General features: G+C 49.5%; 52 protein-coding genes and 2 pseudogenes (2 of these 54 running past the window's edge). 25 read left to right on the top strand and 29 right to left on the bottom strand.

All coding sequences use genetic code 11. The features are described 5' to 3' along the window. From spoT to gmk, 3 genes are all read right to left on the bottom strand, one after another. On the bottom strand, positions 1 to 1,808 hold the 5' portion of the coding sequence (spoT, locus tag R4537_RS06420; RefSeq protein WP_029627710.1) for a bifunctional GTP diphosphokinase/guanosine-3',5'-bis pyrophosphate 3'-pyrophosphohydrolase. It extends 310 nt beyond the left edge of the window; only the first 1,808 of its 2,118 coding nucleotides appear in the window; its start codon is at positions 1,806 to 1,808; its stop codon lies off the left edge, out of view. A gap of 31 nt (positions 1,809 to 1,839) precedes the next feature. Continuing rightward, a complete protein-coding gene (gene rpoZ / locus R4537_RS06425) occupies positions 1,840 to 2,112 on the bottom strand; it encodes a DNA-directed RNA polymerase subunit omega (RefSeq protein WP_000135052.1) in 273 nt (90 codons plus the stop codon). A gap of 107 nt (positions 2,113 to 2,219) precedes the next feature. Then, the gene (gene gmk, locus R4537_RS06430) at positions 2,220 to 2,843 is read right to left on the bottom strand and encodes a guanylate kinase (RefSeq protein ID WP_000515795.1); all 624 of its coding nucleotides are present in this window, start codon (positions 2,841 to 2,843) and stop codon (positions 2,220 to 2,222) included. A gap of 367 nt (positions 2,844 to 3,210) precedes the next feature. On the opposite strand from gmk, the gene R4537_RS06435 reads away from it, so the two are divergent. Next, complete coding sequence (locus R4537_RS06435; RefSeq protein ID WP_029627709.1) at positions 3,211 to 3,882, top strand: 7-cyano-7-deazaguanine/7-aminomethyl-7-deazaguanine transporter; 672 nt, start codon at positions 3,211 to 3,213, stop codon at positions 3,880 to 3,882. A 98-nt stretch (positions 3,883 to 3,980) separates the two neighbouring features. Here R4537_RS06435 and R4537_RS06440 read toward each other — a convergent pair whose 3' ends face one another. Together R4537_RS06440 and R4537_RS06445 are read right to left on the bottom strand one after the other, a co-directional pair. Further along, a complete protein-coding gene (locus R4537_RS06440; RefSeq protein WP_000354557.1) occupies positions 3,981 to 5,684 on the bottom strand; it encodes a sodium:solute symporter family protein in 1,704 nt (567 codons plus the stop codon). Positions 5,685 to 5,694: 10 nt separating this feature from the next. Next, the gene (locus R4537_RS06445) at positions 5,695 to 5,961 is read right to left on the bottom strand and encodes a DUF4212 domain-containing protein (protein WP_000874728.1); all 267 of its coding nucleotides are present in this window, start codon (positions 5,959 to 5,961) and stop codon (positions 5,695 to 5,697) included. A 378-nt stretch (positions 5,962 to 6,339) separates the two neighbouring features. Between R4537_RS06445 and R4537_RS06450 the strand changes: the two genes are divergently transcribed. Continuing rightward, positions 6,340 to 8,085: a potassium/proton antiporter gene (locus R4537_RS06450; RefSeq protein ID WP_080483544.1), complete on the top strand. Its 1,746-nt coding sequence runs from the start codon at positions 6,340 to 6,342 to the stop codon at positions 8,083 to 8,085. 98 nt (positions 8,086 to 8,183) lie between these two features. Here R4537_RS06450 and R4537_RS06455 read toward each other — a convergent pair whose 3' ends face one another. From R4537_RS06455 to R4537_RS06470, 4 genes and pseudogenes are all read right to left on the bottom strand, one after another. Next, on the bottom strand, positions 8,184 to 8,813 hold the full coding sequence (locus R4537_RS06455; RefSeq protein WP_000378642.1) for a response regulator: 630 nt from the start codon (positions 8,811 to 8,813) through the stop codon (positions 8,184 to 8,186). A 172-nt stretch (positions 8,814 to 8,985) separates the two neighbouring features. After that, positions 8,986 to 10,788 (bottom strand): protein-disulfide reductase DsbD, encoded by a 1,803-nt coding sequence (locus R4537_RS06460; RefSeq protein WP_071179337.1) that lies wholly within the window; start codon positions 10,786 to 10,788, stop codon positions 8,986 to 8,988. A 158-nt stretch (positions 10,789 to 10,946) separates the two neighbouring features. Then, positions 10,947 to 11,294: pseudogene (locus R4537_RS06465) on the bottom strand (alpha-1,6-glucosidase domain-containing protein); the annotation flags it as partial. Between the two features lie 27 nt (positions 11,295 to 11,321). Continuing rightward, entirely contained in the window at positions 11,322 to 11,861 is a 540-nt protein-coding gene (locus tag R4537_RS06470) for a TetR/AcrR family transcriptional regulator (RefSeq protein WP_175463864.1), read from the bottom strand. Between the two features lie 341 nt (positions 11,862 to 12,202). Between R4537_RS06470 and R4537_RS06475 the strand changes: the two genes are divergently transcribed. From R4537_RS06475 to R4537_RS06485, 3 genes are all read left to right on the top strand, one after another. Then, positions 12,203 to 12,907, top strand: a complete 705-nt coding sequence (locus tag R4537_RS06475) for a type 1 glutamine amidotransferase domain-containing protein (RefSeq protein WP_071179334.1) — start codon at positions 12,203 to 12,205, stop codon at positions 12,905 to 12,907. A gap of 74 nt (positions 12,908 to 12,981) precedes the next feature. Further along, positions 12,982 to 13,644 carry an SDR family NAD(P)-dependent oxidoreductase gene (locus tag R4537_RS06480; protein ID WP_071179333.1) on the top strand — a complete coding sequence of 221 codons (663 nt, stop codon included), beginning with the start codon at positions 12,982 to 12,984 and terminating at the stop codon, positions 13,642 to 13,644. Between the two features lie 11 nt (positions 13,645 to 13,655). After that, on the top strand, positions 13,656 to 14,768 hold the full coding sequence (locus tag R4537_RS06485) for a flavin monoamine oxidase family protein (protein WP_071179332.1): 1,113 nt from the start codon (positions 13,656 to 13,658) through the stop codon (positions 14,766 to 14,768). A gap of 29 nt (positions 14,769 to 14,797) precedes the next feature. Here R4537_RS06485 and R4537_RS06490 read toward each other — a convergent pair whose 3' ends face one another. The 4 genes and pseudogenes from R4537_RS06490 to aspA form a co-directional block, all read right to left on the bottom strand. Then, complete coding sequence (locus tag R4537_RS06490; protein WP_071179331.1) at positions 14,798 to 15,706, bottom strand: IS5 family transposase; 909 nt, start codon at positions 15,704 to 15,706, stop codon at positions 14,798 to 14,800. Between the two features lie 462 nt (positions 15,707 to 16,168). Then, positions 16,169 to 19,426 (bottom strand): annotated as a pseudogene (pulA, locus tag R4537_RS06495) (pullulanase-type alpha-1,6-glucosidase); the annotation flags it as partial. 393 nt (positions 19,427 to 19,819) lie between these two features. Beyond that, entirely contained in the window at positions 19,820 to 21,127 is a 1,308-nt protein-coding gene (locus R4537_RS06500) for an anaerobic C4-dicarboxylate transporter (protein WP_000638384.1), read from the bottom strand. A 127-nt stretch (positions 21,128 to 21,254) separates the two neighbouring features. Further along, the gene (gene aspA, locus R4537_RS06505) at positions 21,255 to 22,706 is read right to left on the bottom strand and encodes an aspartate ammonia-lyase (protein ID WP_071179330.1); all 1,452 of its coding nucleotides are present in this window, start codon (positions 22,704 to 22,706) and stop codon (positions 21,255 to 21,257) included. Between the two features lie 243 nt (positions 22,707 to 22,949). Here aspA and R4537_RS06510 point away from each other — a divergent pair, with 243 nt between their 5' ends. Both R4537_RS06510 and R4537_RS06515 read left to right on the top strand, forming a co-directional pair. Further along, entirely contained in the window at positions 22,950 to 23,888 is a 939-nt protein-coding gene (locus R4537_RS06510; RefSeq protein WP_071179329.1) for a GGDEF domain-containing protein, read from the top strand. Between the two features lie 91 nt (positions 23,889 to 23,979). Further along, positions 23,980 to 24,465, top strand: coding sequence for an FxsA family protein (locus R4537_RS06515; RefSeq protein ID WP_071179328.1), 486 nt, complete (start codon positions 23,980 to 23,982; stop codon positions 24,463 to 24,465). Positions 24,466 to 24,498: 33 nt separating this feature from the next. On the opposite strand, the gene trmL is transcribed toward R4537_RS06515, so the two are convergent. From trmL to R4537_RS06535, 4 genes are all read right to left on the bottom strand, one after another. Then, complete coding sequence (gene trmL / locus R4537_RS06520) at positions 24,499 to 24,975, bottom strand: tRNA (uridine(34)/cytosine(34)/5-carboxymethylaminomethyluridine(34)-2'-O)-methyltransferase TrmL (RefSeq protein ID WP_069648411.1); 477 nt, start codon at positions 24,973 to 24,975, stop codon at positions 24,499 to 24,501. A gap of 52 nt (positions 24,976 to 25,027) precedes the next feature. After that, positions 25,028 to 25,645: a superoxide dismutase gene (locus R4537_RS06525; RefSeq protein WP_001120292.1), complete on the bottom strand. Its 618-nt coding sequence runs from the start codon at positions 25,643 to 25,645 to the stop codon at positions 25,028 to 25,030. Positions 25,646 to 25,777: 132 nt separating this feature from the next. Continuing rightward, positions 25,778 to 27,172, bottom strand: a complete 1,395-nt coding sequence (gene cpxA / locus R4537_RS06530; RefSeq protein ID WP_032480025.1) for an envelope stress sensor histidine kinase CpxA — start codon at positions 27,170 to 27,172, stop codon at positions 25,778 to 25,780. Then, on the bottom strand, positions 27,172 to 27,858 hold the full coding sequence (locus R4537_RS06535; protein WP_000940152.1) for a response regulator: 687 nt from the start codon (positions 27,856 to 27,858) through the stop codon (positions 27,172 to 27,174). The genes cpxA and R4537_RS06535 overlap by 1 nt, the downstream gene beginning before the upstream one ends. 187 nt (positions 27,859 to 28,045) lie before the next feature. Here R4537_RS06535 and R4537_RS06540 point away from each other — a divergent pair, with 187 nt between their 5' ends. The 3 genes from R4537_RS06540 (at position 28,046) to pfkA (ending at position 30,802) form a co-directional block, all read left to right on the top strand. Then, entirely contained in the window at positions 28,046 to 28,546 is a 501-nt protein-coding gene (locus R4537_RS06540; RefSeq protein ID WP_071179327.1) for a CpxP family protein, read from the top strand. Between the two features lie 125 nt (positions 28,547 to 28,671). After that, positions 28,672 to 29,577 carry a CDF family cation-efflux transporter FieF gene (gene fieF, locus R4537_RS06545; RefSeq protein WP_071179326.1) on the top strand — a complete coding sequence of 302 codons (906 nt, stop codon included), beginning with the start codon at positions 28,672 to 28,674 and terminating at the stop codon, positions 29,575 to 29,577. A gap of 262 nt (positions 29,578 to 29,839) precedes the next feature. Further along, positions 29,840 to 30,802 (top strand): 6-phosphofructokinase, encoded by a 963-nt coding sequence (gene pfkA / locus R4537_RS06550; protein WP_071179325.1) that lies wholly within the window; start codon positions 29,840 to 29,842, stop codon positions 30,800 to 30,802. An 86-nt stretch (positions 30,803 to 30,888) separates the two neighbouring features. Here the strand turns inward: pfkA and glpX are convergent, their stop codons facing one another. Then, positions 30,889 to 31,896, bottom strand: coding sequence for a class II fructose-bisphosphatase (gene glpX / locus R4537_RS06555; protein WP_000817540.1), 1,008 nt, complete (start codon positions 31,894 to 31,896; stop codon positions 30,889 to 30,891). A 320-nt stretch (positions 31,897 to 32,216) separates the two neighbouring features. Between glpX and zapB the strand changes: the two genes are divergently transcribed. Further along, positions 32,217 to 32,459 (top strand): cell division protein ZapB, encoded by a 243-nt coding sequence (gene zapB, locus R4537_RS06560; RefSeq protein WP_000007389.1) that lies wholly within the window; start codon positions 32,217 to 32,219, stop codon positions 32,457 to 32,459. 61 nt (positions 32,460 to 32,520) lie between these two features. On the opposite strand, the gene metF is transcribed toward zapB, so the two are convergent. From metF to R4537_RS06575, 3 genes are all read right to left on the bottom strand, one after another. Continuing rightward, the gene (gene metF / locus R4537_RS06565; protein WP_029627700.1) at positions 32,521 to 33,408 is read right to left on the bottom strand and encodes a methylenetetrahydrofolate reductase; all 888 of its coding nucleotides are present in this window, start codon (positions 33,406 to 33,408) and stop codon (positions 32,521 to 32,523) included. Positions 33,409 to 33,694: 286 nt separating this feature from the next. Further along, positions 33,695 to 36,106 carry a bifunctional aspartate kinase/homoserine dehydrogenase II gene (locus tag R4537_RS06570; RefSeq protein ID WP_071179324.1) on the bottom strand — a complete coding sequence of 804 codons (2,412 nt, stop codon included), beginning with the start codon at positions 36,104 to 36,106 and terminating at the stop codon, positions 33,695 to 33,697. A gap of 12 nt (positions 36,107 to 36,118) precedes the next feature. Further along, positions 36,119 to 37,285 carry an O-succinylhomoserine (thiol)-lyase gene (locus R4537_RS06575; RefSeq protein WP_000213237.1) on the bottom strand — a complete coding sequence of 389 codons (1,167 nt, stop codon included), beginning with the start codon at positions 37,283 to 37,285 and terminating at the stop codon, positions 36,119 to 36,121. A 267-nt stretch (positions 37,286 to 37,552) separates the two neighbouring features. Between R4537_RS06575 and metJ the strand changes: the two genes are divergently transcribed. Then, entirely contained in the window at positions 37,553 to 37,870 is a 318-nt protein-coding gene (gene metJ / locus R4537_RS06580; RefSeq protein WP_000796267.1) for a met regulon transcriptional regulator MetJ, read from the top strand. Positions 37,871 to 37,980: 110 nt separating this feature from the next. On the opposite strand, the gene R4537_RS06585 is transcribed toward metJ, so the two are convergent. Together R4537_RS06585 and rpmE are read right to left on the bottom strand one after the other, a co-directional pair. After that, a complete protein-coding gene (locus R4537_RS06585; RefSeq protein ID WP_001278591.1) occupies positions 37,981 to 39,258 on the bottom strand; it encodes a malic enzyme-like NAD(P)-binding protein in 1,278 nt (425 codons plus the stop codon). Positions 39,259 to 39,565: 307 nt separating this feature from the next. Further along, complete coding sequence (rpmE, locus tag R4537_RS06590) at positions 39,566 to 39,784, bottom strand: 50S ribosomal protein L31 (protein WP_000643446.1); 219 nt, start codon at positions 39,782 to 39,784, stop codon at positions 39,566 to 39,568. Positions 39,785 to 40,038: 254 nt separating this feature from the next. Here rpmE and priA point away from each other — a divergent pair, with 254 nt between their 5' ends. From priA to rraA, 7 genes are all read left to right on the top strand, one after another. Then, a complete protein-coding gene (priA, locus tag R4537_RS06595; protein WP_071179323.1) occupies positions 40,039 to 42,243 on the top strand; it encodes a primosomal protein N' in 2,205 nt (734 codons plus the stop codon). 305 nt (positions 42,244 to 42,548) lie between these two features. Continuing rightward, entirely contained in the window at positions 42,549 to 43,556 is a 1,008-nt protein-coding gene (gene cytR, locus R4537_RS06600; protein ID WP_029627696.1) for a DNA-binding transcriptional regulator CytR, read from the top strand. Positions 43,557 to 43,727: 171 nt separating this feature from the next. Next, entirely contained in the window at positions 43,728 to 44,279 is a 552-nt protein-coding gene (locus R4537_RS06605) for an SPOR domain-containing protein (RefSeq protein ID WP_071179322.1), read from the top strand. Positions 44,280 to 44,415: 136 nt separating this feature from the next. Beyond that, entirely contained in the window at positions 44,416 to 44,973 is a 558-nt protein-coding gene (gene hslV, locus R4537_RS06610; protein ID WP_001960141.1) for an ATP-dependent protease subunit HslV, read from the top strand. A gap of 65 nt (positions 44,974 to 45,038) precedes the next feature. Beyond that, positions 45,039 to 46,370: an HslU--HslV peptidase ATPase subunit gene (gene hslU / locus R4537_RS06615; RefSeq protein WP_071179321.1), complete on the top strand. Its 1,332-nt coding sequence runs from the start codon at positions 45,039 to 45,041 to the stop codon at positions 46,368 to 46,370. Positions 46,371 to 46,473: 103 nt separating this feature from the next. Then, positions 46,474 to 47,391: a 1,4-dihydroxy-2-naphthoate polyprenyltransferase gene (locus R4537_RS06620; protein WP_071179320.1), complete on the top strand. Its 918-nt coding sequence runs from the start codon at positions 46,474 to 46,476 to the stop codon at positions 47,389 to 47,391. A gap of 74 nt (positions 47,392 to 47,465) precedes the next feature. After that, the gene (gene rraA, locus R4537_RS06625; RefSeq protein WP_000456236.1) at positions 47,466 to 47,981 is read left to right on the top strand and encodes a ribonuclease E activity regulator RraA; all 516 of its coding nucleotides are present in this window, start codon (positions 47,466 to 47,468) and stop codon (positions 47,979 to 47,981) included. A gap of 86 nt (positions 47,982 to 48,067) precedes the next feature. Here rraA and R4537_RS06630 read toward each other — a convergent pair whose 3' ends face one another. Continuing rightward, positions 48,068 to 49,414 (bottom strand): MATE family efflux transporter, encoded by a 1,347-nt coding sequence (locus R4537_RS06630; protein WP_458860743.1) that lies wholly within the window; start codon positions 49,412 to 49,414, stop codon positions 48,068 to 48,070. A 153-nt stretch (positions 49,415 to 49,567) separates the two neighbouring features. After that, positions 49,568 to 50,341: a triose-phosphate isomerase gene (gene tpiA, locus R4537_RS06635; protein WP_001254171.1), complete on the bottom strand. Its 774-nt coding sequence runs from the start codon at positions 50,339 to 50,341 to the stop codon at positions 49,568 to 49,570. 243 nt (positions 50,342 to 50,584) lie between these two features. Here tpiA and R4537_RS06640 point away from each other — a divergent pair, with 243 nt between their 5' ends. After that, a complete protein-coding gene (locus R4537_RS06640) occupies positions 50,585 to 50,935 on the top strand; it encodes a 5-carboxymethyl-2-hydroxymuconate Delta-isomerase (protein ID WP_001133286.1) in 351 nt (116 codons plus the stop codon). Positions 50,936 to 50,954: 19 nt separating this feature from the next. Then, entirely contained in the window at positions 50,955 to 51,395 is a 441-nt protein-coding gene (locus R4537_RS06645) for a DUF805 domain-containing protein (protein ID WP_057563680.1), read from the top strand. Positions 51,396 to 51,483: 88 nt separating this feature from the next. Here the strand turns inward: R4537_RS06645 and R4537_RS06650 are convergent, their stop codons facing one another. Together R4537_RS06650 and R4537_RS06655 are read right to left on the bottom strand one after the other, a co-directional pair. Further along, positions 51,484 to 51,843: a DUF3135 domain-containing protein gene (locus R4537_RS06650; protein ID WP_000188676.1), complete on the bottom strand. Its 360-nt coding sequence runs from the start codon at positions 51,841 to 51,843 to the stop codon at positions 51,484 to 51,486. A gap of 138 nt (positions 51,844 to 51,981) precedes the next feature. Continuing rightward, positions 51,982 to 52,599 (bottom strand): helix-turn-helix transcriptional regulator, encoded by a 618-nt coding sequence (locus R4537_RS06655; protein WP_000859359.1) that lies wholly within the window; start codon positions 52,597 to 52,599, stop codon positions 51,982 to 51,984. 359 nt (positions 52,600 to 52,958) lie between these two features. Between R4537_RS06655 and R4537_RS06660 the strand changes: the two genes are divergently transcribed. The 3 genes from R4537_RS06660 to R4537_RS06670 all read left to right on the top strand — a co-directional run bounded on the left by R4537_RS06660 (position 52,959) and on the right by R4537_RS06670 (position 55,690). Beyond that, a complete protein-coding gene (locus R4537_RS06660; protein WP_001026274.1) occupies positions 52,959 to 53,249 on the top strand; it encodes a co-chaperone GroES in 291 nt (96 codons plus the stop codon). A gap of 53 nt (positions 53,250 to 53,302) precedes the next feature. Then, positions 53,303 to 54,937, top strand: coding sequence for a chaperonin GroEL (gene groL / locus R4537_RS06665; RefSeq protein ID WP_000729140.1), 1,635 nt, complete (start codon positions 53,303 to 53,305; stop codon positions 54,935 to 54,937). 192 nt (positions 54,938 to 55,129) lie between these two features. Beyond that, entirely contained in the window at positions 55,130 to 55,690 is a 561-nt protein-coding gene (locus R4537_RS06670; protein WP_071179318.1) for a VC2662 family protein, read from the top strand. Positions 55,691 to 55,727: 37 nt separating this feature from the next. On the opposite strand, the gene epmB is transcribed toward R4537_RS06670, so the two are convergent. Further along, positions 55,728 to 56,750: an EF-P beta-lysylation protein EpmB gene (gene epmB, locus R4537_RS06675; RefSeq protein WP_071179317.1), complete on the bottom strand. Its 1,023-nt coding sequence runs from the start codon at positions 56,748 to 56,750 to the stop codon at positions 55,728 to 55,730. Positions 56,751 to 56,782: 32 nt separating this feature from the next. Here epmB and efp point away from each other — a divergent pair, with 32 nt between their 5' ends. Then, entirely contained in the window at positions 56,783 to 57,349 is a 567-nt protein-coding gene (efp, locus tag R4537_RS06680; RefSeq protein WP_071179316.1) for an elongation factor P, read from the top strand. A 114-nt stretch (positions 57,350 to 57,463) separates the two neighbouring features. Here efp and frdD read toward each other — a convergent pair whose 3' ends face one another. After that, a protein-coding gene (frdD, locus tag R4537_RS06685; RefSeq protein ID WP_000611154.1) for a fumarate reductase subunit FrdD crosses the window boundary here: on the bottom strand, positions 57,464 to 57,671 show its 3' portion. The gene runs 155 nt beyond the window's last position; the window shows 208 of its 363 coding nt (coding positions 156–363); its start codon lies off the right edge, out of view; its stop codon occupies positions 57,464 to 57,466.

The following is a 57,671-nucleotide window of genomic DNA, read 5'->3' on the forward strand; positions in this document are numbered from 1 at the left end:
GGACAAGTTTCACGGTGCACCACTAAGCCACGTCCCGGTGAAACGTGAGCGATGATGTGATCGTCAGGAATGGGGTGACAACAGTTGGCAAAGGTGAGCAGAATGCCTTCTGCGCCGCGGATCGGCAGTTTATTTTTATTGCCGGCGGATTTGCTAGGCTCGGTCAGTTCATCAGCATTGCCAAGTAGACGGCGTGCAATCACGATACTCATCAACTCACCCAAACCAATCGCGGCCAGCAAATCATCCATCGAGGCGATTTTTAGATCGCTCAAGACTTTGCTGATGTTCTCTGGGGCAATTTCGTTAACCGAGTGTTCGCCAAGCGCATGGTTAAGTAGGCGACGACCGAGAGTAATCGAGTCTTCGCGACGCATCGTTTTCAGCACTTGGCGAATTTTGGTGCGTGCGCGCGAAGTCACCACATAGTTGAGCCATGCCGCATTCGGACGAGCGCCCGGCGCGCTGATGATCTCCACCGTCTGGCCACTTTTCAACGATTGGCTGAGTGGGTATGGCGTGCGATCGACTCGCGCGCCGACGCAGGTATTACCGATGTCGGTATGTACCGCGTAAGCAAAATCGACGGCGGTTGCGCCCATTGGCAGCTCAACGATACGGCCTTTGGGGGTAAAGACGTAAATCTCATCTGGGAACAGATCGGATTTGACGTTTTCGATAAATTCAAAAGAGTTACCGGCGCTTTGTTGTAACTCAAGTAGGCTTTGCATCCAGCGCTGCGCTTTAATCTGCGCGGTAGTGCCGCCTCGTTCACTATTGGCTTTGTACGACCAATGGGCTGCCACCCCTTTATCCGCCATCTGATCCATATCTTCGGTACGGATCTGCACTTCAACTGGTACGCCGTGGGGGCCAACCATGGAAGTGTGCAGCGATTGATAGCCGTTGGCTTTCGGGACGGCAATGTAATCTTTCATTCGCGCAGGGCGCGGCTTGTACAAACTGTGCACCTGACCCAGTACGCGGTAGCAGGTATCTGCCGTATCCACCACAATCCGAAACGCGTAAATATCCATAATGGTGTGAAAGCGCTGCTCTTTGGTTTTCATCTTGTTGTAGATGGAGAACAGGTTTTTCTCGCGACCCACCACGCGAGCAGGCAGCCCCACTTCTTGTAAGCGGCCTTCGATTTCACTGTGGATGCGTTGGATAATCTCTTTGCGGTTACCACGCGCGGCTTTCACCACCTCTTTTAGGACGCGATAACGGTTCGGGTAGAGCGCTTCAAAGCCTAACTCTTCGAGCTCGGTTTTGATGTTATGGATACCCAAACGATGGGCGAGGGGAGCATAAATTTCTAAGGTTTCACGGGCAATGCGGCGTTTTTTATCCGGACGCAGTGCACCGAGGGTGCGCATGTTGTGCGTGCGGTCGGCCAGTTTGATCAGGATAACCCGAATATCCTGCACCATGGCCAGCACCATTTTGCGAAAGTTTTCCGCCTGCGCCTCTTTGCGATCGCGAAATTTGAGCTTATCGAGCTTAGACACCCCGTCCACCAACTCGGCGACTGAGCTGCCAAAATGGGCATCTAAGTCTTCTTTGGTGACATCACAATCTTCAATCACATCATGCAGCAGTGCCGCTTGTAGCGTTTCTAGATCGAGACGCATCTCGGCGAGAATTCGCGCTACGGCAACAGGGTGAATGATATAAGGTTCGCCGCTTGAGCGGGTTTGCCCTTCATGGGCATCTCTGGCTACCACATAAGATTGGCGCAGAGCCTCAATTTGAGGCTCTGTGAGGTATTCTTGGGCAACGTCTTTTAGACTATCGAATAGATACAAATTTCAGGCCCGGCGGGTTAAATCGCTACGATTAACGGTTGTGCATGATGCTGCTAACTGCAGCCAGCTCTGCCGCTTCTTGTTCTTGCTGCTCTTGACGCTCACGTGCATCCAGCACATCTTTCGTGATCAGCCCTTCTTCGATTTCGCGCAGAGCGATAACCGTTGGCTTATCGTTCTCTTCCGGCACCAATGCATCTTTACCGCCAGATTGCATTTGACGAGCGCGGCGAGCCGCAACCAGAACTAAGTCGAAACGGTTGCCAATTTTTTCAACAGCGTCTTGAACTGTTACGCGTGCCATGAGAACTCCAAAATTTAGTTAACTGATAAGTTGAATGACGAGAAAGTATACAGGCTAACCGGTTGAGATTCTAGCAACGGGATAGACTGATAAACCAAGCTGGCTGTTTATTCAGCCAGAAGAGCAGACAACATAGCGCTATATTTAGCAGCTTGCTTGTCTTGCTTCAATCTTTCTGCACGGATGATGGCTTTGAAATCCATTAGCGCGACATCAAAATCATCATTAATGATGACGTAATCGTATTCGCTGTAATGCGAAATTTCAGATTTAGCTTCACCCATGCGTTTAGCGATCACCGCTTCGCTGTCTTGGCCGCGTGTGTTTAGGCGGCGTTCCAGCTCTTCTTTCGAAGGCGGCAGGATAAAGATGCTTTTCGCTTCTGGCATTTGGCTGCGGATTTGACGCGCGCCTTGCCAGTCAATATCGAGAAACACATCAATCCCTTTATTGAGCGTATTTTCTATCCACACCCGTGAAGTGCCGTAATAGTTGCCAAACACTTCCGCGTATTCGAGGAATTCCCCTTTGCCGATCAGCTCAACGAAATGTTCTTTTTCGACAAAATGGTAATGAACGCCATCTTGTTCGCCGGGGCGCATACCACGTGTAGTATGTGAGACCGAGACTTTCATTGCATAGGTTGGGTTTTGCTCCAATAGGGCTGCAATTAAGCTTGATTTGCCTGCGCCACTGGGTGCAGAAACGATATAAAGAGTACCTTTGCCCATCGATTCGGTTCCACTTAGTTTGGGATTGTGTCTTTGCCTTAACGGGCAATGAGTTAAAGATAGCACTGACTGGATCCAAAATGGATGAATTTTCAGCCAGAAAAATGGAGGCGAAGAGTAGCACGATCTGCAAGATCTTCTCAAGCGTTGCGATGGCTTGTCGGTTAAACTCTCCGCGCAAAAAGGATGATCATTTCGGAATGATGACGCCATCGTTTGCTCAAAAAATACCCTTGCGCCGGATAACGTTTGGGATATAATCGCCGCCCTTGTGAATTGGCCGTTGGTCAACCACGTAAAATTTGAACCGGAAGCGTGCTTCCAATTTGGGTTCCCTCGCCCCCAAACCAAACTAAAAAGGTACAGTATGAATCACTTTACCCCTGCGCAGCAGCGCAAAGCCCTTGGCTATCTTGTTTTGTTTCACCTCGTGATCATTGCGTCAAGCAATTATCTAGTGCAAATCCCGTTTACGATTTTCGGTTTTCACACTACGTGGGGCGCTTTTACTTTTCCGTTTATCTTTTTAGCGACCGATCTGACAGTGCGTATTTTTGGTGCTGGCTTGGCGCGTAAGATCATTTTTCTGGTGATGCTTCCTGCATTGGCGGTCTCTTATCTACTGTCTGTGGTGTTTTTTGAAGGACAATACCAAGGGTTAGCGCCGCTGAGTGAGTTCAACGTGTTTGTTGCGCGGATTGCGATTGCCAGTTTTATGGCCTATTTGCTTGGCCAGATCTTAGATGTGCGCGTGTTTAACCGTCTGCGTCAAATGAAGCAGTGGTGGATTGCTCCAACCTGTTCAACTCTTTTGGGTAATGCGCTCGATACCATGGCTTTCTTCTCGATTGCATTCTACCAGAGCAGCGATCCGTTTATGGCTGAGCACTGGACGGAAATCGCCTTAGTCGATTACACCTTCAAGCTCATCATTAGCTTAGGTCTGTTTGTGCCTATGTACGGCGTCTTGCTTAACTACCTGATCAAAAAGCTGACTGCACTGAATCCTGATTTTGCAATGGTGAGCGCCAAAGCTTAATTTAATTGAGTGCGACATGATGCCGCAGCGAGGAAAAACAAAGCCCGAGAGAAGTCTCGGGCTTTTTACACTTAGGATTGGCTAGTCAGTATTAACACTTAGTGACTGTGTGCCGCGCCTGCACCTTTTGGATAGCGGATAGATTCCACCATTTCCTGCACATCTTGTGGTACTTCAGCGGTGAATTTGTTAACTACAATCGCCACCACAAAGTTCAAGCACATACCGAGTGTACCAATGCCCTCTGGGCTGATACCGAACCACCAGTTGGCTGGAACGCTCGCCGCCGGGTTCACGAACTTGAAGTAGATGATGTAAGCTGCAGTAAACAAGATACCAGCCAACATACCGCTGATCGCCCCTTCTTTGTTCATCTTCTTATAGAAGATGCCAAGGATGATCGCTGGGAAGAAGGAAGCCGCTGCTAGACCGAAGGCGAAGGCCACCACCTGAGCCACGAATCCCGGAGGATTGATGCCCAGATAACCCGCGCCAATGATGGCGAGTGCAGCTGCAAAGCGTGCGGCGAGCAGCTCCTGCTTATCGGTCATATTGGGTTTAAACCCTTTCTTCAACAAGTCATGAGAAATCGCGGTTGAGATAACCAGCAGTAGACCTGCAGCCGTTGAGAGTGCGGCGGCAAGGCCACCCGCAGCGAGTAACGCAACTACCCAGTTTGGCAATTTAGCAATTTCTGGAGAGGCTAGAACGATGATGTCGTTGTTGATGGTCATCTCGTTGCGCGCATCGCCTGAGTAGAACATACGACCATCGCCGTTCTTATCTTCCCATTTGACAAGGCCCGTGCTTTCCCAGTTGCGATACCAAGTGGGCGCTTCTGCAGCCGTCACACCTTGCATGTCTGGGCCGTTGATGGTGTCAATCATGTTGACGCGAGCAAAGGCCGCTACCGCGGGTGCAGTGGTGTACAAGAAAGCGATAAACAGCAATGCCCAACCAGCAGAGATGCGAGCATCGGAGACTTTAGGTACAGTGAAGAAGCGGATAATAACGTGTGGCAGACCAGCAGTTCCGACCATCAAAGCTGCACAGATGAAGAAGACGTCAACCATGCTCTTGGAACCGTCCGTATAGGCGGTAAAACCAAGTTCCTGTGTGAGGCCATCTAGCTTAGTAAGTAGATAGTCATCGGTTCCTGAGAGAGTGGAACCAAAACCAATTTGTGGAATTGGATTGCCAGTCATCATCAGTGAAGTAAAGATAGCAGGCACCAAGAAGGCGAAGATCAGTACACAGTATTGCGCTACTTGGGTATAGGTGATGCCCTTCATGCCGCCCATCACCGCGTAGAAGAACACGATCGCCATACCGATAACGATACCGACGTTGATGTCAACTTCGAGGAAGCGCGCAAAAACCACGCCGACACCGCGCATTTGACCGGCTACATAAGTGAACGAAATAAAGATGGCACAAAATACCGCAACCATACGCGCAGTTCTTGAGTAGTAACGATCCCCGATAAAATCAGGCACGGTAAATTTACCAAACTTACGTAGGTAAGGAGCAAGGCAAAGAGCAAGTAGCACATAACCGCCCGTCCAACCCATCAGGTAAACGGTGCCGTCATAGCCGATAAAAGAGATGATGCCAGCCATTGAGATGAAGGAAGCCGCTGACATCCAGTCGGCAGCGGTGGCCATGCCGTTAGCGACAGGATGTACACCACCGCCCGCAACATAGAATTCACTGGTTGATCCTGCACGCGCCCAAATCGCAATACCGATATAGAGTGCAAAGGTCAGACCGACCAGAATAAACGTCCAGGTTTGAATATCCATGCTCAGCCCCTTAGTCTTCTTGTACGTTATATTTCTTGTCGAGCGCATTCATGCGCGCAACATAGACAAAGATCAGAGCAACAAAGGTGTAGATAGAACCTTGTTGCGCAAACCAAAAGCCGAGTTTGAACCCAGCAAATTCAATCGTATTCAGTGCATCGACAAATAAGATGCCTGCACCGAATGAGACTAAAAACCACACTGCAAGCAGTGAGCCCATGATCCCCAAGTTTTCCTTCCAGTAGGCTTGAGCATGTTCAGATGATTTGAACGCCATGGCCTTCTCCTTCCTTTTCGTTATCCCGTTAGAGGTGTTAACACAATGTTACGCATCTTAGGTTAGCAGCCTAATAGCAAGGGATCTGTGCAACTTTAGTCGGGGGATTTAGGCCAAAAAACAGCGTTAAAGCGAAGGGTTATTCGACGGCAGCTTTAAAAATGAGATGTTAATCTGATGTTAATGTAGCCAAAAGTATAACGACGACGAGTGGCGTAATGGTGATTTTGTTGAGCAAAGTGCGCTAAAGCGTGATTTGTTTACATAAACTTTTCTTAGTGATGTCATGAATTCGTGCACAATAGGCGGGCAAACTTATTGATAAACAGGGCAATCCGTTAACGGCATCAAGTCGTTAATCGCAGACTGGGAGGTAGAGTGGACGCCGTTACGATTAACAGTTTTTTTATGATAGGTGCCTTATTGATAGGCATCAGCGTATTACTTAGCCCTGTCTCCTCGAAATTGGGGATCCCGATTTTATTGGTGTTTCTCGCGGTTGGTATGTTGGCGGGAGAAGATGGCATTGGACAGATTGCCTTTGATAATTATCCGGTGGCTTATTTAGTCAGTAACCTCGCTCTGGCGATTATCTTGCTCGATGGCGGGATGCGCACTCGGGTGGCGAGTTTTCGCGTCGCATTCTGGCCTTCGGTATCTCTCGCGACCTTAGGTGTTGCAGTGACCACCTTGCTGACTGGTTTGCTTGCGATGTGGTTATTCAATCTGAGCCTACTGCAAGGTGTCTTGGTCGGCGCGATTGTCGGCTCGACCGATGCGGCGGCGGTATTTTCTCTGCTCAAAGGGCGCAGCCTCAATGAACGGGTTGGCGCAACCTTGGAAATTGAATCAGGTACTAACGATCCGATGGCGGTGTTTTTGACCGTGACCTTGATCGCTGTGCTTGGCAGCGCAGAAACCAATTTAAGCGCAGGCTTTTTACTGATCAGTTTTGTCCAACAGTTTGGTGTCGGAGCGCTGCTTGGCTTGGCGGGCGGCTGGATTTTATGGTGGCTAATCAATCGCAACCAATTGCCGGAAGGCTTGTACTCGATTCTGGCGGTGAGCGGTGGTTTGATGATTTTCGCCTTGTCTAACGCGTTAGGTGGCAGCGGAATTTTGTCGATTTATTTGACGGGGTTATTGCTCGGCAATCGTCCTACGCGCAGTCGTCACGCGATCCTTAACGTGCTCGATGGCATGACGTGGTTGGCGCAAATTGGCATGTTCTTAGTGCTCGGTTTGTTAGTCACACCATCGGAATTGATGGAGATTGCACTTCCCGGTTTAGCGTTGGCGGTGGGGATGATCCTCTTTGCGCGCCCCATTGCGGTATGGATTGGCCTTGCGCCGTTTAAAAGTTTTACCGCGCGTGATAAATGGTTTGTCTCTTGGGTTGGGCTGCGTGGCGCCGTGCCGATCATCCTTGCAGTCTTCCCAATGATGGCGGGTTTGCCCAACGCTCAGCTTTACTTCAACCTCGCATTTTTCGTGGTTATGGTGTCGTTGGTGGTGCAGGGCGGAACGCTGACCAAAGCCATGTCGCTGGCTAAGGTGGAACTGCCCCCAAAACCGGAGCCGATTTCACGCACGGGCGTGGAAATTTATCCGACCAGCGAGTGGGAGTTGTTTATCTATAAACTCAAAGCCGACAAATGGTGTATCGGTGAGCCATTGCGCAATCTCTTTATGCCGGAAGGTACCCGGATTGCGGCCGTATTTCGGGATAATCAACTGCTGCACCCATCGGGGAGTACTGAATTATGCGAAGGCGACACCTTGTGTGTGATGGCGCAGGAGCGCGATCTGGAATCACTCAGTCGTCTATTCAGCGAAGCACCAGAAAAAGCTTCTCTTGCCCGCTTCTTTGGGGACTTCTTCCTCGACATTGAAGCGAAGTTGCAAGATGTGGCTTTGTTGTATGGTCTGGATTTAGGTGAGCTTGAGGCTGACGCTAAGCTTAAAGATCTGGTGTTAGAACATTTGGGCGAAACGCCAGTGCTCGGCGATTACTTCGAATGGCATGGTTTGCAATGGGTAGTCGCCGATGTGGTGGACTGGAAAGTGACCAGAATCGGTCTGCGCTTACCGCCCGAAGAAGAGCTACAAGAAGGCGCGGAGTAACGATCGCTTGCGCCTTGATATTGCGGTGTTGTTCAACGCCGACCGGCAATGCCAAGGCGTTTGGATATAGCGCGAGTAAGCAGAAATGAGCGAGTGGATCACTCGCTCATTTCTTTTAGCAAAATCACTGCTTGCGTGCGGTTTTTCACGCCAAGTTTGCGGAAAATGGCCGTCATATGCGCTTTGATGGTGGCTTCCGACACATTCAATTCATAAGCAATCTGTTTGTTGAGCAGGCCATCGGACAGCATGCCAAGTACCTTGTATTGCTGCGGAGTCAGCGCGGCGACTTTTTCCGCTAGGTCATTGCCAACAAAGCCATCAACCAGTAAATGCGCGGGGAAATAAGGCTCGCCGTTGAGCACTTGATTGAGCGCGGCAATCAGGCTGCGCATATCGCTCGATTTTGGAATAAAGCCAAACGCGCCGTGACTCTTTACCTGCGATACCACGCTGGGCTCTTCACTAGCGGAAATGACCACTATCGGTAAATCTGGGTATTCGGAACGCAAGTGAATCAAACCGGACATGCCATTGGCGCCGGGCATTTTCAGATCCAGCAGCAGTAGATCGGGCTCAGATTCTTTATTGAGTAGGGTGAGCAAAGCATCCAGCGAGTCCGCTTCCAGCAAATTCGCGCCGCTGATCGCCATGTGCACCGATTGAAACAGCGCATTACGAAACAGGGGATGGTCATCAGCAATGATGATGGTGTAGGTCGAGTCCATGACGTCACAACAGGTTTACCAAACAGTTATAGGAATTATTGTTCTGTTTAGCGCAGTGAACAATCTTTACCCGTTAAAAGTCTGAACTGTATCCCTTTTTAAATGCATGAGTTTGAATAGCGAACACGATTTCGGTTGAGTCGCCCCATCGCAGTGCGAATGGGACGACAACTTATAAACCTTGTTGCGTGAGATGGTCGAGAAACGGTTGCTCGGCCATAAAGCCTGTGATGCGCGCATTAGGTACCGGCTCGCCTTGCGCGTTCCAAAACTCAATAGTTGGCAAACCGAGCACATTCAGCGCCTTGAGTAACTCAATATCCTGTGGCTGATTTTTAGTGACATCGGCTTGCAGCAGTACAAAGCCGCTGAGCTTGGTTTCCACTTGCTTGGTGTGAAAGGTGTATTTCTCAAACTCTTTACAGGCCACACACCAGTCCGCGTAGAAATCGAGCATCACGGGTTTGCCTTGCGCTTTAGCCTCTGCCAGTGCGCTTTGCAGCTCGCTTAGATTAGCGATGCGAGTAAATTGGATCTGTTTGATCTGCTGAGCGGTTTGAGTCGGTATCAACCAGTGATTAAGCAGGGGCTGCGCAGAAGCCAGCAGTCCTAAAATCGCGACAATGCCAATTAAGCTCTGTTTCCAACCACCAAACGGCAGACTGTTTTTGACATGGTACAGCCAGCCAAACGCCGCTAAACCGAGTGCCGACCACAGCACGCTGGACCAAAACTCAGGCACAATGCGCTCAAGCAGGAAAATCGGCGCCGCGAGCAGTACAAAACCGAACAGGGTTTTCACTCGCTCCATCCAGTTGCCCGCTTTAGGCAGCAATTTATTGCCAAACACGGCCACCAAAATCAGCGGAATACCCATGCCGATGGCGAGCGCGTACAGGGCGACCGCGCCAGTGAGCAGATCGCCACTTTGCGCCACATAAAGCAGTGCGCCAGAAAGTGGCGCAGTGGTACAAGGCGAGCAGACCAAGCCTGAGATGGCGCCCATAGCAAATACACCGGGTAGGCTGCCACCTTGCTGAGCGTTACTCAATGAATTCAGCCAAGTCTGCACCCCGCTTGGTAACTGCAGGCTGTACAAACCAAACATGGAAAGGGCGAGCGCCACAAACAGCACGCTTAAACCGATCAGCACATAAGGGTGTTGTAGTGCGGCTTGAAATTGCAATCCAGCCGAAGCGACCACTAACCCAAGCAAGGTGTAAGTGAGCGCCATGCCTTGCACGTAAATCACGCTGAGCAGTAACGCGCGGCGTTGGGTGAGCTGGGCACCGCCAAGTACGATACTGGTTAAAATCGGATACATGGGCAGCACGCAAGGAGTGAAAGCCAGACCAACCCCAAGCGCTAAAAACAGCAGTGGCGTCCACCAATTTTGCGCCAGTTTGTTGGCCAGTGAATCTTGGGCAGACGTGGGGGCGTTATCGGTTTGTGGCAGTGTTGCTTGTGTTGATGTGTTGGTCTTAGGCTCGATAACGCGGTTTGATTCTGCGTTAAATGGCGTAATGTCGATCACTCGTGTTTCTGGTGGATAGCAGAATCCTGCTTTGGCGCAGCCTTGATACTGCACGATGACTTTGGCTCCGCTTTGATAAGCCACCAAAGGCAGCGGAACAGATAAAGGTGTTGTGTAGATTTTCACATCACCAAAAAACTCATCGTGATAAGGCTCACCTTCGGTCAGTGAGTACTCACCGATCTCAAGATGTTCACCACTGATGCTGATCCTGTCTTGATAGAGGTAATACCCCTCTTTGACTTGCCAATCGATAAACAAGGTTGAGCCTTGCTGGAACGCATTAAACGGAAACGCTTCATCGACCGGAACAAAACGGTTTTGTGTCGGAGCAAAACTTGCAGTGCCTGTGTTATTGCCAGCGTTATTACCAAAGAGCGCCCAAGCGGGTTGGGTAAGCAGGGCGAACAGCAGTGAAAAACAGAGTATCAGTGTGCGCATGAGTCAAATCGTGATTAATCATTTACCGGTGATAGTAACCCAATCAGACCCGAGAAGGGCGCAATAAGTTTCAATAAGATGAACACAAACAAGGGAAGTCAGGACTTCCCTTGTCATTAGGTATTGCTCATTCGATGAAGCGTAAGCTTTCCCCTTACTTAAGGATGTCGTTTTTCAAATACGGCCACTGACCATGCAGGAACGCTAAGTCGCTGGTTAACAACGCTCGCGGCTTCGCCGTGATAAGCGATGGAACGATTGCCCAGATCCGCTTGAATGGCATGCAACTGATAATCGGTGGCATCAAAGTGGGCAAACTCGGTGAGCGGTGTTGGGCTGGCGTTGAGTACCACCACCAAGCCTGATCGCGCAGCATCGAGGGAAGCATCATGCAGATCGCCTTGGTTATCAATGCTCATCACTATGACGCCCGGAATTTGCTCACTGCCTGTGTTGTGGAAATGGACGCGTTTGATGATCTCACTGCCTCTGCCTAACGTGAGTAAGATTGCTTTAATCATTATCTTTGCAGTCTACCGTAGTAGCGTTGCAAAATTGGCACTTACCTGTTCAAAAACAGTAGTATTGTTTAATACTTTTGCCATCAATAAGGCCCCTTCCAAGCTCGCCAGCAAACCAGCAGCTCGTTGTTCTGCCACATGAGACGTCAGCCCTACAGCTTCAAACACGTGAACTCGTAACCAGTGCAAGTTCTGCAGAAAAAATTGTTGAGTGGCCATGCGAATCGACTCCGGCAACACTTCCGATTCACTCGCAAATTGACCGCATAAACACATTTTTTGATCGCACAGCAACGATTGTCGGAACAAGTCAATATAACGAGTCAGTCGTTCTTGCCCAGAGTCATGCACAGCAGAAATCTGAGCCAATTTTTGCGTAAAACGCTCTGTATATCGAGTCGCAACAGCAACGCCTAAATCTGCTTTAGTCGGAAAATGGTAGTGAATACTGGCACTTTTAATGCCGATCTCTTTGGAGATCTCCCTAAAACTAAATGAGTTATAGCCGCCAGCTCGGACTTGAAGCTCTGCAAGATCAAGGATTTTATCCACAGTTGAGTTGGTCATTTTGTGATTCCGTACTGAAAATGAGTCAAAGAAACCAGCATAACACTGCTGGCATAAAGATCGATATCATATACCTTTCATCTACCTACAGATAGGTTATCACGATGAGGGGGGCTTGATACGGCAAAATATTACAGGTAGGTAAGATTGGAAGACTCCAGAGTTTATTGATTCACCTTTTAACCCCCCAGTAATGTGTAAATAAGCAAAACTATCTACCGATAGGTATTGACGAGTGGGAAGCTATTCTCTATAGTTACACCTATCTTCTGGTAGGTAGCCTGCTTTGAAGTTCACAACAATCCTGTTAATGATGAGGTAATGATATGAAAGCTACACACAACCAACAAAAACGCGTTCTTTTAGTGATGTCATCGGTTGATGAAATGGGCATCAGTGGCAAACAAACCGGAACCTGGTTTCATGAGCTGGCGGCGCCGTATTACATCCTGACTGAAGCTGGTTATGAAGTGGTGTTCGCATCACCTGAAGGCGGCGAAGCTCCTATTGATTTACTCAGTATGAAAGTGCCTTTCACCACTGACTACACAGCACGCTTTTTACAAGACCCCGTAGCATTGTTTGCAGCCAAGCACAGCCGTAAGCTGCGTAATATCGATGCAACGACGTATGACGCGGTGTTTTTCCCAGGCGGTTATGGCTTGTTGTGGGATCTGGCAGCGGATTCTTTTGTGATTAAGTTAATTCGAGATTTTTACGAGGCGAATCGCCCTATCGCCATGGTGTGTCATGCGCCAGCGATTTTGCGCGACGTGAAAAAATCAGACGGTGAATACCTGGTTAAAGGCCTGAGCCTGACGGGTTTTAAAAATGCTGAAGACATGGAAGTAGAACTGCTGCACCACCTGCTGTTCTCGCTGGAAGATGAGTTAAAAGGCCGTGGTGCGAATTACATCGCCAAAGCCAACTGGGAGCCAAACGTCGTCATTGATGGTCCATTGATGACAGGTCAAAGCCCTGCTTCTGCTGAACCACTGGCTGTAGCATTGGCTGAGCGTTTAAAAGCCTAAATCACAGCGCGCCCTTCACCCATGCAAATGCATTGTGTGACGGGCGCATTCCTAAACAAGAGAGGGTGAACAGCATGCATCAATCCAGTTCAGTTGTTATTGCAGGCTATGGCCCTGCGCTAGGGGAAGCACTGGCCGAACGCTTCCATATTGGCGGTTATCAGGTGATCCCAGTATCCCGCCGGGGAGCATGGGCCACTGACTTAAAAGATCCTGAAGCCACAGCTGCGTTGTTTTCACGTATTGACAGCGAAGCCGCACCGTTGGCCGGCGTGATCCATAACGCCATGGAGTTTCATCGCCAGGCTTTTTTAGCGACCAGCAGCGACACTTTTTTAAGCGTATGGCAGTCGATGGTTTTGACAGCAGTCAATGTAAGCCAGCACGCGATTCCGCGGTTAACCGCTCGTGGTGGCGGTAGTTTACTGTTTTCTGGTGCATCAGGCAGCGTGCGTGCTGGCGCAGAATTTTCAGCCTTTAGTTCCGCAAAATTTGCTTTACGCGGTTTGGCGCAAAGTCTTGCGCGCGAGCATGAAGCGGATGGGATCCATGTCGCCCATGTGGTGGTGGATGGCTTAATACGAAGCGAGCGGACCGCGCAACGATTTGCGCCTCCTGCGACGGCCACATTGATCGAGCCAGCTGATTTAGCAGAGCAATATTTTTGGTTATTTCAACAAAGCCGGTCTGGTTGGACTCATGAAATTGATGTTCGTCCAGCACAAGCGGCGCGATAAGGAGTTATCTCATGTCATATCCCATCGTCGTGATCGGCGCAGGATTAAGCGGGCTTTATAGTAGCTATTTACTGGATCAGGCCGGTCATCGCGTTTTATTGGTGGAAGGTAGGGAGCGGATCGGCGGGCGGATCCAAAGTGAAGCGCCATCCTCTGGTAGCCATCGCATCGATTTAGGGCCTTCTTGGTTTTGGCCAGGGATGAATCATCGACTTGAAGCACTATTGAAGCAATTGGGCTTAAATTCTTTTGAGCAGTATCAAAGCGGCGCATTCAGCATTGAGCAAGCGGACAGCCAGATCATTCGTCAATCGATGACCTGGGCGCAACAGCCCGCATCGCATCGCGTGGAGGGAGGCATGCAAGCGCTGACGGACGCTCTGACCCAACAATTTAGCTCTCGGGTACATCTGAAAACGGCCACCCGCTTAACCGCAATGACAATGCATTCCCATGCCATTGAGCTGCAGTTTGAAGATCAAGCCGGCGTATGGACACAATTAGCGTCTCAGGTGATCGTGACTATCCCGCCGAGATTGATGGCGCAAGACATTCAATTCTCACCACAGTGGCCAGAGAGCATGCAACAACGTATGCGCGATACGCCGACATGGATGGCGCAGCATGCCAAATTTGTTGCCGTCTATCCCCGCGCATTTTGGCGTGAGCAAGGCTGGTCAGGTACTGCCATCAGTCAACGGGGACCGGTATCGGAAATCCATGACGCATCTGATAGTACCGGCCAAAGCGCGGCTTTATTTGGCTTTATTGGCGCCAACGCAGCCTATCGAGCTGGGGTTGGAGAAACGGCGCTGCGCGGACAAATACTAAGGCAGCTAACTAATCTATTTGGCGAACAGGCAGGAGTACCCCTGTCTTTGCATCTGCAAGACTGGTCAAAACAGACGTTTACCGCCAGCGACAGTGATCGTTACCCGTTGGCGATGCATCCTCAATATCGAAATGCAGAAGTGCCTGATGAATGGGCTTTACGGTTATGGCTCGCCGGCACTGAGCGATCGGCAGAATTCGGCGGCTACCTTGAAGGCGCGCTTGATGCAGCTGAAAGAGCAGTGTCGAAGTTACTTCAGTATAAAGCGGCGTTGTTGATCAAATCAGCTTGAGGATCAACGATGCCATATATGACTAGCAGTTAGCTCCTTACGGGCATACCTAGTCCTATGACTTTGTTTATAGCTTTGACATTCGCCATGATTTCGCCCACTTGAGCGTTGTAACATCTCAAGCTCAGTTTACCGCTTGTGAGTCCCTTATATCGGGATATTGCAGTCTCAGATATTGAGCGATAGTGATAACCAGACTCGGCTTTCCATTCCGCTATTGCCCCATTTTTCAGCGCTGTTACCGCTTCGTTTCTGGGATGGCCATCTTCCCAAAGTGCTGCATTCTTTCGAGGTGGTATTAACGGTGTACAACCTTTCTTTTTCAGAGTCTCGTGACAATTCTTTGTGTCATAGGCACCATCAGCAGATACGGCAATGATCTTTCTGCGTAGTGGGTTGAGCAATGTAGGCAGTACTTCACTATCGCCCACATTGACAAGGCTGACTTCCGCACTAATCGCCTCGTGAGTATCCACATCAATAGCTAAGTGCAGTTTGCGCCATATTCTGCGTTTTTCTGCACCATGCTTTTTCACTTTCCATTCACCCTCACCAAAGACTTTGAGGCCAGTCGAGTCAATGGCGATATGGCGGATAGCCCCTCTAGATTTATTGCGATATTTGACCTGAACAGTCTTCGAGCGTTTACTGATACAGGTGTAGTCAGGGGATGTCAGAGGAACATCCGATAGCTTGAAAATCGAGTCGATAAAGCCTTGCAGTGCACGTAATGGCAGAGAGAAGATGCCCTTAATCATCAAAGCAGTTTCAATCGCTGTATCTGAGTACTGGAAGCCTCTACCACGCTTACCATGGTGGGTTTTGCATTGCCATGCATCAATAGCTGAGTCATCTATCCAGAACGTAACCGAACCACGCTTGCACAGAGCCTTATTGTACTCCGCCCAGTTAGTTATCTTTTTTTTCGCTTTGCCCATGTCACCACCGCTCTTACCATCACAAGGGATCAGATCGCAGGACTTGGAAAAGGTTCAACTTATTTAGGCAACAACGCCGTATAAAGCGGCAAAGGTGGGTTAGTGATGACAGCTGATGACAAAATACCAACGGCTATTTTAGCCACCGGCTCTACTTAGCATTGCAGTTGGCCTGTTAGCATGGTCACAGTTATGGGCAATTGCAACGCCACTGTGGCAGTTTCCGGCGATGCTGTCTCACATCACCACCGTCATGGCGTTAACAGTATGGTTGTTGCTAGTGAGTAGGTTTGGCTATCAGTGGTTTCGGCAACCTCGTTATGAATGGCAGCTGCTGCAAGACCCACAGCAGTCTGCAATGACCGCTTTACTATTTGTTTCATCATTCTTGGCGGCTATGAATCTTCAAGCATGGTCACCGCAGCTATCATTGCTGCTATTTGCCAGCGCACTAATTGGTCAAGATGACGAGCGACGCAGTTGCACCAATTCATTGAAATAATCATTCATGGTGGCAATGTCGGCGGCTTGTGGCTCGGCATTGGCTCCGGCTTGCGCAATCACGGTTTCAATGATCGACCAGTTGCTGCCGTCCTTGTCTTGACGTGGCAGGCCCACATTCCAGTTATTGCTGGTTTTGCCAAAATCAACGCGGTTATACCAGTCACCAGAGTCGTAAGAGTCACGCTGCATGGATTTAGAACGCAGTAACTCGCTTCCCATGTGCACAAAAGGCACACCTTGGCCTAATACCGCCGTCGCTAAGCTGACCGCTTGCATGCGCACTCGAGTGCGGAGTGGCAGCGCATAGTCAATTTTGTACTGCTGGTTATCCCACAAGGTTTGGTTATCGTGCTTAGAAACATAGTTTTGAATCTCCCAAGCATCATTGGCATAACCTGCCGCTTGGCCGTTGTAGTCGAGTTCTGAGCCCTTGATGGTGTTGCCTGTTTGGTCAATAAAGGTGAAGGCTTTTAAATTCCCTGCCATACCAAGGCGAGTTAAATCTGCCAAGTGCAGTGCTTGAGTTCGCGTGTTGTTGCTCAGATCATTTTTTTGCACATAAATACCGTTACCCCAGCCTTGGTTAGCGCGTAGGCTCGCTTCACCATCAAATGGGCCGCCACCGCGCACGGCATCACGCAGACGATCTGAAAACGAGCCAATCCCAGTTCCGGCCAAATTGGGTTGTGTTGCCTGTTTGAACTGGCGATCATTCGCCACTTCGCCAAAGTTCCAACCTTCGCCGTAGAAGTAAACATCAGGATTGATTTGCTTGGCCGCCGCTAAGGTTTGCTCAATTTGCGCCAGCGGGTGATGTCCCATTAAATCCCAGCGGAAGGCATCGATTTTGTACTCTTTAACCCAAGTACGAATCGAATCATCAATCAACTTAGCAAACATGCGATTTTCCGGTGCGGTATTCGAGCAGCAAGTAGAATTCTCGACCTGACCACTCCACTCATTCAAGCGTTGGTAGTACCAAGGGACGATGCGATCCAGTACCGATTTATCCGAAACCCCCGCTTCGTTGGTGTGGTTGTAAACCACATCCATCACCACATTCATCCCAATCTCTTGTTTGACCGCTTGCACCATCTCACGAAATTCTTTGATGCGGGTAACGCCGTCAGGTTGAGTGGCATACGAGCCTTCAGGCACGGTGTAGTGGAACGGATCATAGCCCCAGTTGAAGCTATCCACATCACGCAGAAAACCATTTAAACGCTGCACGAGAGGCTGCTCTTTCGAGTCTTTGGCTTTTAACGTGGTAAAGACGCTTTGCAGTGTGTCATCACCAGTGCAGTAAGCCGCTAAGTCACTGTCGTTTTTGAGCGCGGGTTTGAGGTCACACAAACGGCTAAATGGCTGATCCAAATTGACCACTTGCTCTGGATCTTCATTGATGGTGGCAATATCAAACACGGGCAGCAAATGCAGATGGGTCACACCAGAACGGGCTAGCTGTTTTAAATGTTGTACGGGCTGACTCTCTTGCTCGCTAAAGGCGGCAAATTTACCGCGGTGCGCCGAAGTGACGGTGGTGTCGTGGGCAGAAAAATCACGGACGTGAGCTTCATACAAAATAAAATCGGCACGCTCGTTTTGTGGATGTGGCGCAGCTAACGTATCCCAGCCCTCAGGTTTGAGATCGGCATGATTGAGATCCACTACCTGACTGTAGAGTGAATTGATGGCCAAACTGTGCGAGTAAGGGTCTGTCACTTGATAGGTTTCAATCTGGTCAGTCGCAGGGTGATAGACGGTGATTTGATAGCGATAGTAATCGCCATGCGCCAGTGCCGTATTGACGGCACTCCAACTGCCTGATTGGGCATCAAAGCTCATCGCAATCGGTGTTTTGGCTTGTTTATCCGTCCCGTAAGGGATCAGCGATACCGCTTGCGCTGTCGGAGCCCATAAGCGGAAAGTGGTGCTGCCATCAGGATTGATCAGTGCGCCATATTGCAAAGTGCTCGCGCTATCCGCATACAGCGCATCCAAGGCACTGGCGGGCTGCACTTCGGTTGCTAAAAGGACGCCTGTGGCATCACTGGCGACCAGTAACAGTTGGCCTTGCAATAAGGTTTTGAGATCTAACCCAGCGGCTTGGAAATCAAACTCAAAGCCACGAAAGTCTGAGGTTAAATGCGGTTTTTGCGCTTGCCATTCGGTGCCGCTTGGGCGCTCAGAGGTAATCGTATGGTCGGCATTGAGTACGGTTTTACTGGCACTGTCAAAACGGAGTTGACCTTGTCGGGAGTAATACAGAGTGGCTGATGTTGCTTCCAGATTGCCCACCAGTAAGGTCGACGCATCCGCAAAAGTCGCGCTTGCACCACTCAGTTCAACCTGATTTTGTGGCCGTTTTGCCAAAGGCTGGTAGTAAATTTTGTCGGTACCTTTGAACACAAAGCCGATAGGGCCAATCGCTCCCGTTTTGGTGAAATCTAGTTTCAAATTGGCGGTTTGATAGTCGCCGTTGGTTTTATTGTTGGGGATAACATTGATGCAGTTATCGCGGCCATTAATCGGTAAATCCCAATAAGGGCCATAGGTTTTACTGTATCCGCTTGGCGCGATGCCCGGCCAAGCTGAATTGCTGGCCGCATAGTTTTGGCATTCACCTTCATTCCACACATGCAGGGTGAAGAAGCTTTCATCGCCATCTTGCGTATTGAGATACAGGCGCGCGGTATTGGCGGGCAGTGCATTGCGCGGGATTAACTCTGGATAGACTGCTGCAACGCCTTGCTGGGTGTAAACCGCATTATCGGCACCTAACTGAGTTAAATCGACTTTGGCATCGTAATCGCCCAGTGGTTTTTGCCCATCAATCCGTGGAATAAAGTTAATGCACTGAGTGGATTCATTCGCATGATAGGGCAACTCCCAATAGGCGCCTAACTCATCATCAACCCCGGTGGGCAATAGACCCTTGGCCCAATCCTTCGCGTCAGGGTTATTGCCCGCATAGGCCGCGCACTGCTCATTGTTCCAAACGTAAAGAGAGGCTTTGCTGTAAGGCGAGCTGTCATCACTGCGCTGGGCGGTGGTCGCTTGGTAATAGACTTTCACCAACTGTTGAGGGGTGACAGGGCCTTGGGTGTTGTTGTCTGGATTGGAGGTGGACTGATTGCAACCAAATAGCAAGCTGCTGGCCAATATTGGCAGCAGCACGCGATTCACGCGTGAGAGATTGAAAGTAGGATTATTCACGTTTTTCGTTCCTTAGAATTATAGAAGCTGTTGTTCAACACTATTAATAGGCTAAGGAAAATGCTGGTCTACGGAGTGTGAGACAACTCAATAAAGATCTTTTCGATGAAGAAAAATCCTCAAGCAGGGCAGAACATCACGAATGGTGGGAGGAGGAGCAGTGATTTAGAGCACGGATTGTAGGGTGAGATGACGTGCTATACAGAGCAAAGCCTTACTGAGTGCGCCAGTTAGCGTCGCTGTGCCTGATGGTGATGACAAGGTAGGGTTTGAAACGGATCGCATTTCTCAAGAAGATGATTTTCGGGAGAAATAAAGCTCACACATTCAAGGTGATGGCGAGAGTAGATACAAAAAAGGGAGCCGCAGCTCCCATGATTTTGCACTTTATTCTTAGATAAACAGGCTACCAAACATAAAGCCAAATGCAACAGCACTGGCAATCGTCACTACACCTGGAATGAAGAATGGGTGGTTAAATACATAGCTACCAATTCGCGTTGAACCTGTGTCATCCATTTCCACCGCGGCCAACAAGGTTGGGTAGGTTGGCAGTACGAACAGGGCGCTCACCGCAGCAAAAGAAGCCACTGCCGTCAGAGGTGCAACACCAATCGCCAGTGCTGCAGGCATCAGCGCAACTGTGGTTGCACCTTGTGAGTAAAGCAGCATAGAAGCAAAGAACAGCACCAGTGCCAGCATCCATGGGTAGTCAGCCAGCAGAGTACCAGCCACTTCTTTGATGCCATCGACGTGTGCGTTGACAAACGTTGAACCAAGCCAAGCTACACCCAGTACACAGACACACGCTGTCATACCTGAACGGAAGGTTGACGCTGCTGGAATTTGCGCCGCATCAATCTTGGTCAGTAGCACAATACCGGCTGCTGCCGCGAGCATGAAGGTCATAATCGCTTCATTACGACCCAGTGCAGGATCGACAATCAAACCAATCGAGTTTGAAATCGCCGCCGCATAGCACACTACCAGAATGATCGCAGTGAGGAAGATGTAAGTGGCGGTTTTCGCGGTCGGCAGAATTTCACGCTTTTGGGTACCCGCCAGCTTGATCAGGCCTTGTGTTAGACGCTCTTGATAAATCGGATCGTCTTTTAGTTCACTGCCCATAAAGTTAGAAACAAACGCACCGACCATACAAGCAGCAAAAGTGGTTGGGATACAGATCGCGAGCAGTGTTAAGTAATCCACCCCAAACGGTACCAGCATTGCCGCAAATGCCACGACTGCCGCTGAAATCGGTGAAGCGGTGATCGCAATTTGTGATGCGACAACGGCAATCGAGAGTGGGCGTGAAGGACGCACCCCTTGACCTTTTGCCACTTCGGCAATCACAGGCAAAGTGGAAAATGCGGTGTGGCCTGTACCTGCCATCAGTGTCATCAGGAAAGTGACAATCGGAGCGTAGAAGGTGATTCTTTCCGGATGTTTACGTAGGAAGTTTTCGGCCAGTTGTACCAGCCAATCCATACCGCCAGCTACTTGCATCGCGGCGATAGCCGTGATGACCGACATGATGATCAAAATAACATCGACCGGAATAAAGGCTTGTTTAGTCGGTACGCCAAGGATTAATGACAAGGCGATCACACCAGCACCACCGGCTAAACCAATGCCGATACCGCCAATCCGTGCGCCCAGAAAGATAAAGAGAAGAACGACGAGTAGTTCGACCCAAATCATAATGATTACCTCATTTAAAGATGAAAAAATTATCTCAACACTCACCATAACGAGCGTTCAAATAATGCTTTCACCGCATTGAGTTTGATGAGAAAAGCCCCCAACAAAGGGGGCTTAAACCGAACGATTATTCGTAACGTTTTGCTTTGTACTGAGGATGCATCAGGTTCTCAACCGAGAAGATGTCATCGAGCTGCTCTTCAGTCAGCAAGCCACGCTCAAGTACCACTTCGCGTACGCTCTTACCGGTTTCGGCACAGATCTTACCGACAATGTCACCCTCATGGTGGCCAATGTATGGGTTTAGGTAGGTCACGATACCGATCGAGTTAAACACGAAGTTTTCACAGATTTCTTTGTTGACTGTGATGCCATCAATACACTTGTCGCGTAGGTTGACACAGGCGTTAGTCAGCAGAGAGATAGACTCAAACATCGCTTGAGCAATCACAGGCTCCATGACGTTCAACTGCAGTTGACCCGCTTCTGCGGCGAATGTGATGGTGTTGTCGTTACCAAACACTTTAAAGCAAACTTGGTTCACCACTTCCGGGATTACTGGGTTTACTTTCGCTGGCATGATGGACGAACCCGCTTGCAGTTCAGGCAAGTTGATTTCATTCAGACCTGCACGTGGACCAGAAGAGAGCAGACGTAGATCGTTACAGATCTTAGAGAGCTTCATCGCTAGACGTTTCAACGCGCCGTGAGTCATCACATAAGCACCACAGTCAGAGGTGGCTTCAATCAAATCTTCTGCTGGAACGGTTTCTAAACCTGTCACTTGCGCCAGATATCTCACGGCCAGCTCTTGGTAACCCGGCGCGGCGTTCAGGCCTGTACCGATCGCGGTCGCGCCTAAGTTCACTTCCAAAAGCAGTTTTGAAGTGTATTGCAGCGCGCGGATCTCTTCATTCAGCGTCACGGCCCATGCGTGGAATTCTTGACCTACGGTCATAGGTACGGCGTCTTGCAACTGAGTACGACCCATTTTCAGGATGTTTTTGTACTCAGCCGCTTTAAGTTCGAATGAGCCTTTTAGGTATTCAATCGCATCAATCACTTTCAGGATGCTGTTGTAAACCGCGATGCGAAAACCCGTTGGGTATGCACAGTTGGTTGATTGGCTCTTGTTTACGTGGTCATTGGGGTTGATGAACTCGTATTGACCTTTTTGTTTGCCCATCAGCTCAAGTGCAACGTTAGCAATCACTTCGTTGGTGTTCATGTTCACTGACGTGCCCGCACCACCTTGGAATACATCTGACGGGAATTGATCCATGCACTTACCTGTTTCAAGAATCAAATCACACGCTTGAAGGATGTAGTTCGCCACATCTTTAGGAATCACGCCCAGCTCTTTGTTTGCCAGAGTGGCCGCTTTTTTGGTCATGATCATGCCGCGTACAAATTCAGGCACGTCAGAGATCGTAACGTTAGAGATGTTGAAGTTTTCGACAGCGCGAAGGGTATGAATACCGTAGTAAGCATCAGCAGGAACGTGACGTTGACCTAACAGATCTTCTTCAATGCGGGTAGCCGGAGTCGCTGTTTTAGGCGCTTCAGATAGGGTAGCCATAAGGGGATCCTTAGATAATTATTCTGGTAAAAAACTAAATTAATAGCCATTTCTGTAATTTAAGAATCCATTCGTCAGAGTTTTTGGCTGGAAATCCGTCCTGACTTACGAGGCACATAATACTGTAAATGCATATTAAAAATAGTAACTGGATCACCTTTTAATACAATTTGATGGAAAATTTGCTGAGAGTTTTATTTATAGCTATATAAAGAGAGAAAGCGGTATAAAAGGAGCAGATTAATGGTGAATCGCACCGATTCAGTAAGATTTTTTTCGGACCAAGATCTACAAGGATATGTCAGCCGCATACTGGATGTGATTCCGCTGCCGATCATTATTTCTAAATCTTCTGCCTTCGGGCAAGGCGAGCGTAAGCATCTGCATTTTAATAAAGCTTTTGTAAAAGAGATCGGCTATACCATGGCGCAACTGCCAGATATCGAGACTTGGTTTGAAAGGGCTTACCCACAAATAGGTTATCGACAGAAGATCATTGCGCAATGGCAAAAGACGGTCGATGAGGCGCGGGCGCAAGGTGAAGATGTCGCGCAGATGCCCGCTTTGATCATGTGCGCCGATGGGGTGCAGCGCTGGTTTTCCGTCTCAGCGCAAATCGAACTGGCCAGCCGCGACGATCTGCATATCCTTACCTTTCGCAATATTCATGACTATAAAATCTCTCTTGCTGAAGCCGAACGCCAATCACAAATTGATCCCTTGACTCAACTGAAAAATCGCCGAGGTTTCTTCACTTGGAGTGAGCCGATAGCACCTGAGACGCTACTGGGGTTGATCATTTTTGATATCGACCATTTTAAGCAGATCAACGATACCTACGGCCATCCTGCTGGAGACTATGTGCTGCGCCAAATCGCCGGATTGTTGGAGCAAAGCTTACCTCCACTGTCTTGCTGTGTGCGTTGGGGCGGTGAAGAGTTTTTGGTCTGCTTTGAATGCGACGACATGGCGAATGTGGTTGGGTTGGCCGAAAACATACGAGGCTATGTCGAGAGTAATACCTTGATGTGGCAAGGGCAACAGATTGCGTTGACGCTCAGTGCTGGGTGCACCATGGGAGCGATGATGAGTTACAATTGGGACAATTTGTTACACACTGCTGATCAAGCGCTGCTGTCGGCGAAACGCTTGGGGCGCAATCGGGTGATTGCCGATCGGTAAACAAAAAGTGTTTGTTGGCGTCGGTTTTCTCTCTGGGTGACTTGTCAGCCATCTCGGTTGTGGTTAACGTGACCAAAACCAAGGAGGCATTGTGTTCCCGATACTACTGTTTTTATTTATTGCAGTCCCTGTGATTGAAATCGCGCTGTTTATTCAAGTCGGCGGCGTGCTCGGTGTATGGCCGACCATCGCCCTTGTGCTGTTAACCGCAATTGTTGGTGCTTCGCTGGTGCGTAGCCAAGGTTTGCAAACCCTGTTGACCGTACAACAGCGCCTAGCGCAAGGCCAACTGCCCGCACAGCAAATTTTAGAAGGGGTAATGTTAGCCGTGGCGGGTGTGTTGTTACTGACCCCAGGCTTTTTCACGGACATCCTCGGTATGCTGGTACTGCTGCCTGCGCCGCGTGCTTATTTAGCGAAGCAGTTGATGAGCCGTGTGGTGGTCGGCAATATCCACGCCAGTGGAGCCGGCTTTGAGCAGCCCAACCCTTTTCACGATCGTACAAATCCAAACGGCACGACCTATGAAGGTGAGTTTGAGCGCAAAGACGATCAAGACCAGCACCGTTTGAAATAATACCTTAGGTCAGTCGGTTACTTTGATGGTGCATTAGCGTGCGCCATCAAACCCCATTTGACGCCACGCTTCAAAAGCAATAATCGCTACCGCATTGGAAAGGTTTAGGCTGCGCGCTTCAGGCATCATAGGGATGCGAATCCGCTGCTCGGCGGGCAAGCTGGCAATCAGCTCGGCAGGCAAACCGCGTGTTTCTGGGCCAAACAGCAGCACATCGCCTGGTTGAAATTGGGCATCCACATGATGTTGTGTGGTTTTCGTGGTGCAAGCAAACAAGCGGAAAGAGCCTCGCTCACGCTGCAAGTATTCGATAAAGGCGGCGTAATCTTTATGGCGCGTCACTCGAGCTAAATCATGGTAATCCAAACCGGCGCGGCGCACCTTTTTCTCTTCCAGATCAAAACCCAGTGGCTCGATGAGATGCAAGTTCGCGCCACAGTTGGCACACAAACGAATGATGTTACCCGTATTGGGCGCGATTTCGGGTTCGTAGAGAGCGATATCAAACATAACGGATGGTCAATGAAATAAAGAAGGGGCGAGTATAGCCCCTTCTGATGAATTACGCAGCTTGGGTGAGTGCGATAGCGTAGTTTTCACTGACCGCTTCCCAGTTCACCACATTCCACCACGCATCAATGTACTCAGGGCGGCGGTTTTGGTAGCGAATGTAGTAAGCGTGTTCCCACACATCAAGGGCAAGAATCGGTTCACCACGCACGGCAACCACATCCATCAATGGGTTGTCTTGGTTGCTGGTGGAAGTAATGCTCAGTTGACCTTGTTGCACGATAAGCCAGACAAAACCAGAGCCGAAGGTGTTCACGGCCGCTTGCGAGAAGGCTTCTTTGAACTGCGCAAAACTGCCAAATTGACGTTCGATCTCTGCAGCCAATTCGCCTTGTGGCTCGCCGCCACCGTTAGGCTTCATGCAGTTCCAATACACAATGTGGTTATAGTAGCCACCACCGTGGTTACGCACGGCTGCGGGTAAGGTCGAAACGCGCGCGAAAATCTCGCTCAGTGGCGTATCTTCATGCTCAGTTCCTTTGATGGCAGACAGGAATTTATCGTAGTAAGTGCGGTGGTGCTTGCTGTAATGCACCTCCATGGTCTTGGCATCAATATAAGGTTCTAACGCATCGTAAGCGTAGGGTAGATCGGGAAATAGATGGGGCATAGTATCCTCCTTGGATGAATATCGCTTGGCTATCAGCAAGGCGGATAGCAAGGGTATTCTTTTATGTTAATGATAATTAATATCATTAACAACCTGAAGATTGTGAGGATATTGCTGCCCCGAGTTACTGCGTTAAGCGCTCGCCAGAGGTAAAGTAAAGCGAACTTGTAAGCCTCCTAAGTGACTGCGGTTTGCGCTGATAGTGCCACTGTGTTGGCGAATGGCATTTTCGGTGATGGCTAAACCAAGCCCTGTGCCACCGCTGTGTCGATCCCGCGCTGTCGAGACGCGATAGAACGGGCGGAAAATATCCGCCAACTCCTCTTCGGGTACACCTTCGCCATCATCATCGACGCTCACGATGAGTTGCTGGTCTTGAATGGTAAAGGCTACGTGGATCTGCTGTTGCCCGTAGTGGATCGCGTTACGCACCACGTTTTCCAATGCACTCATCAGTAATTTGGGCGTGCCGTTGATGGTTCGCTCTGGGATCGCGTCAAAAGTCAGCGTTTTGTGCATCTGCTCGGCTTCAAATTGCGCATCTTTGAGCAACTCTTCCCATAAACTACTCAGTGGCTGCACTTCGCGCATTAAATGGCTATTGATTTGCATGCGTGAGAGCGCCAGTAAATCCCCAATCATCTGCTCTAAACGTTGTGCTTCGGTATCGATCCGCTCTAATTCACTGCTACTGCCGAGTTTACGCATTGCCAGCGCGTTGGCCATGCGTAGCCGAGTTAAGGGGGAACGCAATTCGTGAGAAATGTCAGAAAGCAGTCTTTGCTGCCCAGAAACCATCTGATTGACTGCATCCACCATCTGGTTAAAGCTGCGTCCCGCCTGTTGAAACTCCGCTGTGCCGCGTTCTAATTTGGGGTCATGCACAAATTCGCCCCGCGCGACACGCTGCGCGGCTTGAGCCAGATTTTGCGCCGGCTTACTCAAGGCCCACGCCAGCCACAGTAGCAGCGGGGTGCTCACCAGCATGATTGCCAACAACAGTTGGAAGGGTTTATCAAACAAACGCAGCAAAAACGGCGGTGGTTCATCCCAGCGCATACCGACATACAACAGCAGATCTTGCTTAGCTAACGTAATAGGCACTGGGCCTGCCAACATATAACGGCCATACAGGCGCTGCTGTGGTTTTTGAACCGATTCAATACTGGAGCAGAAGTTTTGCATCGCTTTAAAACGAAAATCGGTCTGCTTTGAGTTGGTGATAATGTTGCTTTCTAAATCGGTGATAAAAAAACGCGGCTGAACATCGTGTTTACGGTGCTGACTGTCTGGCCCTTCGAGCTGAAACAGAATGGCTCTTAAGTCGGTTTGGTTGCGAAATTGCTGTTCAAAGCGATCTCTGCTCTCGAGCAAACGTTGATGCGTTTCGGGTGATAAGTCACGCGATTTACGCGGGTCAAGATGAGGTAGGGTCAATACCGCGAACAGTACCAACAGCATGGTAAACCAGAAAATCGCAAAGATGCGCCCATACAGGTTATTCAATTTCGGTAACGGTAGACGCATTACTCCTCCTGAACCATTAAGTAGCCGCGACCGCGCAAAGTTTTGATCCGTGCTTTGCCATCTGGCCGCTCAGGCAGTTTTTTGCGCAGGTTAGACACATGCATATCGATGGCTCGATCAAATGCGGCAAGGTGTTTGCCGAGCACTTCAATGCTCAGCATCTCTTTGGTCAAGGTTGCTCCGGGCGACTGCACAAAGTGAGTCAGTAGGGCAAATTCCGTAGTCGTCAGTTCCAGCAGTTGTCCTTGGCAGTAGGCTTCCTGTTTTCCGGGGTAGACTTGAATGTCCTGACACTCGATGACATCGCTGTTTTTAGGCGTGAGGCCGTTTTGCGTACGGCGCAAAATGGCACGAATGCGCGCTAGCAACTCGCGATCACTAAAAGGTTTGGGGAGATAATCATCCGCTCCGAGCTCTAAGCCGATCACCCGATCGATCTCTTCGCCTTTCGCGGTCAGCATTAAAACCGGCGTTGCCCATTTTTCGCGCAGACGCTTGAGGGTTTCCATGCCATTAAGCTTAGGCATCATCACATCGAGTAGGATCAAGTCGATCTCATCGCTGACCGCGGCCAGTCCGGCTTCACCGTCATTGGCTTGTGAAATTTCAAAGCCTTCGTACTGTAAAACCTCGGTTAATAGACTGGTCAATTCGGTGTCATCGTCGATCAAAAGGATATGTGCCATAGCTGCCTCGTGTATTGCTTGGTTACCTTCAGTTTACCGTGAAAAAAGTGCTGTGGTCAGTGAGCAATCTGCTCTTTACGATTCTTTACGCTCCCTATACGTCACTTGACCTTGCAAGTCGTAATCTATGTTCAAGCGCTGCAGAGCAGCCTAATCGATAACGAAACGAAATGTAGAGGAACGAACGATGAAACTTGCCAAAAAAATGATTTTAGCTGCGGCTGTCCTACCACTGACTCTGGGAACGACGGCGGCACTGGCTTACGGTGGTCACGGTTGGGATAAAGAGGGTGATGGCCATTGTGGAGACCGCGGTGAGCGTGGGATCTGGAAAAAGCTTGATTTAACCGCTGAGCAGCAAGCCCAACTCAAAGAGATGCGTGAGACTGGTCGTGAAAAGATGCGCGCTAATCGCGGACAAAACCATGATGCGATGAAAGCATTGCATGAGCAGGAGCGTGCTCTGGTGATCGCGGCTGATTTTGACCAAGCAGCCGCCGAGAATCTGGCAAAACAGATGGTGGATCAGCAAGTGACTCATCGCGTAAAAATGATGGAAAAACGTCATCAAATGATGAGCATTTTGACCGCCGAACAGAAAGCCAAATGGCAAACGTTACAGCAAGAGCAGATGCAGCAACACATGAAAGAAGGTGGGCACGGTAAAGGTAAAAAAGCCGCTCATTAATTCTATTGCCACCACGCATTCCTCAAACCACAAGGCAGCTTAACGTTACCTTGTGGTTTTTTACGTCTTGATTTTGGGTATATACTCGGTCATCTGTCTGACACCCCAAGAAAAAGGGAAGCGTGATGAAAAAAGAATACGCTCGTTTGGTCACCATGGCCGCTTGGACCGCGACGGCGGTAGCCTCGCTGCTCTTGGTGGTCAAAGTCGCAGCGTGGTGGGTAACGGGGTCAGTGAGCTTACTGGCGTCTTTAATCGACTCGGTACTCGATATCGCCGCCTCTGTGGTTAACCTTATCGTATTACGTTTTGCACTACAGCCCGCTGACCATGAGCACGCGTTTGGGCATGGCAAAGCAGAATCGCTCGCGGCACTGGCACAAGCCATGTTTATCTCGGGCTCCGCGTGCTTTTTGATCCTCAACGGTGTCGATCGCTTTTTCCGACCCCATGAATTGAATGCCCCTGAATTAGGCATCTATGTCAGTGCCATCGCCATGTTGGTGACTTTTGGTTTAGTACTGTTTCAGCGCTATGTGGTTAGAAAAACCGGCAGTCAAGCGATTGCCGCAGACTCACTCCACTATCAATCCGATCTACTGATGAACGCGGCCATCATGGTTGCGCTGGGATTAAGTTGGTGGGGATTTGGTCAAGCGGATGCCATTTTTGCGATCGGTATCGGTCTCTATATCTTATTCAGCGCCTTTAAAATGGTGCATGATGCGGTGCAGACGCTGCTTGACCGTAAATTACCCGATGAAGAGTTGGAACAAATTCATGCGATCTGCCTCAGTGTGGCTGGTGTGATTGGTATGCATCAACTGCGGACACGTATGTCCGGCCCGGTGCGCTTCATTCAGCTCCATTTGGAATTAGATGACAACATTTCGTTGCTGGAAGCACATCAGATCTCGGATCGGGTAGAAGATAAATTGCGTGAACATTTTGTGGGGGCTGATGTTTTGATCCACCAAGACCCGCATTCCGTGGTGCTTGAGGCCGAGCAGCAACAAAAATCGCCCCAGTGAGGCGACAAAAGGCGTCAGTTTGACTATCTTTTCCCCAAGTTAACAAAAAAACGCCAACCCTGACATGAATCAACACAGGGTGAGCACAAAACTGTAATACTCTTACATAAGTAGAAAACTTACAGAATTTAGTGCAAATAACAGTAGTATTCCTAATCGGGAAAGGTAACATTACGCACAGTTTTTGAATTTTTCTGTCTGGTTCCTTACAAGCCAGACGGCGTAGAAATTGATATTCGATTCGCAAAGTTCGAGGGTGAGCATGATTAAAAAAATCGGTGTTTTGACGAGTGGTGGCGATGCCCCAGGTATGAATGCAGCTATTCGCGGCGTAGTGCGTACAGCACTTGGCGCAGGTTTAGAAGTATTTGGTATTTACGACGGTTACCAAGGTCTGTACGAAGATCGTATCAAGCAACTAGACCGTTCAAGCGTGTCTGACGTGATCAACCGTGGCGGTACTTTTTTAGGATCTGCACGCTTCCCGCAATTTCGTGAAGTCGAAGTGCGCGAAAAAGCGATTGAAAACCTCAGAAAACACGGCATTGAAGCGCTGGTCGTGATTGGTGGTGACGGCTCTTACATGGGCGCAAAAAAACTGACCGAAATGGGTTTCCCTTGTATCGGTCTGCCAGGCACGATTGATAACGATATCGCGGGCACCGACTACACCATTGGCTATTTGACTGCCCTGAACACCGTTATTGAAGCGATTGACCGTCTGCGTGATACCTCTTCTTCACATCAACGTATCTCCATCGTAGAAATCATGGGTCGTCACTGTGGTGACTTGACGCTGACCTCTGCGATTGCGGGTGGCTGTGAATACATCATCACCCCGGAAACGGGTCTGAATATGGAGCAGCTGATTTCCAATATCAAAGATGGTATTGCGAAAGGCAAAAAGCACGCGATCATTGCGCTGACTGAGCTGATGATGGATGCCAACAAACTGGCCAAAGAGATTGAATCGGCGACAGGCCGTGAAACTCGCGCAACCGTATTAGGCCACATCCAACGGGGTGGTAAACCAACCGCATTTGACCGTGTACTGGCATCGCGCATGGGTAACTACGCAGTGCATCTATTGATGGAAGGTCACGGAGGTCGTTGTGTCGGTATCCAGAAAGAACAACTGGTTCACCACGACATCATTGATGCGATTGAAAACATGAAGCGTCCTGTACGCACCGACCTGTACAAAGTCGCTGAAGAGCTGTTCTAAGCTCGCAGCACTTTGTATTCAGAGACAAAAAAGACCGCCAAGGCGGTCTTTTCTATGCGGGTCTGTTTATATGATAGATACGCGGGTTAGAGAATGATGTCGCGCACTTGTTGGTCTTTACGCTCCAGATAGTGAATTGAGCGAATACGACGGATGGTACGGCAGCGGCCGCGGATCAGCAGTGTTTCTGTTGTCGCGATATTGCCTTTGCGACTGATGCCATCGAGTAAGTCACCTTTGGTGATGCCGGTGGCCGCGAAAATCACGTTATCACTACGTGCCATGTCTTCCATTTTCAGCACTTTACCGGCTTCTACGCCCATTTGTTGACAGCGTTCGAGCTCTTTAGCTCCCCAAATGCGATTATCTTCACTATCGCCTTTGACTTGGTGACGCGGCAGTAAACGGCCTTGCATGTCGCCATCCAGCGCGCGGATCACCGCCGCAGAGACTACGCCTTCTGGTGCCCCACCAATGCAGTACATCATGTCCACTTCACTATCGGGCATACAGGTCAGAATTGATGCGGCGACATCGCCATCCGGCACTGCAAAAACGCGTACGCCCATCTGTTGCATTTGCGCAATCACTTGGTCGTGGCGCGGTTTGGCAAGCGTGATCACCACCAAATCGGTTAAGGGTTTGCCGAGTGCTTTTGCGACATGGTTTAGGTTGTCTTTTAGCGGCAAATTGAGGTCGATGCAGCCTTTTGCTCCGGGGCCAACCACCAACTTTTCCATGTACATGTCGGGCGCTTTCAGGAAACTGCCTTTTTCGCCCGCCGCAAGCACGGCTAACGCGTTAGATTGGCCCATGGCGGTCATGCGAGTACCTTCGATAGGGTCGACCGCAATATCAACTGCATCGCCACCTAGGCCGACTTGTTCGCCAATGTACAGCATAGGCGCTTCATCAATTTCGCCCTCTCCAATCACAATTTCACCGCTGATCTCCGTTTGGTTGAGCAGGATGCGCATCACTTCTACCGCAGCGCCATCGGCGGCATTTTTATCGCCACGTCCCAACCATTTATAGCCTGCGAGTGCGGCACCTTCGGTGACGCGGGAAAAAGCCATTGCTAAATCGCGTTTCATGTTTGCTTTGCTCCAAACCCAAGAGAGAAATTTTGCGCGGCATTCTACCACACTCCCAAGTAAACGTTTGCCTTTTGCGGCAATTCGCCTTTGCCTTTGATCAAAAACGCGCAAGAAAAGTCGAGGTTTGCTCGAAAATGCCTGCTCGGATCGAGCTTAGCGGCTCATTAAGTTAAGCTTGGGTCAAATTGCGCGGTTTTTTTAACCGAATAGCGAAAAAGATCGAACTTAGGGCGTGTTTCTGTGCACAGGGCTGAGTAGAATGAACTCAATCAGTGAAGTCCACTTCACCTCAACCGAATCAACAAGGGTAAAACGTCATGTCTTTTGAAGTATTAGAAAAACTGGAAGCGAAAATTCAAACTGCAGTCGACACCATTGCACTGCTGCAAATGGAAGTTGAAGAGCTCAAAGAAGAAAAACAACAGCTGCAAAATGAAGCACAAGAGCTGCGTGAAGCGCGTGAAGAGCTTGAGCAACGTGCACAGCAAGTTCAACAAGAGCATGCGGCATGGCAAGAGCGCATCCGCAGCCTGCTGGGCAAAATGGAAGACGTGGAGTAATTCTTCTAACGCAAACGCCGACAGTGATGTCGGCGTTTTTGATCAAGATGGAATGTTGTGCTTAAGCTTGTGGGCGCACGCCTAAAGTATGGCATAAGGCGTAGGTCATTTCGGCTCGGTTTAGGGTGTAGAAGTGGAAATCTTTCACCCCTTCACGGCACAGCACGCGCACCATATCAATGGCTTGGCTTGCACCTACCAACTGGCGAGTCACCGGATCGTCTTCTAATCCTTCAAACTGCTTCACCATCCAATTCGGAACTTTGACGTTGTTTTGTGCAGCGAAGCGTGAGGCTTGTTTAAAGTTAGACACAGGCAGAATGCCGGGGACGATTTCTACCTCAATCCCAGCCGCCACACAGCGATCGCGAAAACGCAGGTAACTCTCGACATCAAAGAAAAACTGCGTGATGGCACGATTCGCACCCGCCTCGACTTTACGTTTTAAATTGAGCAGATCCGCTTGCGCGCTTTTCGCTTCAGGATGCACTTCAGGGAAGGCTGCCACGGAAATATCAAAATCGTGGCGTGATTTGAGCAGCGTCACTAGATCGGAGGCGTACATCTCTGGCTTACCACCGCCAGCAGGAATATCACCACGTAGCGCCACAATATTCTGGATGCCGTTATGCCAGTAGTCATCGGCGATCTGGATCAGTTCATCACGAGTGGCATCGATACAAGTCAGGTGTGGCGCGGCAATTAAACCAGTTTGATCTTTGATAGCTTTAATGATCGAGTGAGTACGGTCACGCTCACCAGAGTTTGCGCCATAAGTGACCGAAACAAATTTCGGTTGGAGTGTTTTCAGACGGTGTACCGAGCCCCAAAGCGTTTCTTCCATTTGTGGTGAGCTGGGTGGAAAAAACTCAAACGAAACATTGATGTCAGAAAGCTCCGCAATGTTTTGGTTCAATGCATCGATATGGCCAGCGTGTGTGTATCCCATCTTGTACTCCCTGTGACCGAGTGTCACTGCCTGAATCTGAATTGACGTTTAGACGTCTATATGGCTGTAGAATGTCGTGAATGCGCTTTGATGTCAACCTCGCCATTATGAAGATTACTCATGTTGATCGTGAAGTCGATTCACGCTCGAAAAAGTCATTCAGCGCTATGTATGGTTCTTGGTGAGAGAGATAGAGCATGATGCTTTCTATACCCAAAAGTATAGAGGATGGGAGGGAAAGCTCGCCATTTCGACGAGCTTTGTTTTAAGGGGTAGAACGAGAGATTTAGAGTAGGCTCGCGAGCAGATTCAAATCCGACTGAATCGCGCCAGCAGTTACTTCGCGTCCAGCGCCGGGGCCTCGGATCACCAGTGGATTATCGCGATACCATTTACTCTCGATGGCAAAGATGTTGTCACACGGCAGTAAGTTAGCCAGTGGGTGGTCTTGCTCAAGCGCTTCAACGCCCACGCTGGCTTTGCCATTTTTCTCTAGCCTTGCTACGTAGCGCAGCACCTTGCCTTGCTTCTGTGCTCGGGCGAGGCGTTCGGCGAGCTGCTCGTTGAGCAGTTTGCTGTTGTCGAGAAAATCATCCAGCGATACAGAGCGCAGCTCGGCAGGTACCAATGATTCCACTTTGACATTCTGCGGCTCAGTCTCAAGGCCAGATTCACGTGCCAAGATCACCAATTTACGCATAACATCAGAACCATCGAGATCACTACGCGGATCGGGCTCCGTTAAACCTTGCTGCCACGCTAAATCCACCAGTTCACTGAATGGCAAGCTACCGTCGTATTGTTGGAACAGCCATGAGAGTGTGCCGGAGAAAATCCCAGATAACGCCATGATGTCATCGCCGCTTTCACGTAGGTCACGCACCGTGTGGTTAATTGGTAAGCCCGCGCCTACCGTAGCGTTATACAGCCAGTGGCGGCCAATTTTGTGAAAGGCATCTTTAACTTGGTAGTAATAATTACCCGCAGCTGAGCCAGCCACTTTGTTGGCGGAAATCAGGTGCAAACCGTGTTCGGCAATGTCGAGATACTGCTCAGCTAACTCTGCACTGGCGGTGACATCAATCACGACTGCTTCATCGTACCCTTCTAATGCACCGAGTTTTTTCAGCCAGCTTTGCTCTTGGTTGGGCAGTGCTTCATCTTGGAAATGAGTGGCCACTTGGTTTGGATTAATGCCTTGCTCATTAAACCAGTAGGTTTGGCTATCGACTACCGCAACCAACTCAAAATTCATGCCGTGGCGTTGTTCCAATTTCTCTTTTTGTTCGGCAAACAGTTTGAGCCAACTTGAACCGATATTGCCTTTACCACACAGCGCAATCGCGACGCGTTTTTGAGCTTGGAAGAGCTGTTTGTGAATGGCGTTAACCAATGAATGAATCGGCGTTTGGCGCAGTATGGCAACCAAACTGAGGCTTGATTCTGACGCGCTGATAAACTCGACCGGTAAGGCATTCAGCTGTTGGTAGAAGCCATAACAGTGGTTCGGGTTTTTGGTGACGCCTGCACCGACCGCAGCAATCAGGTCATAGCCTTCTTTGAGTTTGATTTCCGCCTCGAACGCGGCATCTTGCAGCGCCGCAAACGCGCCAGGCGCAATTTCTGCTGTGTAAGCTAAACGCAAACGGTATTGGTCAGGTTGTGCTTCGTAAGTCAGCGGTTGCAGTTGTACGCGCAGCAAGTGCTGTAACACATCTTCTTGCACGCGATGGAAATCATGGTGATGAGCAAAGCTCAGTTCAATCAGCAGCACATCATCGAGTGAAGTAATGATTTTCGCGCCGCGACCAGAAGCCAGTACCCGTTCAATACGGGTAGAACCCGATTCCGGTTGGTGGCTGCAACGTAAGTGAAGCTCCATGGTGCTTTGTGCCACAGGTTGGAGTGTGCGGCTGTGCAGAACTGGTGCAGCTAAGCGTGCCAGCTCATTGGCTTCATCGAGTCTTAGCAGTGGCAGCAAACACGCATCGCTGACAATGCGTGGATCGGCGCTGTACACGCCAGCCACATCACTCCAAATGGTCACGCGTGATACTTCGGCCAGTGCGCCAATCACGGTCGCAGAATAATCGGAACCGTTACGACCGAGCAGGACTGTATCGCCCTGTTCGTTTTGTGCCATAAAACCAGTGATCACCACGCGGCGCTGGGTATGTTGTGCCAACACGGCTTTCAGTAGTGGGTAAGAGCGCGCGCGATCCACTTCCGGTTGTGTGCCTGCTTCGGCACGTAAAAACGCCCGCGCATCTTGCGCGACCGCTGGTAAATCTTGCTGGTTCAGTAACGCGGCGAGTAAACGTGCCGACCAGAGCTCACCATGCCCCAAAACCCAAGCGTATTGCGCGTGACTAAGAGGAGCCGTGAGCTCGCCTAACACGCTGATCTCTTGTTGCAGTTGGCTAAGTAGTGGTTCAGCCGCTTCGTTGCTGAGTAGCTTAGCAATCAATTCAGACTGATATTGGCGCAGCGCATGTAGGGTTTCATGGGCAACGCGACCATCTTTACTGAGTGCTTCGACAAAACTGATCAAACGGTTAGTGGTTTTGCCAGCCGCAGAGACCACCACCAGATCATCACTTTTGGAATAACTTTTAAGAATTTTCGCGACACGCTGATAACACTCAGGGTCGGCAAGGCTACTACCACCAAATTTATGCAATTGACGGGGATGGGTCATTCACAGATCTCCTTAATTCGCGGCAAGAGTGTGCAAAAAGGCTTGGTCAAGATCGGCAATCAGATCAGAGGCATCTTCAAGACCGACAGAAAGACGCAGCAACTGCTGGGAAATTCCCGCTTCAGCTAAGGCTTCTTCGCCCATTGCACGATGAGTCATAGACGCAGGATGGCAGATAAGACTTTCTACCCCACCAAGTGACTCTGCCAGTGAAAACAGCGCCAACTTACCCACAAAGAATTTCAGCTGCTCAAAACTGCCGGCAAACTCGAAACTGAGCATAGCGCCAAAGCCAGATTGCTGTTTTTTGGCAATCTCATGACCCGGATGGTCGGGCAGACTTGGATGATAAATTTTGCCAACCAAAGATTGAGTCTGTAGATAAGCCAAAATCTGTTGCGCACTCTCTTCATGCACGCGCATCCGCGCGCCCAGCGTGCGAATACCACGTAAGGTCATGTAGCTATCAAATGGAGTACCAGTTGAACCTAAACAGTTGCCCCACCAAGCCAACTCTTCTGCATGTTGCTTGTGTTTACAGATCAACACGCCGCCAATCACATCCGAGTGACCATTAATGTATTTGGTGGTGGAGTGCAGCACAAAATCCGCGCCCAAGGTGAGAGGCTTTTGGAATACTGGAGTTAAGAAGGTGTTATCTACCGCCACCAAAGTGCCTTGTGCTTTCGCTAACTGACAAAGATGAGCAATATCCACCACACGCACTAAAGGGTTGGAGGGTGTTTCAATCAGCAGCAGTTTGGGCTTACGGGCCAAAGCTTGGGTGAGTGCGGCTGCGTTGGATTGATCCACAAACTGCACTTTGAAATCGCCTTTTTTAGCGCGGGTGTTGAGCAAGCGATAAGTGCCGCCATAGCAGTCATGCGGCGCGACAATCAGATCGTCAGGGCCTAACAAGGCTGTGACCCATAAATTGATGGCCGAAGTGCCACAGTTGGTCACTACGGCACCTTCTCCACATTCAAGCTCATATAAGGTTTGTTCTAACAGGCCTCGGTTTGGGTTGCCTGAGCGGGTGTAATCGTATTTAGGTACTTCGCCAAATGCGGGAAAACCATAGTTGGTCGAAAGATAAATGGGGGGCACAACGGCATGGTATTGAGTGTCCGATTCAATCCCGGTACGAACCGCAATGGTGGCTGGCTTGCGTGTGGTCATGGAGTTTCCTTGCTGGCTATTCTGTCCTAGAGGGCTTCATCATATACCTTTCCTGCTTTAAGCTGCAGTGTCGGTTGTCGCATCGCAACTTTCCCTAACTGGGGGACGAGGTTTATCCGTTGCCCATAAATTACTCGACACTTTACTGATGTTAAATAAAGACGTCAACACTTCTAGACGTCTATATGTCTTTGCTTATGGCGGTAAATCCCGCTAAAATTAGGGCCTTTGAAATTTCGATTCGAACCACAATAACGAAGGTGCGCAATGGCAGACTGGAATGGCGAATACATCAGCCCCTATGCAGAGCATGGGAAAAAGAGCGAGTTGGTAAAAAAAATCACGGTATCCATTCCGCTAAAAGTTCTCAAAGTGCTAACGGATGAGAGAACACGCCGTCAAGTCAATAACTTACGTCACGCAACCAACAGTGAATTGCTGTGCGAAGCCTTCTTGCATGCTTATACAGGCCAGCCGCTGCCGACGGACGAAGACCTACGTAAAGATCGCCCTGATGATATTCCTGCCGAAGCCAAACGTTTGATGACCGAAATGGGGATTGAGTTCGAATCTTACGATGAGTAACGATTGGCGTGAGTGATACGGGTTCATTGAACAAATCCTGCTTATAAAAAAGCCCCTCATATAACTGAGGGGCTTTTTTTATCGACTGTTTATCAACATAAACAAGCAGATTAAGCCTGCATGTAGTTTTCTGGCATTGGGATACGAGCAACACCTGATTCCACTGCCGCTTCCGCGACGGCGCGTGCTACGCGTGGCAATAGGCGTGGGTCCATCGGTTTTGGAATGATGTAATCAATACCGAAACTGAGCTTATCCACTCCAGCAGCTGTCAGCACTTCGGCTGGCACAGGCTCTTTCGCCAGTTGGCGAATCGCCTCTACCGCAGCCAGTTTCATCTGGTCATTGATCTCACTCGCGCGCACATCGAGTGCTCCACGGAAAATGAACGGGAAACAGAGCACGTTGTTAACTTGGTTTGGATAGTCGCTGCGACCAGTCCCCATGATCATGTCGTTACGCACTTGATGAGCAATTTCTGGCTTGATTTCAGGATCTGGGTTGGAGCAGGCAAACACCACAGGCTTGTCGGCCATCAGCTTAAGGGCATCCGCTGGCAGCAAGTTAGGGCCAGAAACGCCGAGGAACAGATCCGCTCCAGCAATCACATCTTCCAGCGTACGCTTGTCGGTGTTGTTGGCAAACAGCGCTTTGTATTCATTGAGATCATCACGGCGAGTGTGGATCACGCCTTTGCGATCCAGCATGTAGATTTTCTCACGCATTGCTCCACATTTGATCAGTAGCTCCATACACGCCACCGCCGCCGCTCCCGCACCAAGGCAGACGATAATACAGTCTTTCAGTTGTTTACCTTGCAGCTCAAGGGCGTTAAGCATGCCAGCCGCGGTGACAATCGCGGTACCGTGTTGGTCATCGTGGAATACAGGGACATCACAACGCTCAATCAGGCGGCGCTCAATTTCAAAGCAGTCTGGGGCTTTGATATCTTCTAAGTTAATGCCGCCGAAAGTATCAGCAATGTTAGCGACAGTATCGATAAATTCGTCGATCGTGCGGTGTTTTACTTCAATATCAATCGAATCCAATCCTGCGAAGCGTTTAAACAGCAGAGCCTTACCTTCCATGACAGGCTTAGAGGCCATCGGGCCTAAATTTCCCAATCCTAAAATTGCGGTGCCGTTAGAGATTACGGCAACCGTGTTGCCTTTCGCGGTGTACTTATACACATTGTCAACGTTTTGCGCGATTTCACGCACTGGCTCAGCCACACCTGGGCTATAAGCCAGAGCCAGATCGGCAGCAGAATCGGCTGGCTTGGTCAGTGCAATACCAATTTTGCCCGCAGTTGGGTAAGCATGGTAATCCAGAGCGCGTTGGCGAAATTGTTCTTCAGGCGTTGGGTTGAGGCGATTGTCATCGGACATAGGGCTGTTCTCTTATTGTTATTTATGGGGGAGGTCGCAAATTTTAAAGTAACTATTGCAAACTGCCTAGGTTAGACACTGAGCAAAGCGTACAAAAAAAGCGAAGATCTTGCTGATAAGACCAGTGAAAATGTGAATAGCGGAGAAGAAATAGCCAGAATGTGCCAATTCAAAGGGTTTTATATGCAGATAAGTGAGTGTTCAATTCATCCTCGCTGAAAGCGAGATGAGATAGCGGTGGCGAGGTTTAAGCTATGAAAAAAGGACGCCGAAGCGTCCTTTTTCAAAATCTAGCGTAAAGCAGAAATTACTTCTTCGCAGACAGTGCGCCGAAACGCTTGTTGAAGCGCTCAACACGACCACCGGTGTCAACGATACGTTGCTTACCAGAGTAGAATGGGTGGCACTTGTCACATACGTCTAGGTGCATTGTGTCTTTACCTAGAGTAGAGTTGAAAACGAAAGAGTTGCCGCAAGAACAAGTTGCGTTTACTGCTTTGTATTCTGGGTGGATACCAGCTTTCATGGGATAACCTCAATTTAGGCCGTGTCGCCATCCGAATCGATTGTCGTCGGACACCACACGTAGTGTTAAAAATAACGAGTTTGCATATCCAGAGAGGTCAACCCTCTAGGATGCCGTAAGGCGCGATATATTAATGAATCTCGAGTTTCGGATCAACCGATCGCGCCGATTATTTCACCAAAAGCGCGGGTCGAATTTCTGCCAAGCTTCCAGTAGACTGTGATCCGTTTGATTTTTCTCTGTTTTGGACCCTGATGCGACCCACCATTGCCCGAGTTTGCCTGCCTGTACCTCTGGATAAGTCTTTCGACTATCTGATCCCAGCTCATCTATTTCCAGTGCTGGGCGGTCGTGTACAAGTGCCTTTTGGGCGACAAACCTTGGTCGGCATTGTCCAGTCGCTGACACATCAATCCGATTTTCCTATCGAACAACTGAAATCCGTGCAAGCCGTTTTGGATGACGCGCCCGTGTGGCCAGATAAACTGCAGTCTCTGCTGCACTGGTGTAGTCAGTTTTATCATTATCCGCTCGGTGAAACGTACGCGAATGCCTTGCCCGGCGCACTGCGCAAAGGCAAAGCGGCAGAGTTGACTAGCCATAAGGAGTGGCGTTTGACCGCGCTTGGTCAAGAGCAATTGATGCAAGGGGTGAAGCGTGGCGCAGTAAAGCAAGCGCAAGTCCTTCACCTGCTGCAGCACGGCGCTTTATCGCACCAAACTTTGCTTGATGAAGAGGTGAGCAGTACGACCCTCAAAGCCTTGGTCGAAAAAGGGTGGATCGAGTGTGAAGAGCGTAAACCTGTGGCGCGTCCTTGGCCGCAAGAGCTGGAAGCCAAAGTCGATAAACCTAAGCTTAATCAAGAGCAGGCGATCGCGATTGCGGCGGTGAATAGCCAGCAAGGTTTCGGCTGCTTTTTATTAGAAGGGGTAACGGGCTCAGGCAAAACAGAGGTGTATCTTAACCTCATCACACCGGTATTGGCGCGTGGTGAACAAGCCTTGGTGTTGGTGCCGGAAATTGGTTTAACCCCACAAACCATCAACCGTTTTCGCCAACGTTTTAATGTCCCCGTTGAAGTGATGCACTCGGCGCTCAACGACACTGAACGCCTCAACGCTTGGCTGGCGGCGCGCGATAAAGTGGCGGGGATTGTGATTGGTACGCGCTCGGCGCTGCTCACACCCTTTGCCAAATTAGGCATTATTATTGTTGATGAAGAACATGATAGTTCTTACAAGCAGCAAGATAGCCTGCGTTATCACGCCCGAGATGTGGCTGTGATGCGCGCGCATCTGGAAAACATTCCGATTGTGCTTGGCTCGGCGACGCCAGCCTTGGAAACGTTGCATAATGCGCTCAGTGGTAAATACCATCACTTGCAACTGACGCAGCGCGCCGGTAATGCACTACCCACACGTAACCACGCGTTGGATGTGAAAGGGCTCTATCTAGAAAGTGGCCTTTCTGCGCCTTTGATTGCAGAAATGCGCCGCCATTTGTCGGCGGGCAATCAGGTGATGCTGTTTTTAAACCGCCGCGGTTTTTCTCCGGCCTTGATGTGTCACGAGTGTGGCTGGATTGCGGAGTGCCAGCGTTGCGATGCCTATTACACCTACCATCAACACAGCAATGAAATGCGCTGCCACCATTGTGGTTCACAGCGTCCTGTTCTCCATCAATGCAAAGGGTGCGGCTCGACTCAACTGGTTACTGTCGGCGTTGGTACGGAACAGCTTGAAGCGCAATTACACACTCTATTCCCTGAGTATCGTTCAGTGCGAATTGATCGAGATAGCACGCGGCGTAAAGGCAGTTTGGAATCGGCGTTAACCGCGATTCGCAAAGGCGAATATCAGATTTTGATTGGTACGCAAATGCTCGCCAAAGGACATCACTTCCCCGATGTTACCTTGGTCGCGTTGTTGGATGTCGATGGCTCACTGTACAGCAGTGATTTTCGCGCTTCTGAGCGTTTGGCTCAGCTCTTTATTCAAGTCGCAGGGCGGGCAGGGCGAGCCAGTAAGCCTGGCGAAGTGGTGCTACAAACGCATCATCCCGAACACAGTTTGCTACAAGCCTTACTGCATAAGGATTACCACCACTTTGCTTTGACGGCGTTGGAAGAGCGCAAACTGGCGCAGTTGCCCCCTTATTCTTTCTTGAGCTTATTTCGAGCTGAAGCCAATCACACCGCTCAAGTGGAAGATTTTCTGCGCCAAGTACGCGAAACCTTGCGCTGCAATCCTTGGTTTGATAGCGAATGTATGGTGCTTGGGCCAACGCCTGCGCCACTCGCGAAACGAGCGGGAAAATTCCGTTGGCAACTTTTACTACAAACGCCGAATCGCACTCTGATGCAGAAAATTTTGCAAAGCGCACGCCCCGTATTACAACAGTTACCGTTGGCGAGCAAAGTACGTTGGTCGATCGATATTGACCCACAAGATTTGAGCTAATTCACATTGCGTTTGATAAAGCGGATGTGTGTTAATTTTGTCAGCAAATTAATGCTTATTATCGTGATGAGAATCACGATGACGATGCAAAATTTGTTAATCTCGCCGTAACTTTCTGTTCTGAATCCCTTAGACTATCGGTAAAATCCACTCAGTGAATCGTTTTCGTTAAGCCCAACGTCATGGTTATGGCCATGATTTCTAGCATGAACAAGATTTACTGATTGCAGGTTAAGTCTTACAAGATCAGTCATCATGAGTGTGATGCTCAACATCACTCGATAGAGAAAAGAGGGTAAAAATACATGGCGACAATGAAGGATGTTGCCCAGCTTGCTGGAGTTTCAACCGCGACCGTGTCTCGTGCGTTGATGAATCCAGAGAAAGTCTCGTCGTCTACTCGTAAACGAGTCGAGGAGGCCGTGCTGGAAGCGGGTTACTCACCAAATTCTTTAGCGCGCAATTTGCGGCGTAATGAATCCAAAACCATCGTTGCTATCGTGCCAGATATCTGTGATCCCTACTTTTCTGAGATCATTCGCGGCATTGAAGATGCCGCGATGGAGCACGGTTATCTGGTGCTGTTGGGGGATAGTGGTCAACAGAAGCGTCGGGAGAACTCGTTCGTTAATCTGGTGTTTACCAAACAGGCAGACGGTATGTTGCTGTTGGGCACGGATTTGCCGTTTGATGTGAGTAAACCTGAGCAGAAAAACCTACCGCCTATGGTGATGGCGTGTGAATTTGCGCCGGAGCTGGAACTGCCAACGGTACACATCGATAACCTGACCTCGGCATTTGAGGCGGTAAATTATCTCACTCAGCTTGGGCACAAACGGATTGCGCAGATCTCCGGTCCACAACATGCTGCGCTGTGCCAATTCCGTCATCAAGGTTATCAACAGGCGCTGCGTCGTGCTGGTATCACCATGAACCCGACTTACTGCACTTTTGGCGATTTCACGTTTGAAGCCGGGGCAAAAGCGGTGCGTCAGCTGTTGGCATTGCCTGAGCAGCCGACCGCGATTTTCTGCCATAACGATACAATGGCGATTGGCGCGATTCAGGAAGCGAAGCGATTGGGTTTGCGTGTACCGCAAGATCTCTCCGTGGTCGGTTTTGACGATATTCAATTCGCTCAGTATTGCGATCCTCCATTAACCACCATTTCGCAGCCGCGTTATGAGATTGGCCGTCAAGCCATGCTGATGATGCTTGAGCTGCTTCGCGGACACGATGTGCGTGCTGGCTCGCGTCTCTTGGAGACCAAATTGGTATTGCGTGAGAGTGCTGCGCCGCCAAGCAAGAAGTAACCAACCTTCGAAACCGAGTTTCATCCTTGAATGGTTTGAACTCGGTTCCTTTTTTCGTTCCTGTCGCAGCGCTGAGATCGGCGATAAGACCAGTTGTTTGGGTGTAACTCTGTTATCTGGCGGCGATCTGCATTAACATGTGGACAATTTTGTTAATTTCCGAACAACAACGTGGCTAATAGAGATTATGTAAGAGGCGGTCGTAGTCCGAAGAAGCCGACCCGCAGAAAAGCAGCGCCGCGCCGTAAACCATGGCGTAGTGGTTTAGTCGCTTTAACATTGATTGCGGGCTTTGGTTATGGCTTGTATTTACTCAATAACGACCCAGACCCCAAAGTCAACACTCAGGTGTCGACATCATCATCGACATCCTCCAGTAAGCCTAAGCAGGCAGATACGTTACCACCCCCACCAACCGAGAAGTGGGATTACGTAGATACTCTGCCCAATCGTGAGATTGAGGTGGTGGCTAAAGAGCAGCAAGTATCGGATATTCCTTACGTGATGCAGTGTGGTGCTTATAAAACCGCAGAGCAAGCCGAAGCGCGGAAGCTAGATATTGCTTTTCAAGGTATCAGCAGTCATATCCGTAAGAAAGCGGACAGCAGTTGGTATCGGGTGGTACTTGGTCCTTACAAATTCAGGCGCGATGCTGAGCGTGATAAGCACAAATTGCAACGCGCGAAAATCGAGCCCTGTGCCATTTGGGCTGAGAAACAGTAATGGATTCCCTAAAAGCCTGATATTGATCAGGCTTTTTTGTTGGTGTTAAGTCAACTTCTCTCGCTTGGCTTGAAATTGTTTTCCGGTAGCCGCATATAAGCGTGAAACTCTCCGATAAAAATTAAAGAGGCCTCTTGTGACTACTATCGTATCAGTGCGTCGTAATAATAAAGTTGTCATCGCTGGTGACGGGCAGGTATCGCTAGGCAATACCGTGATGAAAGGCAATGCACGTAAAGTGCGCCGCCTTTATAACAACAAGGTACTAGCAGGCTTTGCTGGTGGAACCGCTGATGCATTTACCCTGTTTGAGCGCTTTGAAAGTAAGTTGCAGATGCACCAAGGTCACCTGACCAAAGCGGCGGTTGAGCTAGCCAAAGATTGGCGAAGCGATCGCGCGCTGCGCCGTTTGGAAGCGATTTTAGCGGTCGCCGATGAAACCGCATCGCTGATCATTACCGGTAATGGTGATGTGCTGCAGCCTGAGCACGATCTGATTGCGATTGGTTCTGGTGGCAACTATGCACAAGCGGCTGCCATTGCTCTATTAGAAAACACCGAGCTTGATGCACGCACGATCGCCGAAAAAGCCTTAAATATCGCGGGCGATATCTGCGTATTTACTAACCATAATCACACTATCGAAGAACTCGAAATTCCGCAGGCGATGTTGCCACAAGGCGCATCTGCGTAGGCCAATAAGTCTCCGGCAAATAACCACAAGATAGTGTTCGATAAGCTGAGTGAAGGATTTGAATCATGTCTGAAATGACTCCCCGCGAAATAGTGAGCGAGCTAAATCGCCACATCATAGGTCAAGATAAAGCCAAACGTGCCGTAGCGATTGCGCTGCGTAACCGTTGGCGTCGTATGCAGCTTGAAGAGAGCTTGCGTGTTGAAGTGACCCCGAAAAATATTCTGATGATTGGCCCAACCGGTGTCGGCAAAACTGAAATTGCTCGCCGTTTAGCCAAGCTTGCGAATGCGCCTTTCATCAAGGTTGAAGCGACCAAATTCACCGAAGTGGGCTATGTCGGTAAGGAAGTGGAATCGATCATCCGCGATCTGACCGATGTTGCGGTGAAGCTGACGCATCAGCAAGCGATGGAGAAAGTGAAATTCCGCGCTGAAGAGTTAGCGGAAGAGCGCGTATTGGATGCGCTGCTGCCTCCACCACGCGATGCGTGGGGACAAGCAGAGCAAAAAGAGGAGAACTCCAGCACCCGCCAAGTATTTCGTAAAAAGTTGCGTGAAGGGCTGCTGAACGACAAAGATATCGAAATCAATGTGGCGACACCGCAGATGGGCGTGGAAATCATGGCGCCTCCAGGTATGGAGGAGATGACCAACCAGCTGCAGGGGCTGTTCCAAAACCTCGCTGGCGACACCAAGAAAAAGCGCAAAATGAAGATTAAAGATGCGCTGAAAGCCTTAGTGGAAGAAGAAGCCGCTAAGCTAGTCAATCAAGAAGAGCTGAAAGAGCAGGCGATTTACAATGTCGAAAACAACGGCATCGTGTTTATCGATGAAATCGACAAAATCTGTAAGCGTGGCGAAGTATCGGGTCCCGATGTTTCTCGTGAAGGGGTGCAGCGCGATCTGCTGCCTTTGATTGAGGGCAGTACGGTATCCACTAAGCATGGCATGGTGCGAACGGATCACATTCTGTTTATTGCATCAGGTGCGTTCCAAGTAGCAAAACCGTCAGATTTGATCCCAGAGCTGCAAGGCCGTTTGCCCATCCGTGTTGAACTGGAAGCCCTGTCGAGCAACGACTTCAAACGCATTCTGACCGAGCCGAAAGCATCACTCACCGAGCAATATGTTGCGCTGATGAAAACCGAACAGGTGGATGTGCAGTTTACCGAAGATGGTATCAAGCAGATTGCGGATGCCGCATGGCAAGTCAATGAAACCACCGAAAATATTGGTGCGCGCCGTCTGCATACTGTGCTGGAGCGTTTAATGGATGAAATCTCCTTTGATGCAACAGAAAAAGCCGGCCAAGCCTTCGTGATCGATGCTGCTTACGTGAAAGCGCGTTTGGGTGAGCTGGTCGAGGACGAAGATCTCAGCCGTTTCATTCTCTAGACTGCTTAATTTTTGAAGTGAAAGCCCACCCGAATTTGGTGGGCTTTTTTATCTGAGTGATTTGCGCGTATACTGACGCCATGTTGATCGTACTCTCATTATCATGAATAACTCTGTGCAAATTTGGTTGGACGCCGCGCGTCCGAAAACCTTGCCTCTGGCGCTGATCTCCATTTTAACCGGGAGTGCATTAGCCTTCTCCGCGGGAAATGTTCACTGGCTGATCGCGGTGTTAGCTCTGCTGACCGCGACTTTGCTGCAAATTCTGTCTAATCTGGCCAATGATTATGGCGATGCGGTGAAAGGCACCGACAACCATGCTCGTTTAGGACCGATGCGTGCCATTCAATCGGGGGCGGTGAGCTTAAGTGATATGAAACGCGCCATGGCGATCAATGTTATTCTGACCATGGTGTCTGGCTTAGCATTGGTACTGTATGCCTTTGATAACCTGCAAAATATCCTGATATTTATTGGCTTAGGCGTATTGGCGATTTTAGCGGCGATTGCTTATACCGTCGGGAATAAACCTTACGGCTATGTCGGGCTTGGCGATCTATCGGTATTCCTGTTTTTTGGTTTGCTTGGCGTCTCCGGCAGCTTTTTCTTACACACTGGCTATATCGAATGGAGCTTGTTATTACCGTCTTTAGGCTGCGGTTTACTGGCGGTGGCGGTACTGAATGTCAACAACATGCGCGATATTGAAAATGATGCGCAGTGTGGCAAACGCACCGTGGCGGTGCGCTTGGGCCAAGTGCGCGCGAAGCAGTATCACTTTGCTTTGTTGTTTGGTGCTGTTGCCGCGTTTGCAGGTTACCTCGTTTTACAAGACAAACCACTGTGGATCAGCTTGCCCTTTTTACTCTGTTTGTCGGTGGTGACTCGTCACGGGCGAGCCGTGTGGTTTACCGAGCAACCCGCGCAAATTGCCCCCATGATGCCCGTGGTGGTGAAAACGTCGGTGATCACCAACCTTTTGTTTGTTGGAGTGATCATTGCCCAAACTCTGACAAGTTAATTTACACTCTGTCATTGCAATGACTCAATCACTCTATATACTCGTTGGAAGACTTTCGCTAAGAGAACAAAGCTATGGAATACAATACTTCTGCGCTGTGTGATATCTATCTCGACCAAGTCGATGTCGTGGAGCCTATGTTCAGCAACTTTGGTGGCTGTGCTTCGTTTGCCGGTCAAATCACCACGATTAAGTGCTATGAAGATAATGGCTTGATCCGTGAAACCCTTGAGCAAGATGGTCTTGGCCGTATTTTGCTGATTGACGGTGGCGGCTCGCTGCGCCGTGCATTAATTGATGCAGAATTGGCGGCTCTAGCGGAAGAAAATGAGTGGGAAGGCATTGTGGTGTATGGCAGTGTCCGTGAAGTGGATGAATTGGAAGAGATGAGCATCGGTATTCAGGCGATTGCTTCTATTCCTGTCGGCGCAACCTCGCAAGGCATCGGTGAAGTGGACATTCCAGTCAACTTTGGCGGCGTCACCTTCCTACCAGAAGATTATCTGTATGCTGACAATACTGGCATCATCATCTCGCAAGAGCCGCTGAGTGCGGATCTGGGCGAAGAAGAGGAAGATGAGTTGCTGTAAGCGAATTCACGCACTCTAAGTTTTGAAAAAGCCGATGTCGTTGACATCGGCTTTTTTCATGCATTCTCTATTGGCTTGTAACGAGCTTAATCCAAATCAGGTGTAAGGGTTTGACGCCGCAATCTGAGCGCATAGAGATAACCCAATAATCCGCCCAGTATGTTCCCCACTGCAATACCGATAAATAACCCTTCAATGTTGTACAGTCTGCCGCCAATCCAAGCTGCGGGTAGGGTGAACACAAACAGGCGCATAAAGCTCCATTGAAAAGCCTTGAGTGGTTGATGTAAGGCGTTGAGGGCGGAAACCAACATCATGACCACACCTTGGAAGCCGTAGCTGACCGGTACGACTAACAGATAGTGCCACAGCAGATCACGCACGGCTTGCTCTTGAGAAAACAGCGCCGCCAGTGGAATACTCAGCGGTACCATCATGATAAACACCATCAGTTGAAACAGCAGAGAAAAGCGTAGACTCAGAAAGAGTCCGGCAAAGCTGCGTGCAGGATTTTGCGCCCCCAGATTTTGCGCCATAAAGGGGGTGAGGGCAGACGTGAGCGACATCAGTACCAAAATCAGAATCGACTCAATGCGCTGTGCTGCACCATACGCGGCCACCGCTGCAGTGCCGTGGCTTGAGAGCATGATCATCAGCAGTGCGCCAGAAATTGGGTTCATTGCGGTAGAAAGCGCAGCCGGAGTGCCGATTTTTAAAATCTGTTGCCAGTCATCGCGCAGATGAGGCAGCGATGGTATGGCGAGCAGTTTTTCACGCTTGATCAGCAAATAGAGTGAGCCGATTAATGCTCCCAACCAAGAGAAAGCGCTGGCAATTGCCGCACCTTGGATGCCGAGTTCAGGAAATGGGCCGTAGCCAAAAATCAGCAGTGGGTCGAGCGCGCCGTTGATAAACCCAGCCAGCATCATAATTTTGGCGGGTGTTTTAGTGTCGCCAGTGGCGCGAATCGCGCTATTGCCGGCCATAGGTAGCACGAGCAGGGGAATCGTGAGATACCACACCACCATGTACTCTTTGATAAGCGGGATCAGCTCATGGCTGGCACCAAGCAGCAAAAACAGCGGTTCTATGGTCAATAAACCGAGTGTTGAAGCCGCGGCCACTAGCAATAAGGCGAGCAGTAACCCATGACTAGAAACGCGCGCCGCTTGTCGCCCATCGCCTTGTCCGAGCAAGCGCCCTATGCAAGTGGATAATCCAATCCCAATGCCCATGGTAATACAGTTGACCGCAAAGGTGACCGGAAAGGTATAACTGATTGCCGCCAGCGCCTGTGTGCCTAATAAGGAAATAAAGAAAGTATCGACGAGGTTGAACATCAAAATGGCCACCAAGCCGAAAATCATCGGTACGGTCATTTGCCGTAAAACGAGGGGGATGGGGGCAGAAAGCAGGCCGTGTTTATCGTGCATAAGCTGGGCAACGAAGGAAAACAAGGTGCCTAGCATACCTGAACTTAAAAACAGGGACTAGGGAAGGGAGCCTAGGGAGTAAATTGCGAGGGGCTAAAAACAACAAGGCCAGCATTATGCTGGCCTTGAACGATCAGTGGCGAGAATCGCAAATTACGCTTTTTTCGCTTCTGCTGCGGCTTTGGCGATCGCGGCAAAGCCTTTCGCATCCAGTGATGCACCGCCAACCAGCGCACCGTCGATGTCTGGTTGTGCAAAGTAAGAGGCTGCGTTTTCTGGTTTTACAGAACCGCCGTACTGGATGATCACTTGCTCTGCAACAGCAGCATCTTTCGCAGCGATCAGTGCACGGATTGACGCGTGGATACGCTGTGCATCATCTGCTGTCGCGGCTTTACCAGTACCGATTGCCCAGATTGGTTCGTAAGCGATGATCGCGCCGTTCAGTGCTTCAACGCCGTAAGCATCGATCACTGCGTTGATTTGGCGAGCACATACCGCTTCTGTTTCGCCCGCTTCGTTTTGCGCTTCAGTTTCACCGATACAGAAGACTGGCGTTAGGCCGTTTTCTTTCAGAAACGCAAATTTCTTAGCGACGAACTCATCTGATTCTTTGTGGTAATCACGACGCTCAGAGTGACCGATGATGATGTGCGAAGCACCGAAATCTTTCAGCATCGCAGGAGACATATCACCTGTGTACGCACCACTGTTGTGAGTATCGGTGTTTTGTGCACCCAGGATCAGCTTGTTGCCGCCTTCTTTGATCAAGCGCTCAGCCAGATCCAAATACATTGCTGGTGGCGCAACGACAACATCAACACCTGCAACACCTTCAAGTTCTGCATTCAAGCCGTTTAGCAGGTCAGTGACCATAGCTTTGCTGCCATTCAGTTTCCAGTTACCCATCACAACAGGACGACGCATAGGAATATCTCCATATCTAATCAATGTAAAAAATAAGCTCGCAGGACTATAGCAGAATAAATTCGTCAGATCATGACTCGTATCATGTCTTTATGGGATCTCATCGACGCGACAAATCAGCAATCGAGTGATCTGAGTGACAGATTATTCGGTAGTGGCTCGGTTTTTTAGGTTGAACTTGTTATTACTATCCCTCTCTCTAGGACAGAACGATTTTTATCCACCGTTAGCAAGGAAAACCGAATGCCAAACTTAGTCATGGAATACTCAAACTCAGTCGATGAACGCATCAATGTGCAAGGATTGCTGGAAGATTTGCATCGAGCCGCGATTGATTCAGGACTGTTTGAAATAAGTTCGGTAAAATCTCGCGCGCTGCGCTGCCACCATTGGTTGATTGGGGATGAAGGGGACAGCGTTGATTTTATTCACCTCAGTTTTGAGTTGCTGGCAGGACGCAGTCCTGAGCAAAAGCGAGAGTTATCGCGTAAGCTGATGGAGATTCTGGCGGCGAAAGCCAGCCATGTGCGCAGTTTGACCATTAATATTCGAGATATGGATACAGACTGCTTTCAAAAAGTCATCAATCGATGACCTTGTTTAGGTAAAAGTCATGTCGTTACAAACACTGTTGTTTTCTTTTCAGGGGCGTATTGGTCGCCAAGCTTTCTGGCTGTGGAATATTTGCTACTACGCCATGATTGCCGGTTTTGCAATGGGATCGAATCTGCTATTTCCCGATGTTGCGCACCTGATCTTGCCGGTTTTTCTGCTGGTAGTCTTAGTGCCAGATTTGGCGATTACCGCTAAGCGTTGGCATGATCGTGACAAATCCAGCTGGTGGTTGCTACTCAATGTGCCGCTTGTGATTGGCCGCATGACGATTCCGGCGGGAGAATTGGCCGTGAATACCCAACCCGGCATGCTGGAAACACTTATCTCGTTTGTGGCCTTACTGTGTGGTGCATGGATTTTGGTGGAGTGCGGATTTCTTTCTGGCACGGATGGCAGTAACCGTTTTGGCCCCGAGCCGAAGTGGATGAAAAAAAGCTAGGCCAGCAATAAGCGGTATCAAAGGCGTAAGAGAGGAGGTTTCTCTCCTCTCTTTATTCTTGCCACTTTTGCCATCTCGGCTGAGAGCGTTATCGCCAGCCGTCGTCTTGAACCATTCTCGGGCGAAACGGCACCACATCCGCGACGGTATCTTGCTGCAAATCGCCCTCCAATGCATTGCGAAAACGCACCATTTGTTGGCTCAGTTCGCGCATTAAGGTTACGTTGGCGTGTACGGGGTTTTTGCATTGACCCACCACGCGATCAATATGGCTCTGCTGTGCCCAAAGCCTTTGCTGCATGGCGTGCGAGGCAGAGAGGATCATCTCTTCGCACATCTCCTTCTTAAACTGATCAAAAGCATCAGGATGGTGCTTTGCGAGGGCGACCAACTCATCAAAGGGTGGTAGCACCTGATTACAAGGTTCGGGTGAGTGTGGGGGCGTCATGTGGCAATCCTCCGCCTTTGGCTAAACTGATGCTTTTATCAACAATACTAGCTTAAGCGATTTTTGCGCAGTTCGGCGGAACGAATATCGCCCTTCTTATAAATAAGACGAAAAGGGCTAAAAACAGCATGAGAGAGATTATCGCGCGGCAATAAAGTAGGTGCAGCGACGCTCTCCGGCGACAATGTGTTCGCGGCGTTCGATATGGCATTCTTCGCCCAATAAACGGCGAAAAACATTCAACTCAGATTGGCACAGGCTAGGACAGCGGGTGGCTGCTTTGCAAATCGGGCAGTGGTTTTCAATCAAAATAAAGCCGTCGGCCGTCGGTTCTAACTCGGCCATATAGCCTTCTTGTTCACGCAGGGTAACCAAAGCTTCGAGTTTTTCTTGCAGAGAGTGGCACCCCACTAAGGCGTTGTGATAGGCAGCAAAGGTTTGTGCTTCCCGTTCCGCCGCCACCTTGGCGAGTCCTTCTTTGCCAAAAATATGTTCGACTGCATCAATCACTTGAATGGTCAGCTCGCCATGACGATCGGCAAACTGATTGTGTCCTTTCGCGGTTAAAGACCAATGGCGAGTCGGACGCCCGACCTTGACTTTCACATCATGAAAGGCCAGCACACCTTCTTCTTCCAGACTTTGTAAATGCTGACGAGCGCCCATGGTCGTGATACCTAGGTCTTCAGCCAACTGTTTGGCGGTTACTGTGCCTTCACGTTTGATCGTGTGAAGAATGCGGTCAACCGTTTTCATCGTCTCTTATTTTCCTAACAAGGTGTGGTTTCTAAGCGGAGTCATTGCGTTTGTCACCATTCATTTTGGGTGTTGCTGGATCGGTGCCTCTTTATGCTGCCGTTATTATGGAATGCGAATTTAATAAAGCAAACTATTTACTATGCCTAAGGAGTCGCTAGCTGGCTGCCGTCGATCACCGGCAGGATCGAAAGCGCTACCCTGCTCAGATCGATTTGCTGTTTGAAAATGTTAAATTAATCACGTTTTTTTACGCTTGCCCCCTTGGGATATGCTGCAAGTTCCCCCACATATGTGACACATGCTGATGATCAGCGTTTTATCAACCATACGGAAAATTAAATCAGGAGAGACGACCGATGAATATTCGTCCATTACATGACCGAGTGATCGTTGAACGCCAAGAAGTTGAATCAAAATCTGCTGGTGGAATTGTTCTAACTGGTTCTGCGGCGGAAAAATCAACGCGCGGTAAAGTGTTGGCTGTTGGTAAAGGCCGCATTCTAGAGAACGGTTCAGTTCAACCTTTGGACGTGAAAGTAGGCGACACCGTGATCTTCGCAGAAAGCTACGGCACAAAAACAGAAAAGATCGATGGCAAAGAAGTGCTGATCTTGGCTGAACATGACATTTTGGCAATCGTTGAATAATTGATTCTGAATCCCAACGAAATCAATAACTGAATTTAGAAAGGAAATGAAAAATGGCTGCTAAAGACGTACGTTTTGGTAATGACGCTCGTGTAAAAATGCTAGAAGGCGTAAACATTCTGGCCGATGCGGTTAAAGTGACCTTAGGTCCTAAAGGCCGTAACGTAGTTCTCGACAAATCTTTCGGTGCACCAACCATTACTAAAGATGGTGTATCAGTTGCGCGTGAAATTGAACTGGAAGACAAATTCCAGAACATGGGCGCACAAATGGTCAAAGAAGTCGCTTCTCAAGCCAACGACGCGGCGGGTGACGGTACCACCACAGCCACCGTACTGGCTCAAGCGATTGTGAACGAAGGACTAAAAGCGGTCGCGGCGGGTATGAACCCAATGGATCTGAAGCGCGGTATTGATAAAGCGGTTATCGCAGCAGTAGAAGAGTTGAAAGCACTTTCAGTGACCTGTGCAGATACTAAAGCGATTGCCCAAGTAGGTACCATCTCTGCTAACTCAGACTCTAGCGTGGGCAACATCATTGCTGAAGCGATGGAAAAAGTGGGTCGCGATGGCGTGATCACCGTTGAAGAAGGCCAAGCGCTGCAAGACGAGCTGGATGTGGTTGAAGGTATGCAGTTTGACCGTGGCTACCTGTCACCGTACTTCATCAACAACCAAGAATCAGGCAGTGTAGAACTGGATAACCCATTCATCCTGCTGGTGGATAAGAAAATCTCTAACATCCGCGAACTGCTGCCAGTACTGGAAGGCGTAGCGAAAGCCTCTCGTCCACTGCTGATCGTGGCTGAAGATGTGGAAGGCGAAGCGCTGGCGACTCTGGTTGTCAACAACATGCGCGGCATCGTGAAAGTGGCAGCGGTTAAAGCTCCTGGCTTTGGCGATCGTCGTAAAGCGATGCTGCAAGATATCGCGATCCTGACTGGTGGTGTTGTGATCTCTGAAGAGATCGGTCTGGAGCTGGAAAAAGCGACTCTGGAAGACCTAGGCCAAGCGAAACGCGTTTCTATCACCAAAGAAAACTCAACCATCATCGATGGTGCTGGCGATCAAGCCGCGATCCAAGGTCGTGTTGCGCAGATCCGTCAACAAATCGAAGAAGCCACTTCTGACTACGACAAAGAGAAACTGCAAGAGCGCGTAGCAAAACTGGCTGGCGGTGTTGCAGTAATCAAAGTGGGCGCAGCAACCGAAGTGGAAATGAAAGAGAAGAAAGATCGCGTAGAAGACGCGCTGCACGCGACTCGCGCAGCGGTAGAAGAAGGCGTTGTTGCGGGTGGTGGTGTAGCCCTGATCCGTGCAGCTTCTAAACTCTCTTCTCTGGTGGGTGACAACGAAGAGCAAAACGTGGGTATCCGTGTCGCACTACGTGCGATGGAAGCGCCACTGCGTCAAATCGTGAAAAACGCGGGTGACGAAGAATCAGTGGTTGCCAACAATGTGCGTGCAGGCGAAGGTAACTACGGTTACAACGCGGCAACGGGCGTGTACGGTGACATGATCGAAATGGGTATTCTGGATCCAACCAAAGTAACTCGTTCTGCTCTGCAATTCGCAGCGTCTGTTGCAGGTCTGATGATCACCACTGAAGCGATGATCACTGAACTGCCGAAGAAAGATGCACCAGCAATGCCAGACATGGGCATGGGTGGCATGGGCGGCATGATGTAATCATCTCCCTTAGCAGGAAAAGCCGGAGCCCAAGCTCCGGTTTTTTTATGCCGTCGTTATGCTAAAGCATGGCTAAGAAAATGACCATAAATCGTGCGGAAAAATGACACAGTATTCACATTACCTTATGCAAGGTATGGATAATGTTGCCTAATTCCCCCCCCTTATCCATCCTGATTGGAGGTTATTTTTATGAACAAGCCGTTTGCTTTGATGGCACTTACTGCTGCAATGGCTGCTCCTGCTGCATTGGCTGCAACACCAGTCATGTTCTCTTCTATCGACAACTTCAACACGCCAGATGCGAACCAAGTCGCCGGTGTACGTTTATCGGCACTGCACGGTAAAGTCAATGAAGTCAAAGGAGTCGATTTCTCGATTCTTGGCCTGTCTGAAACCGACAAAACCACAGGTGTGAACTTTGGCTTATTGTTCGGTGCAAGCAAAGTGAACCAAGAGATGACGGGTGCATCTCTGGGTCTTTTGAACTGGAATACGGGTAATACTTACGGTGCGAACTTGGGTTTTGTTAACCTGACTCATGATGTGAAAGGCGCGAACTTGAGCTTTGTGAACTACTCAGAAGGTAACACTCTCGTTGACCTAGGTGCGGCCAACTTCTCGAACACTTCGACAGTGCAGTTTGGCCTATTCAACAAAACTGCAAAAATTGAAGGCGTACAGATTGGTTTGCTCAACTGTGCGGACAACGGTTTCTTTAAGTGTTTCCCAATCATTAACTTTGCGAAGTAATGATGCCAAAAGCGTTGCCTCGGCAACGCTTTTTTCTTTATTCAAGATGCAGATCAAGCGGTGTCTTGCTGGGTCTGCCACCGATTTCTCGAGTTAATTTCGGTACCAGATAGCCTGACACTTGCTCAATCAAGCCTGCCATAATCTGCCTTGCTTTATCATCACTGACGTAAAAATGCGCCGCGCCTTGCACCTTATCCAACACATGCAAGTAATAGGGCAGAATGCCAGCATCAAACAAGGTTTCGCTGAGCGCCACTTGTGCGTCAACCGTGTCATTGACCCCTTTGAGCAACACACCTTGATTGAGTAAGGTGACATTGACAGCTCGTAAACGGGCCATCTGCTGTTTAAGCTCAAGATTGATCTCATTGGCGTGGTTGATGTGTGTCACCAGCAATACTTGCAAGCGGGTTTGCGTGAACAGTTCAACCAATTCATCGGTGATGCGCGCGGGGATCACCACGGGTAATCGCGAGTGAATGCGTAACCGTTTGATGTGCGGAATTGCTGCGATACGCTCCATCAGCCATGCAAGCTCATGATCCTTGGCCATTAAAGGATCGCCGCCGGAGAAAATCACTTCGTTGAGCGGTGGATTTTGCGCAATGTAATCGAGGCTTTGTTGCCAAGCGCTTTTGCCGCCTTTGTTATCTTCATAGGGAAAATGACGGCGAAAGCAATAACGGCAGTTGATGGCGCAACCGCCTTTGACTATTAACAAGCAGCGATTTTTATACTTGTGCAGCAAGCCGGGCACGGTGTTGTTTTGTTCATCCAGTGGGTCATGTGAGTAGCCGGGATGAATCTCAAACTCGGCACTCAGCGGTAAAACTTGCCGTAAAAGTGGATCGGCAGGATTGCCTTTTTGCATGCGATCGACAAAACTTTGCGGCACCCGCTGCGCAAACAGTTTGCGCGCTTCAAATCCGTCTTGCCATGGCGAAGGATCGATCTCAAGTTGCTGCAATAATTGCAGAGGATCGGAGATCGCGTTTGCCAGCTGTTGCAACCAGTTTTGCTCAACAGAAATGACTTTTCGGGTTATGATGTGCGGCATTGATTTTAACTCGAAGATAGTAAGAGGAAAAAATGGCTACTGTTAGCACGAATGAATTTAAAGGCGGTCTCAAAATTATGCTTGATAACGAGCCTTGTGTCATTCTCGAAAACGAGTATGTAAAACCAGGTAAAGGTCAAGCATTCAACCGCGTGAGAATCCGTAAGCTGCTTACTGGTAAAGTTTTGGAAAAAACCTTCAAATCGGGTGACACAGCAGAAGTGGCTGATGTTGTCGATATCGATCTGGATTACCTGTATAACGATGGCGAATTCTACCATTTCATGAACAATACAACGTTCGAACAGCTTGCTGCAGATGCAAAAGCGGTTGGCGAGAATGCTAAATGGTTGGTAGAAAACAACACTTGTATGCTGACGCTGTGGAATGGTAACCCAATCGCGGTCACTCCACCAAACTTCGTTGAGCTAGAAGTGACTGAAACGGATCCAGGCGTAAAAGGTGATACACAAGGTACTGGCGGCAAACCAGCGACTCTGTCTACCGGTGCGGTAGTTCGTGTACCTTTATTCGTACAGATTGGCGAAGTGATCAAAGTGGACACGCGCTCTGCAGAATACGTTGGCCGCGTGAAGTAATCACTTCGGTCATAAGAAAAAACCAACCTTGCGGTTGGTTTTTTTATGCGTGTGGTTTTAGCTTTGCAATAAAAAAGCTGGCCTGTTGTTAGCCAGCTTTTTTGATACTTCATATTAGATCATGAAGATAAACACGACCGCCAATACTGAGATAATGGTTGCAAAGCCGTAGCAAGCAATTTTCCCTGCCACACCGGTGTGGAATTTCAAATCATGCATCCCGTGGTGAACACGGTGCATGGCATGCCACATTGGTAGAGCTAGAGTACCAATGATGAACAGCGCACCAATGATGCTGGTTGCAAAGCTAGACACGCGCTCA

This window comes from Vibrio paracholerae, assembly GCF_037672085.1.
Classification (GTDB): Bacteria; Pseudomonadota; Gammaproteobacteria; order Enterobacterales; family Vibrionaceae; genus Vibrio; species Vibrio cholerae.

Excerpts from the sequence above, each read along its gene's own strand:
- rpoZ (WP_000135052.1), bottom strand. The coding sequence starts at position 2,112 with ATGGCACGCGTAACAGTTCAAGACGCTGTTGAAAAAATTGGCAACCGT.
- gmk (WP_000515795.1), bottom strand. The coding sequence starts at position 2,843 with ATGGGCAAAGGTACTCTTTATATCGTTTCTGCACCCAGTGGCGCAGGC.
- R4537_RS06435 (WP_029627709.1), top strand. The coding sequence starts at position 3,211 with ATGAATCACTTTACCCCTGCGCAGCAGCGCAAAGCCCTTGGCTATCTT.
- R4537_RS06440 (WP_000354557.1), bottom strand. The coding sequence starts at position 5,684 with ATGGATATTCAAACCTGGACGTTTATTCTGGTCGGTCTGACCTTTGCA.
- R4537_RS06445 (WP_000874728.1), bottom strand. The coding sequence starts at position 5,961 with ATGGCGTTCAAATCATCTGAACATGCTCAAGCCTACTGGAAGGAAAAC.
- R4537_RS06455 (WP_000378642.1), bottom strand. The coding sequence starts at position 8,813 with ATGGACTCGACCTACACCATCATCATTGCTGATGACCATCCCCTGTTT.
- R4537_RS06460 (WP_071179337.1), bottom strand. The coding sequence starts at position 10,788 with ATGCGCACACTGATACTCTGTTTTTCACTGCTGTTCGCCCTGCTTACC.
- R4537_RS06475 (WP_071179334.1), top strand. The coding sequence starts at position 12,203 with ATGAAAGCTACACACAACCAACAAAAACGCGTTCTTTTAGTGATGTCA.
- R4537_RS06480 (WP_071179333.1), top strand. The coding sequence starts at position 12,982 with ATGCATCAATCCAGTTCAGTTGTTATTGCAGGCTATGGCCCTGCGCTA.
- R4537_RS06485 (WP_071179332.1), top strand. The coding sequence starts at position 13,656 with ATGTCATATCCCATCGTCGTGATCGGCGCAGGATTAAGCGGGCTTTAT.
- R4537_RS06490 (WP_071179331.1), bottom strand. The coding sequence starts at position 15,706 with ATGGGCAAAGCGAAAAAAAAGATAACTAACTGGGCGGAGTACAATAAG.
- R4537_RS06500 (WP_000638384.1), bottom strand. The coding sequence starts at position 21,127 with ATGATTTGGGTCGAACTACTCGTCGTTCTTCTCTTTATCTTTCTGGGC.
- aspA (WP_071179330.1), bottom strand. The coding sequence starts at position 22,706 with ATGGCTACCCTATCTGAAGCGCCTAAAACAGCGACTCCGGCTACCCGC.
- R4537_RS06510 (WP_071179329.1), top strand. The coding sequence starts at position 22,950 with ATGGTGAATCGCACCGATTCAGTAAGATTTTTTTCGGACCAAGATCTA.
- trmL (WP_069648411.1), bottom strand. The coding sequence starts at position 24,975 with ATGTTTGATATCGCTCTCTACGAACCCGAAATCGCGCCCAATACGGGT.
- R4537_RS06525 (WP_001120292.1), bottom strand. The coding sequence starts at position 25,645 with ATGCCCCATCTATTTCCCGATCTACCCTACGCTTACGATGCGTTAGAA.
- cpxA (WP_032480025.1), bottom strand. The coding sequence starts at position 27,172 with ATGCGTCTACCGTTACCGAAATTGAATAACCTGTATGGGCGCATCTTT.
- R4537_RS06535 (WP_000940152.1), bottom strand. The coding sequence starts at position 27,858 with ATGGCACATATCCTTTTGATCGACGATGACACCGAATTGACCAGTCTA.
- R4537_RS06540 (WP_071179327.1), top strand. The coding sequence starts at position 28,046 with ATGAAACTTGCCAAAAAAATGATTTTAGCTGCGGCTGTCCTACCACTG.
- fieF (WP_071179326.1), top strand. The coding sequence starts at position 28,672 with ATGAAAAAAGAATACGCTCGTTTGGTCACCATGGCCGCTTGGACCGCG.
- pfkA (WP_071179325.1), top strand. The coding sequence starts at position 29,840 with ATGATTAAAAAAATCGGTGTTTTGACGAGTGGTGGCGATGCCCCAGGT.
- glpX (WP_000817540.1), bottom strand. The coding sequence starts at position 31,896 with ATGAAACGCGATTTAGCAATGGCTTTTTCCCGCGTCACCGAAGGTGCC.
- zapB (WP_000007389.1), top strand. The coding sequence starts at position 32,217 with ATGTCTTTTGAAGTATTAGAAAAACTGGAAGCGAAAATTCAAACTGCA.
- metF (WP_029627700.1), bottom strand. The coding sequence starts at position 33,408 with ATGGGATACACACACGCTGGCCATATCGATGCATTGAACCAAAACATT.
- R4537_RS06570 (WP_071179324.1), bottom strand. The coding sequence starts at position 36,106 with ATGACCCATCCCCGTCAATTGCATAAATTTGGTGGTAGTAGCCTTGCC.
- R4537_RS06575 (WP_000213237.1), bottom strand. The coding sequence starts at position 37,285 with ATGACCACACGCAAGCCAGCCACCATTGCGGTTCGTACCGGGATTGAA.
- metJ (WP_000796267.1), top strand. The coding sequence starts at position 37,553 with ATGGCAGACTGGAATGGCGAATACATCAGCCCCTATGCAGAGCATGGG.
- R4537_RS06585 (WP_001278591.1), bottom strand. The coding sequence starts at position 39,258 with ATGTCCGATGACAATCGCCTCAACCCAACGCCTGAAGAACAATTTCGC.
- rpmE (WP_000643446.1), bottom strand. The coding sequence starts at position 39,784 with ATGAAAGCTGGTATCCACCCAGAATACAAAGCAGTAAACGCAACTTGT.
- priA (WP_071179323.1), top strand. The coding sequence starts at position 40,039 with ATGCGACCCACCATTGCCCGAGTTTGCCTGCCTGTACCTCTGGATAAG.
- cytR (WP_029627696.1), top strand. The coding sequence starts at position 42,549 with ATGGCGACAATGAAGGATGTTGCCCAGCTTGCTGGAGTTTCAACCGCG.
- hslU (WP_071179321.1), top strand. The coding sequence starts at position 45,039 with ATGTCTGAAATGACTCCCCGCGAAATAGTGAGCGAGCTAAATCGCCAC.
- R4537_RS06620 (WP_071179320.1), top strand. The coding sequence starts at position 46,474 with ATGAATAACTCTGTGCAAATTTGGTTGGACGCCGCGCGTCCGAAAACC.
- rraA (WP_000456236.1), top strand. The coding sequence starts at position 47,466 with ATGGAATACAATACTTCTGCGCTGTGTGATATCTATCTCGACCAAGTC.
- R4537_RS06630 (WP_458860743.1), bottom strand. The coding sequence starts at position 49,414 with ATGCACGATAAACACGGCCTGCTTTCTGCCCCCATCCCCCTCGTTTTA.
- tpiA (WP_001254171.1), bottom strand. The coding sequence starts at position 50,341 with ATGCGTCGTCCTGTTGTGATGGGTAACTGGAAACTGAATGGCAGCAAA.
- R4537_RS06640 (WP_001133286.1), top strand. The coding sequence starts at position 50,585 with ATGCCAAACTTAGTCATGGAATACTCAAACTCAGTCGATGAACGCATC.
- R4537_RS06645 (WP_057563680.1), top strand. The coding sequence starts at position 50,955 with ATGTCGTTACAAACACTGTTGTTTTCTTTTCAGGGGCGTATTGGTCGC.
- R4537_RS06650 (WP_000188676.1), bottom strand. The coding sequence starts at position 51,843 with ATGACGCCCCCACACTCACCCGAACCTTGTAATCAGGTGCTACCACCC.
- R4537_RS06655 (WP_000859359.1), bottom strand. The coding sequence starts at position 52,599 with ATGAAAACGGTTGACCGCATTCTTCACACGATCAAACGTGAAGGCACA.
- R4537_RS06660 (WP_001026274.1), top strand. The coding sequence starts at position 52,959 with ATGAATATTCGTCCATTACATGACCGAGTGATCGTTGAACGCCAAGAA.
- groL (WP_000729140.1), top strand. The coding sequence starts at position 53,303 with ATGGCTGCTAAAGACGTACGTTTTGGTAATGACGCTCGTGTAAAAATG.
- R4537_RS06670 (WP_071179318.1), top strand. The coding sequence starts at position 55,130 with ATGAACAAGCCGTTTGCTTTGATGGCACTTACTGCTGCAATGGCTGCT.
- epmB (WP_071179317.1), bottom strand. The coding sequence starts at position 56,750 with ATGCCGCACATCATAACCCGAAAAGTCATTTCTGTTGAGCAAAACTGG.
- efp (WP_071179316.1), top strand. The coding sequence starts at position 56,783 with ATGGCTACTGTTAGCACGAATGAATTTAAAGGCGGTCTCAAAATTATG.